54 protein-coding genes (2 of these 54 cut by a window edge) are annotated in these 57,671 nt (G+C 69.7%); 37 read left to right on the forward strand and 17 right to left on the reverse strand.

Translation table 11 applies throughout. The features are described from left to right. Together IEV96_RS13000 and recQ are read left to right on the forward strand one after the other, a co-directional pair. Positions 1-990 carry the final stretch of an ExeM/NucH family extracellular endonuclease gene (locus IEV96_RS13000; RefSeq protein WP_188510984.1) on the forward strand. 3,027 nt of this gene lie to the left of the window's left edge, so only the last 990 of its 4,017 coding nucleotides appear in the window; the start codon falls outside the window, past its left edge; the stop codon is at positions 988-990. Between the two features lie 263 nt (positions 991-1,253). Continuing rightward, positions 1,254-3,224 (forward strand): DNA helicase RecQ, encoded by a 1,971-nt coding sequence (gene recQ / locus IEV96_RS13005; protein ID WP_229733309.1) that lies wholly within the window; start codon positions 1,254-1,256, stop codon positions 3,222-3,224. Between the two features lie 51 nt (positions 3,225-3,275). On the opposite strand, the gene trxA is transcribed toward recQ, so the two are convergent. Then, a complete protein-coding gene (gene trxA / locus IEV96_RS13010) occupies positions 3,276-3,662 on the reverse strand; it encodes a thioredoxin (RefSeq protein WP_188510985.1) in 387 nt (128 codons plus the stop codon). Between the two features lie 163 nt (positions 3,663-3,825). Between trxA and IEV96_RS13015 the strand changes: the two genes are divergently transcribed. The 10 genes from IEV96_RS13015 to IEV96_RS13060 are packed head-to-tail and all read left to right on the forward strand — an operon-like array spanning position 3,826 to position 18,790. Next, a complete protein-coding gene (locus tag IEV96_RS13015) occupies positions 3,826-8,415 on the forward strand; it encodes a DUF4082 domain-containing protein (protein WP_188510986.1) in 4,590 nt (1,529 codons plus the stop codon). A 40-nt stretch (positions 8,416-8,455) separates the two neighbouring features. Next, positions 8,456-9,514: a Gfo/Idh/MocA family protein gene (locus IEV96_RS13020; RefSeq protein ID WP_188510987.1), complete on the forward strand. Its 1,059-nt coding sequence runs from the start codon at positions 8,456-8,458 to the stop codon at positions 9,512-9,514. Further along, a complete protein-coding gene (locus IEV96_RS13025) occupies positions 9,511-10,509 on the forward strand; it encodes an NAD-dependent epimerase/dehydratase family protein (RefSeq protein WP_188510988.1) in 999 nt (332 codons plus the stop codon). Before IEV96_RS13020 ends, IEV96_RS13025 begins: the two co-directional genes overlap by 4 nt. Further along, positions 10,506-11,708 (forward strand): DegT/DnrJ/EryC1/StrS family aminotransferase, encoded by a 1,203-nt coding sequence (locus IEV96_RS13030; RefSeq protein WP_188510989.1) that lies wholly within the window; start codon positions 10,506-10,508, stop codon positions 11,706-11,708. The genes IEV96_RS13025 and IEV96_RS13030 overlap by 4 nt, the downstream gene beginning before the upstream one ends. After that, a complete protein-coding gene (locus IEV96_RS13035; RefSeq protein WP_188510990.1) occupies positions 11,705-12,358 on the forward strand; it encodes an acetyltransferase in 654 nt (217 codons plus the stop codon). Before IEV96_RS13030 ends, IEV96_RS13035 begins: the two co-directional genes overlap by 4 nt. Continuing rightward, positions 12,355-13,491, forward strand: a complete 1,137-nt coding sequence (locus IEV96_RS13040) for a glycosyltransferase (protein ID WP_188510991.1) — start codon at positions 12,355-12,357, stop codon at positions 13,489-13,491. Before IEV96_RS13035 ends, IEV96_RS13040 begins: the two co-directional genes overlap by 4 nt. A 5-nt stretch (positions 13,492-13,496) precedes the next feature. After that, on the forward strand, positions 13,497-14,630 hold the full coding sequence (locus IEV96_RS13045; protein WP_229733310.1) for a DegT/DnrJ/EryC1/StrS family aminotransferase: 1,134 nt from the start codon (positions 13,497-13,499) through the stop codon (positions 14,628-14,630). Next, a complete protein-coding gene (locus IEV96_RS13050; RefSeq protein WP_188510992.1) occupies positions 14,627-16,111 on the forward strand; it encodes a lipopolysaccharide biosynthesis protein in 1,485 nt (494 codons plus the stop codon). The genes IEV96_RS13045 and IEV96_RS13050 overlap by 4 nt, the downstream gene beginning before the upstream one ends. Further along, the gene (locus IEV96_RS13055) at positions 16,108-17,580 is read left to right on the forward strand and encodes a glycosyltransferase family 4 protein (RefSeq protein ID WP_188510993.1); all 1,473 of its coding nucleotides are present in this window, start codon (positions 16,108-16,110) and stop codon (positions 17,578-17,580) included. The genes IEV96_RS13050 and IEV96_RS13055 overlap by 4 nt, the downstream gene beginning before the upstream one ends. Continuing rightward, entirely contained in the window at positions 17,570-18,790 is a 1,221-nt protein-coding gene (locus IEV96_RS13060) for a rhamnosyltransferase WsaF family glycosyltransferase (RefSeq protein WP_188510994.1), read from the forward strand. Before IEV96_RS13055 ends, IEV96_RS13060 begins: the two co-directional genes overlap by 11 nt. A 17-nt stretch (positions 18,791-18,807) precedes the next feature. Here IEV96_RS13060 and IEV96_RS13065 read toward each other — a convergent pair whose 3' ends face one another. The 11 genes from IEV96_RS13065 to IEV96_RS13115 all read right to left on the reverse strand — a co-directional run bounded on the left by IEV96_RS13065 (position 18,808) and on the right by IEV96_RS13115 (position 34,084). After that, a complete protein-coding gene (locus IEV96_RS13065) occupies positions 18,808-19,542 on the reverse strand; it encodes a chain-length determining protein (protein ID WP_188510995.1) in 735 nt (244 codons plus the stop codon). 39 nt (positions 19,543-19,581) lie between these two features. Further along, positions 19,582-20,991: an O-antigen ligase family protein gene (locus tag IEV96_RS13070; protein ID WP_188510996.1), complete on the reverse strand. Its 1,410-nt coding sequence runs from the start codon at positions 20,989-20,991 to the stop codon at positions 19,582-19,584. A gap of 122 nt (positions 20,992-21,113) precedes the next feature. Beyond that, entirely contained in the window at positions 21,114-23,276 is a 2,163-nt protein-coding gene (gene epsE / locus IEV96_RS13075; protein ID WP_188510997.1) for an exopolysaccharide biosynthesis GT4 family glycosyltransferase EpsE, read from the reverse strand. 88 nt (positions 23,277-23,364) lie between these two features. Then, complete coding sequence (locus tag IEV96_RS13080; protein ID WP_188510998.1) at positions 23,365-25,200, reverse strand: DUF4082 domain-containing protein; 1,836 nt, start codon at positions 25,198-25,200, stop codon at positions 23,365-23,367. 193 nt (positions 25,201-25,393) lie between these two features. Beyond that, positions 25,394-26,299, reverse strand: a complete 906-nt coding sequence (locus IEV96_RS13085; RefSeq protein WP_188510999.1) for a DUF6492 family protein — start codon at positions 26,297-26,299, stop codon at positions 25,394-25,396. 28 nt (positions 26,300-26,327) lie between these two features. After that, positions 26,328-28,943: a WecB/TagA/CpsF family glycosyltransferase gene (locus IEV96_RS13090; RefSeq protein ID WP_188511000.1), complete on the reverse strand. Its 2,616-nt coding sequence runs from the start codon at positions 28,941-28,943 to the stop codon at positions 26,328-26,330. Beyond that, positions 28,940-29,944, reverse strand: a complete 1,005-nt coding sequence (locus IEV96_RS13095) for a TolB-like translocation protein (protein ID WP_188511001.1) — start codon at positions 29,942-29,944, stop codon at positions 28,940-28,942. Before IEV96_RS13095 ends, IEV96_RS13090 begins: the two co-directional genes overlap by 4 nt. Positions 29,945-29,952: 8 nt before the next feature. Beyond that, a complete protein-coding gene (locus IEV96_RS13100) occupies positions 29,953-31,200 on the reverse strand; it encodes an MFS transporter (RefSeq protein WP_229733312.1) in 1,248 nt (415 codons plus the stop codon). Positions 31,201-31,212: 12 nt separating this feature from the next. Then, entirely contained in the window at positions 31,213-31,878 is a 666-nt protein-coding gene (locus IEV96_RS13105; protein ID WP_188511002.1) for a hypothetical protein, read from the reverse strand. Then, complete coding sequence (locus tag IEV96_RS13110) at positions 31,875-32,507, reverse strand: acyltransferase (protein WP_229733313.1); 633 nt, start codon at positions 32,505-32,507, stop codon at positions 31,875-31,877. The genes IEV96_RS13105 and IEV96_RS13110 overlap by 4 nt, the downstream gene beginning before the upstream one ends. Continuing rightward, positions 32,507-34,084: a sugar transferase gene (locus IEV96_RS13115; protein WP_188511003.1), complete on the reverse strand. Its 1,578-nt coding sequence runs from the start codon at positions 34,082-34,084 to the stop codon at positions 32,507-32,509. The genes IEV96_RS13110 and IEV96_RS13115 overlap by 1 nt, the downstream gene beginning before the upstream one ends. Positions 34,085-34,419: 335 nt before the next feature. Between IEV96_RS13115 and ypfJ the strand changes: the two genes are divergently transcribed. After that, the gene (gene ypfJ, locus IEV96_RS13120) at positions 34,420-35,274 is read left to right on the forward strand and encodes a KPN_02809 family neutral zinc metallopeptidase (RefSeq protein ID WP_188511004.1); all 855 of its coding nucleotides are present in this window, start codon (positions 34,420-34,422) and stop codon (positions 35,272-35,274) included. 7 nt (positions 35,275-35,281) lie between these two features. On the opposite strand, the gene IEV96_RS13125 is transcribed toward ypfJ, so the two are convergent. The 5 genes from IEV96_RS13125 to IEV96_RS13145 form a co-directional block, all read right to left on the reverse strand. Beyond that, the gene (locus tag IEV96_RS13125; RefSeq protein ID WP_188511005.1) at positions 35,282-35,506 is read right to left on the reverse strand and encodes a hypothetical protein; all 225 of its coding nucleotides are present in this window, start codon (positions 35,504-35,506) and stop codon (positions 35,282-35,284) included. A gap of 110 nt (positions 35,507-35,616) precedes the next feature. Further along, the gene (fliW, locus tag IEV96_RS13130) at positions 35,617-36,003 is read right to left on the reverse strand and encodes a flagellar assembly protein FliW (protein WP_188511006.1); all 387 of its coding nucleotides are present in this window, start codon (positions 36,001-36,003) and stop codon (positions 35,617-35,619) included. After that, positions 36,000-36,881: a flagellar hook-associated protein FlgL gene (gene flgL, locus IEV96_RS13135; RefSeq protein WP_188511007.1), complete on the reverse strand. Its 882-nt coding sequence runs from the start codon at positions 36,879-36,881 to the stop codon at positions 36,000-36,002. The genes fliW and flgL overlap by 4 nt, the downstream gene beginning before the upstream one ends. A 3-nt stretch (positions 36,882-36,884) precedes the next feature. Then, on the reverse strand, positions 36,885-38,309 hold the full coding sequence (gene flgK / locus IEV96_RS13140) for a flagellar hook-associated protein FlgK (RefSeq protein ID WP_188511008.1): 1,425 nt from the start codon (positions 38,307-38,309) through the stop codon (positions 36,885-36,887). Positions 38,310-38,318: 9 nt separating this feature from the next. Beyond that, a complete protein-coding gene (locus tag IEV96_RS13145) occupies positions 38,319-38,804 on the reverse strand; it encodes a flagellar protein FlgN (RefSeq protein ID WP_188511009.1) in 486 nt (161 codons plus the stop codon). Positions 38,805-39,183: 379 nt separating this feature from the next. On the opposite strand from IEV96_RS13145, the gene IEV96_RS13150 reads away from it, so the two are divergent. From IEV96_RS13150 to fliQ, 24 genes are all read left to right on the forward strand, one after another. Beyond that, the gene (locus IEV96_RS13150; RefSeq protein WP_188511010.1) at positions 39,184-39,996 is read left to right on the forward strand and encodes a sigma-70 family RNA polymerase sigma factor; all 813 of its coding nucleotides are present in this window, start codon (positions 39,184-39,186) and stop codon (positions 39,994-39,996) included. Between the two features lie 83 nt (positions 39,997-40,079). Beyond that, entirely contained in the window at positions 40,080-41,273 is a 1,194-nt protein-coding gene (locus IEV96_RS13155; protein ID WP_308419485.1) for a flagellin N-terminal helical domain-containing protein, read from the forward strand. 123 nt (positions 41,274-41,396) lie between these two features. Further along, positions 41,397-42,779 carry a flagellar filament capping protein FliD gene (fliD, locus tag IEV96_RS13160; RefSeq protein ID WP_188511012.1) on the forward strand — a complete coding sequence of 461 codons (1,383 nt, stop codon included), beginning with the start codon at positions 41,397-41,399 and terminating at the stop codon, positions 42,777-42,779. A gap of 2 nt (positions 42,780-42,781) precedes the next feature. Then, positions 42,782-43,225, forward strand: coding sequence for a flagellar export chaperone FliS (gene fliS / locus IEV96_RS13165; RefSeq protein ID WP_188511013.1), 444 nt, complete (start codon positions 42,782-42,784; stop codon positions 43,223-43,225). Next, positions 43,218-43,526 (forward strand): hypothetical protein, encoded by a 309-nt coding sequence (locus IEV96_RS13170; RefSeq protein ID WP_188511014.1) that lies wholly within the window; start codon positions 43,218-43,220, stop codon positions 43,524-43,526. Before fliS ends, IEV96_RS13170 begins: the two co-directional genes overlap by 8 nt. A gap of 126 nt (positions 43,527-43,652) precedes the next feature. Next, on the forward strand, positions 43,653-43,994 hold the full coding sequence (locus IEV96_RS13175) for a flagellar basal body rod protein FlgB (protein ID WP_188511015.1): 342 nt from the start codon (positions 43,653-43,655) through the stop codon (positions 43,992-43,994). Continuing rightward, the gene (locus tag IEV96_RS13180) at positions 43,994-44,386 is read left to right on the forward strand and encodes a flagellar basal body rod protein FlgC (RefSeq protein WP_188511016.1); all 393 of its coding nucleotides are present in this window, start codon (positions 43,994-43,996) and stop codon (positions 44,384-44,386) included. The genes IEV96_RS13175 and IEV96_RS13180 overlap by 1 nt, the downstream gene beginning before the upstream one ends. Continuing rightward, entirely contained in the window at positions 44,386-44,691 is a 306-nt protein-coding gene (gene fliE / locus IEV96_RS13185) for a flagellar hook-basal body complex protein FliE (protein ID WP_188511017.1), read from the forward strand. The genes IEV96_RS13180 and fliE overlap by 1 nt, the downstream gene beginning before the upstream one ends. Further along, positions 44,691-46,286, forward strand: a complete 1,596-nt coding sequence (gene fliF, locus IEV96_RS13190; RefSeq protein WP_188511018.1) for a flagellar basal-body MS-ring/collar protein FliF — start codon at positions 44,691-44,693, stop codon at positions 46,284-46,286. The genes fliE and fliF overlap by 1 nt, the downstream gene beginning before the upstream one ends. Further along, positions 46,283-47,305 (forward strand): flagellar motor switch protein FliG, encoded by a 1,023-nt coding sequence (gene fliG / locus IEV96_RS13195; RefSeq protein WP_268235596.1) that lies wholly within the window; start codon positions 46,283-46,285, stop codon positions 47,303-47,305. The genes fliF and fliG overlap by 4 nt, the downstream gene beginning before the upstream one ends. Beyond that, positions 47,295-47,903: a FliH/SctL family protein gene (locus IEV96_RS13200; RefSeq protein ID WP_188511019.1), complete on the forward strand. Its 609-nt coding sequence runs from the start codon at positions 47,295-47,297 to the stop codon at positions 47,901-47,903. The genes fliG and IEV96_RS13200 overlap by 11 nt, the downstream gene beginning before the upstream one ends. Beyond that, a complete protein-coding gene (locus IEV96_RS13205) occupies positions 47,900-49,216 on the forward strand; it encodes a FliI/YscN family ATPase (RefSeq protein ID WP_188511020.1) in 1,317 nt (438 codons plus the stop codon). Before IEV96_RS13200 ends, IEV96_RS13205 begins: the two co-directional genes overlap by 4 nt. Continuing rightward, entirely contained in the window at positions 49,216-49,641 is a 426-nt protein-coding gene (locus tag IEV96_RS13210) for a flagellar FliJ family protein (protein ID WP_188511021.1), read from the forward strand. The genes IEV96_RS13205 and IEV96_RS13210 overlap by 1 nt, the downstream gene beginning before the upstream one ends. Positions 49,642-49,643: 2 nt before the next feature. Next, positions 49,644-50,927, forward strand: coding sequence for a flagellar hook-length control protein FliK (locus IEV96_RS13215; RefSeq protein ID WP_229733409.1), 1,284 nt, complete (start codon positions 49,644-49,646; stop codon positions 50,925-50,927). A 9-nt stretch (positions 50,928-50,936) separates the two neighbouring features. After that, positions 50,937-51,386: a flagellar hook assembly protein FlgD gene (locus IEV96_RS13220; RefSeq protein WP_188511023.1), complete on the forward strand. Its 450-nt coding sequence runs from the start codon at positions 50,937-50,939 to the stop codon at positions 51,384-51,386. Between the two features lie 33 nt (positions 51,387-51,419). Next, on the forward strand, positions 51,420-52,607 hold the full coding sequence (locus IEV96_RS13225; RefSeq protein ID WP_188511024.1) for a flagellar hook protein FlgE: 1,188 nt from the start codon (positions 51,420-51,422) through the stop codon (positions 52,605-52,607). A gap of 111 nt (positions 52,608-52,718) precedes the next feature. Then, positions 52,719-53,036 carry a flagellar FlbD family protein gene (locus IEV96_RS13230; protein WP_188511025.1) on the forward strand — a complete coding sequence of 106 codons (318 nt, stop codon included), beginning with the start codon at positions 52,719-52,721 and terminating at the stop codon, positions 53,034-53,036. Positions 53,037-53,038: 2 nt separating this feature from the next. After that, positions 53,039-53,803 carry a motility protein A gene (locus tag IEV96_RS13235; protein WP_188511026.1) on the forward strand — a complete coding sequence of 255 codons (765 nt, stop codon included), beginning with the start codon at positions 53,039-53,041 and terminating at the stop codon, positions 53,801-53,803. Then, positions 53,800-54,642 (forward strand): OmpA/MotB family protein, encoded by an 843-nt coding sequence (locus IEV96_RS13240; protein WP_188511027.1) that lies wholly within the window; start codon positions 53,800-53,802, stop codon positions 54,640-54,642. The genes IEV96_RS13235 and IEV96_RS13240 overlap by 4 nt, the downstream gene beginning before the upstream one ends. A 20-nt stretch (positions 54,643-54,662) precedes the next feature. Next, positions 54,663-55,571, forward strand: a complete 909-nt coding sequence (locus tag IEV96_RS13245) for a flagellar motor switch protein FliM (RefSeq protein ID WP_229733315.1) — start codon at positions 54,663-54,665, stop codon at positions 55,569-55,571. Next, the gene (gene fliN / locus IEV96_RS13250) at positions 55,572-56,294 is read left to right on the forward strand and encodes a flagellar motor switch protein FliN (RefSeq protein ID WP_188511028.1); all 723 of its coding nucleotides are present in this window, start codon (positions 55,572-55,574) and stop codon (positions 56,292-56,294) included. Next, the gene (locus tag IEV96_RS13255) at positions 56,295-56,759 is read left to right on the forward strand and encodes a FliO/MopB family protein (RefSeq protein ID WP_188511029.1); all 465 of its coding nucleotides are present in this window, start codon (positions 56,295-56,297) and stop codon (positions 56,757-56,759) included. A gap of 74 nt (positions 56,760-56,833) precedes the next feature. Further along, the gene (gene fliP / locus IEV96_RS13260) at positions 56,834-57,598 is read left to right on the forward strand and encodes a flagellar type III secretion system pore protein FliP (RefSeq protein WP_188511275.1); all 765 of its coding nucleotides are present in this window, start codon (positions 56,834-56,836) and stop codon (positions 57,596-57,598) included. Then, on the forward strand, positions 57,598-57,671 hold the start of the coding sequence (fliQ, locus tag IEV96_RS13265; protein ID WP_188511030.1) for a flagellar biosynthesis protein FliQ. The gene runs 202 nt beyond the window's last position; 74 of the gene's 276 nt are visible here — the first part of the coding sequence; it begins with the start codon at positions 57,598-57,600; the stop codon falls past the right edge of the window. Before fliP ends, fliQ begins: the two co-directional genes overlap by 1 nt.

Here is a 57,671-nt window from a genome sequence, read left to right on the forward strand (position 1 = left end):
GGCGTGCAGCCGTTCGCGAACACCCTGGTGACGCTCGACCTCAGCACCGCACAGCTCAAGTCGGTACTGGAAGAGCAGTGGCAGCCCGCAGGGGCGAGCCGTCCGTTCCTCAAGCTCGGCACCTCGAAGTCGCTCGAGTACACCTACGACCCGACGGCCGCGGTCGGCGACCGCATCGACGCGATCTACGTGAACGGCGAACTGGCCGGGGCGGGTGACAGCTACCGGGTCACCGTCAACTCGTTCCTCGCGGCGGGCGGCGACAACTTCGGCACCCTCGCCCTCGGCACGAACCGGGCTGACTCGGGCAAGGTCGACCTGCAGAGCATGGTCGAATACTTCGAGGCCAACCCGGTCGCGTCGCCCGACTACGCACAGCGCGCGGTCGGAGTGACCGTCGGTGCGGCAGGCCCGTTCGCCCCCGGCGACCAGGTGACGCTCGCGCTCTCGTCGCTACTGTTCAGCAACGGCGAGCCCAACGCGGGCACGGCGGTCGTGAGCGCCGGCGGGGTCGAACTCGGCCGCGCCGCCATCGACCCGGCGATCGTCGACACGACCGACGAGGTGGGACGCGCGAGCGTCACGATCACCATCCCCGACGACGCGGTGACCGGCGACCTCGTGCTCACGGTCTCGGTTCCCGAGACGGGAACCTCGGTCGACGTGCCGCTCGCGGTCGTCGCCACACCGCCGCCGGCGGAGAAGGCGCCCACCTCGACGAGCGGTTCGGCGAACAAGCTGATCGTCTTCGGCAGCTCCCCGGTGAAGTACTCGGTCACGGTCCGCGCCGACGGTGTGGTTCCGACCGGCGACGTCGCCATCTACGACGGTGTGAAGCGCATCGCGACCGCAACCCTGGACGCGTCGGGCAAGAAGACCGTGACACTGCCGAAGCTGTCCCGCGGCCTGCACCTGCTCACCCCGCACTACGAGGGCAGCGAGACGCTGTTCGGCTCGATCGGCTGGCCGTCGATCGTGCTGGTCTTCTAGCGCGGGTGTCCGAGAAGCCCGCTTAACCGAGCGCGCGGCCGTATCGAAGTCTTCGCTGAGTATTGCGAAGACCTAGGTACGGCCGCGGAGGGCTCTCTCGGTGGGAACGGCGTAACGCTTCGGGAACCGTTCTGATCGTGAGTTTATCTGTCTTTCGAGTATCGCTATAGCTTGTAACGTACCCCCAATTTGGGGCGTTTTTCACAGGCGGCGGTCTGTGCAGTCCCCGCGCGAGGGTCGGAGCTCTCCCGTAAACTCGCCGGGTGAGTTGGAACGCAGACATCCCGTGGGATCCGCAAGAGGAACCGCCCTTCGACCCCTTCGCGGAACCGCCGTTCGACGACGAGGCGCCGTTTCCCGATCGGGAGGGTTTCGCCCCTTCGACGGGCTCAGGGACCGCGACGGTGGCGGTCAAGAAGCGCACCGGTCCGGCGCCCACGCCGCTCGAGGCGCTCGAAAAGGTGTTCGGCTACGACTCGTTCCGCAACCAGCAGGCCGAGATCATCGACACCGTCGTGGCCGGCGGCGACGCCCTCGTTTTGATGCCCACCGGCGGCGGCAAGTCGCTCTGCTACCAGATCCCCGCCCTCGTTCGCGACGGGACGGGCGTCGTCATCTCCCCGCTCATCGCGCTCATGCAAGACCAGGTCGACGCCCTCACCGCGGTGGGTGTGCGCGCCGGGTTCCTGAACTCCACGCAGGATGCGGGCGAGCGCAACCGCGTCGAGCGCGCCTACCTCGACGGCGAGCTCGACCTGCTCTACCTCGCACCCGAGCGCCTGCGCGTCTCGTCGACGGCCGAGCTGCTCGACCGCGGCACGATCGCGCTCTTCGCCATCGACGAGGCCCACTGCGTGTCGCAGTGGGGGCACGACTTCCGGCCCGACTACCTGCAGCTGTCGATGCTGCACGAGCGCTGGCCGACCGTGCCGCGCATCGCGCTCACCGCCACGGCCACCGAGGTCACCCACAAGGAGATCGCCAGCAAGCTTCAACTCGGCGACGCCAAACACTTCGTGTCGAGCTTCGACCGTCCCAACATCCAATACCGCATCGAAGCCAAGAATCAGCCGATGCAGCAACTGCTCGCGCTCATCCGAAACGAGCACGCCGGCGACGCGGGCATCGTCTACTGCCTCTCCCGCGCGTCGGTCGAGAAGACGGCCGACTTCCTCGTCGAGAACGGCATCACCGCACTGCCGTACCACGCGGGTCTCGACTCGCGCATCCGTGCCGCCAACCAGTCGCGCTTCCTGCGCGAAGACGGCGTCGTGATGGTCGCGACCATCGCCTTCGGCATGGGAATCGACAAGCCCGACGTGCGCTTCGTCGCCCACCTCGACCTGCCGAAGAGCGTCGAGGGCTACTACCAGGAGACCGGACGCGCGGGCCGCGACGGACTGCCCTCCACCGCGTGGCTCGCCTACGGCCTGCAGGACGTGGTGCAGCAGCGCCGCATGATCCAGCAGTCCGAGGGGGACGACGCCTTCCGCCGCCGCCTCGGAGCCAACCTCGACGCGATGCTCGCGCTGTGCGAAACGATCGAATGCAGGCGGATGCAACTGCTCGCCTACTTCGGCGAGTCGAGCGCGCCCTGCATGAACTGCGACACGTGCTTGACGCCGCCCGAGGGTGTCGACGGCACCATCCCCGCCCAGAAGCTGCTGTCGACCGTCGTGCGGCTCTGGCGCGAGAAGCAGCAGCGCTTCGGTGCCGGGCACATCATCGACATCCTCGTGGGCAAGACAACGCCGCGCATGTCGCAGTACGGCCACGACCAGCTCAAGACGTTCGGCATCGGCGCCGACCTGACCGAGCAGGAGTGGCGCGGCGTCGTGCGCCAGATGCTCGCCCAGGGGCTGCTCGCGGTTCAGGGCGAGTACGGCACGTTCGCGGTCACCGAGGCGAGCGCCGGCGTGCTCGACGGGTCACGCCCGGTGAAGCTGCGCAAGGAGCCCGAACGCGGGGCCGGCCGCGCGGCCAAGAAGTCGAAGGTCGCCGCGGACCTGCCGGTGGGGTCGGTCGACCTGTTCGAGGCGCTGCGTGCCTGGCGCTCGGCCGAGGCGAAGGCTCAGGAGGTTCCGGCGTACATCATCTTCGGCGACGCGACGCTGCGCGGCATCGCGATCTCGCGCCCCGACTCGCTCGGCGAGCTGGGCGCGATCAGCGGCGTCGGCGAGAACAAGCTCGCGAAATACGGCGAGGCATTGCTCGAGGTCGTCGCCGCGAACTAGCGGTCGCTGAGCTTGTCGAAGCGGCCCTTTGACAAGCTCAGGGAGCGACGGTTACTCGGCCGCCGGAGCCTCGGCCGATTCGCGCTGCGCCGCGATCTGCTTGTGCACGTCTTCCATGTCGAGACCGCGCACGGCGTCGATGACCTGGCCGAGGGCGGGGGCCGGCAGTGCGCCGGGCTGCGAGAAGACGAGCACGCCGTCGCGGAACGCCATCAGCGTCGGGATCGACGTGATGCCGGCGGCTCCGGCGAGAGCCTGCTGGTCTTCCGTGTCGACCTTCGCGAAGGTGATGTCGGAGTTGGTGTTGCTGGCCTCCTCGAAGATGGGCCCGAACTGCTTGCAGGGGCCGCACCACTCGGCCCAGAAGTCGACGAGCACGATGCCCGGCTCGAGGACGGTGGTTTCGAAGTCGTCGGAGGTGAGGTTTACGGTAGCCATCACTCCAGCCTAGAAGCTGACTCTGAGAAGCGCATGGCCGTGTCGTCCACACCCGAATGAGGGGTGCGAACCTCGAAGCATATTGGCCCCGGGCTGTAACCCTTTTGGGGGGCTAGGTGGGGGCTGCCGCTGTGCCACTATGTCGTCGTTACCCGGAGGCACCATGACGACTTACCCGAAAATTCGTCGCGTCAGAAAATCCCGTTTCGCGACGGCCATTGCAGCAACGATCGCCCTCGTCGGCGCCCTCGTGGTGCCCGCCGGCATCGCGGCGACCGCCGCCGGCGAGTGCGCCCCTGGCTCCAACCCGATCGTCTGCGAGAACAGCAAGCTGGGCACCGATCCCGAGGTGTGGGACATCGACGGTGCCGGCGACCCCGACCTCCAGGGCTTCTCCACCGACATCAGCGTGAACGTCGGATCCCGTGTCGACTTCAAGATCGACACCGACGCCACCGCGTACACGGTCGACATCTACCGCACCGGCTACTACGGCGGCGACGGCGCCCGCAAGATCGACAGCGTCACCCCGGTGCCGCCGCCCGTGAACGGCCAGCCGTCGTGCATCAACGCGGAGAGCACCGAGACGTACGACTGCGGCACCTGGTCCGTCTCCGCCTCGTGGAATGTCCCGGCGACCGCCGTCTCGGGCGTCTACCTGGCCGTGCTCACCCGTACCGGCACGCAGCTCAAGAGCCACATCACGTTCATCGTGCGCGACCAGTCGAGCCACTCCGACGTGATCTTCCAGACGTCCGACCCCACCTGGCACGCCTACAACACCTACGGCGGATCGGACTTCTACGCGGGTGCCGCGCACGGGCGTGCGTACAAGGTCAGCTACAACCGGCCGTTCGCCACCCGGGGGGCGAACGACGGGCGCGACTTCTTCTTCAGCAACGAGTACCCGATGATCCGGTTCCTCGAGAAGAACGGTTACGACGTGAGCTACCAGAGCGGCGTCGACACCGACCGCTACGGCTCGCTGCTCACGAACCACAAGGTGTTCCTCTCCGTGGGCCACGACGAATACTGGTCGGCCGCGCAACGGGCCAACGTCGAAGCCGCGCGCGACGCCGGGGTGAACCTGCAGTTCCTGTCGGGCAACGAGGCCTACTGGCGCACCAGGTACGAGCCGTCCCTCGACCAGAACCACACCCCGTACCGCACGCTCGTCTCGTACAAGGAGACCTGGGCGGCGAAGAAGCTCGACGACACGAGCCCGCAGTGGACGGGCACCTGGCGCGATCCCCGGTTCGCCTCGCCAGCCAACGGCGGAGGGCTGCCCGAGAACGCCCTGACCGGCACGGCCTACCGGGCGAACCACGACGATCTCGCCGTCACCGTCACGAAGGCCCAGGGCAAACTGCGCCTGTGGCGCAACACCGGTCTGGCCTCGATGACCGCGGCGACCCAGGCGCTCGCGCCGCACACCGTCGGTTACGAGTCGAACGAAGACCTCGACAACGGCTTCCGCCCGTCCGGGCTCATCCAGCTCTCGACGACCGTGGGCCCCACCCCGCAGCTGCTGCAGGACTACGGCCAGGAAGTTCTCCCGGGAACCACCACGCACCACCTCACCCTGTACCGCGCGGCGAGCGGTGCGCTGGTCTTCAGCGCCGGCTCGGTGCAGTGGGCGTGGGGACTCGATCAGGAGCATGACGGCGACGGCGCTCCGGCAGACATTCGGATGCAACAGGCTCAGGTAAACCTCCTGGCCGACATGGGCGCCCAGCCGTCGACGCGTGCGGCCGACCTGGTCGCGGCGGCGGCGAGCACCGACACCACCGGGCCGAGCGTGACGGTGACCTCGCCGGCCGCGGGAGCGACAGTGCCGAACGGCTCGACTGTCGTGCTCACCGGTACGGCCTCCGACTCGGGCGTGGTCGCGGGCGTCAACGTGTCGACCGACAACGGCGCCACCTGGCACCCGGCCACCGGCACCACCTCGTGGCAGTACACCTACGTGCAGCACGGTAAGGGCGCGACCCCCGTGCTGGTGCGGGCCGCCGACGACAGCGGCAACTACACGGCAACCGCGAAGACCGTCACCTACAACGTCACCGGACCGTACAGCGTGTTCGGGCTCGAAAACCCGGTCGTCGCCGACGCGGGCGATCCCGACGCCGTCGAGCTCGGCCTGCAGTTCACCCCGACGGCCGACGGCTTCATCTCGGGCGTGCGCTTCTTCAAGAGCGCGGCCAACACGGGCGCCCACACCGGATCGCTGTGGACCGCCGACGGTGTGCGCATCGCGACGGTGAACTTCCAGAACGAGACCGCGTCGGGCTGGCAGAGCGCCAACTTCACGTCGGCCGTCGCTGTCACGGCGGGAACGAAGTACGTCGTGTCCTACCTCGCCCCCAACGGTCACTACTCCGCGTCGAAGTACCACTGGATCAGCCGCCCCGACAACGCGGGGCCGCTCACCGTCGCGGGCGGATTCGCGGCCGAACCGGCCGGCCGCTTCGCCGGGGGAGGCGGATTCCCGGCGCAGCAGTTCGCCCGAACCAACTACTACGTCGACGCCATCTTCGAGACGACCGACAACACGCCGCTGACCGCGGACGACGGGTGGCCGCTCGCCGATTCGACGAGCGTGCCGACCACGACGAGCATCACGGCGACGATGTCGAAACCCGTGACGCCGTCGACCGTCTCGGTCGTGGTCGCTCCTAACGGCGGATCGGCCGTGGCCGGAGCGACCACGTACAACGCCACGACCAAGACCGTGACCTTCCAACCCACCAATCCCCTGCAGGCCGCCACCGCGTACACGGTCACGGTGACCGCCACCGCGACGGGCGGCGGCGCTCTCACCGCCGGCGGGAACTGGTCGTTCACCACCGCCGTCCCGCCGACCCCCGAGGGAGTCTGCCCCTGCAGCGTCTACAACGACGGATCCGTGCCCGGCACGCTGCAGGTCGGCGACGCCAAGCCGGTGACCCTGGGCATGCGCTTCACGCCCAACGCCAACGGCGCCATCACGGCGCTCAAGTTCTACAAGAACTCGGCGAACACCGGCCCGCACGTCGGCACCCTCTGGGCCGCCGACGGAACGTCCCTCGGCACGGCGAACTTCGACGCCGAGTCGTCGGCCGGGTGGCAGACCGCGAACCTGGCGACCCCGGTCTCTGTCTCCGCGGGGTCGAGCTACGTCGTGTCGTACCGGGCTCCCGTCGGTAACTATTCCGCCACGGGGGGCGCGTTCAGCGGCGCGACGGCCCGCGGCCCGCTGAGCATGCCTGCCTCCGCCGGTGTCTTCAACTACGGCACGGCGTTCCCGACGGCAACCACGACCACGAGCTACCTCGTCGACGTCGTCTTCCAGCGCGTCCCCGACCCGTTGACCCTGACCGGCACCATCCCGGGCAACGGCGCGACCGGAGTCTCCCGCTCGTCGACCATCGTCGCCCAGCTGTCGGCGGCGGTCGCCCCCGGCTACTCGCTCACCGCCTCGAGCGGTGGCTCTCCCGTCGCGGGCTCGACCACCATCGCGACCGACGGCAAATCGATCGTCTTCACCCCGGCATCCGCACTGCCCAACGGCTCTGTCGTGAACGTGACGCTGTCCGGGGCCGTATCGACCCAGGGCGCCGCGATGGCGACCAAGAACTGGTCGTTCACGACGGTCAACGAGTCGACGACGACGGTGACCCTGTCGAGCCTCTTCGGAACGGAGACGCCCGCGGTCGCGGCCATCCCCGGCGAGTCGGCGCCGGTCGAGCTCGGGGTCGCGTTCACCCCGTCGACCGCCGGATCGGTCACCGCGATCAAGTTCTACAAGGGCGCGGGCAACGGCGGCACGCACGTCGGCCACCTCTGGTCGCCGACCCACGAGCTGCTGGCGACCGCGACCTTCATCAACGAGACCGCCACCGGCTGGCAGACGGCGCACCTGTCCAACGCCGTTCCGCTCACCGCCGGCCAGACCTACGTGGTGTCGTACTTCGCACCGCAGGGCCACTACGCCTACACGTCGGGGTACTTCTCGTCGCCGAAGACGAGCGGCCCGCTCACCGCCCCGGCCGCGGGCAACGGGCGCTACGTCTATGCCTCGGCGGGCGGCTATCCCTCCGACACCTACGGCGGCAGCAACTACTTCGTCGACGTGGTCTTCGCGGTGACGACGACGACAGGCGGCGGCGCCGGCCCGACGGGCACCACGGAGCCCACGCCCACGCCGACCCCGACCCCGACCCCGACGCCGACGCCGACGCCGACGCCGACTTCGACCCCAACGCCCACTCCGACCCCCGCCGCACCCACCGCCGCGACCCACGCGGGGCTGTTCGCCGGGGACACCCCGCAGACGCCGACCGTCGGCGAGTCGCTGCCGGTCGAGGTGGGCGTCTCGTTCACCCTGTCGGTCGCGGGCGAGGTGACCGCGATCACCTTCTACAAGGGGCCGGGCAACGGCGGCGCCCACGTCGGCCACCTGTGGACGGCCGCGGGCCAGCCGCTGGCGACGGTCGGCTTCGCCGGCGAGACGGATGCCGGTTGGCAGACGGCACCGCTGGCGTCACCGGTCGCCCTGAACGCCGGCCAGACCTACGTGGTGTCGTACTTCGCACCGCAGGGCAACTACTCCTACACGGCGGGCTACTTCCAGACGGCCAAGACGACCGGAGCGCTTACCGCTGCCGCATCCGTCAACGGTCTCTACCTCTACGGGACGGGCGGAGGTTTCCCGACAGACACCTACGGCAGCGCGAACTATTTCGTCGATGTGAATTTCATACCGAACACCTAGCAACTTCTGACTCTCACCCGAAATGAGAAAGAGGACATAAATGACGACACCACTCACCGTTGCGGTCGTGGGGGCGGGCTACTGGGGCCCGAACCTCGCTCGTAACTTCAGCTCGAGCCCCGACTGGAAGCTCCAAGCAATCTGCGATCTCGACGCATCGCGCGCCGCGGCGCTCGCCGAGAAGGTGGGGCATGTCGACGTGCACACCGACCTCGACGAACTTCTCGCCCGCGACGACATCGACGCGATCGCCGTGGCTACCCCGGCCCGCACCCATCACGCGGTCGTGCTCGCGGCACTGCGTGCCGGTAAGCACGTGGTGGTCGAGAAGCCGCTCGCCGACAGCCGGGAGCACGCCTTCGAGATGGTGCGCGAAGCGGAGGAGCGCGGGCTCGTGCTGATGGCCGACCACACCTACTGCTACACGCCGGCCGTGCTCAAGATCCGCGAGCTCGTCGCGGAGGGCGCGCTGGGCGAGGTGCTGTTCATCGACTCGGTGCGCATCAACCTCGGACTCGTGCAGCCCGACGTCGACGTGTTCTGGGATCTGGCGCCGCACGACCTGTCGATCATCGACTTCATCCTGCCCGGCGGGCTGCGCCCCACCGCGGTCTCCGCCCAGGGGGCCGACCCGCTGCGCGCGGGCAAGTCGTGCATCGGCTACCTGACCGTGCCGCTCGAGAACGGCGCGATCGCCCACGTGCACGTCAACTGGCTCAGCCCCACGAAGATCCGCAGCATGGTCATCGGCGGCACCAAGCGCACCCTCGTCTGGGACGACCTCAACCCGCAGCAGCGGCTTAGCGTCTACGACCGCGGCGTCGACCTCGACCAGCAGTCGATCGACGGCAGCGACCGCGCGGCGTCGACGATCTCGTACCGGCTCGGCGACACCTGGTCGCCGGCGCTGCCGGAGCACGAGGCGCTGGGCGCGATGGCGAGCGAGTTCGCCACGAGCATCCGCGACGCCCGACCCGCCCGCACCGACGGTCTCGCCGGCCTGCGCGTGCTCTCGGTGCTCGAGGCCGCGAGCCGCAGCCTCGACACGGGGGGCGCGATGCAACCGGTCGAGACCGACGAACTGGCGGTGGTCTCGTGACCGCCGTCGCGGGGGCCCGCATCCTCGTCACGGGCGGCGCCGGCACGGTCGGTTCGACGCTCGTCGACCAGCTGCTCGAGGCGGGGGCGGCGCAGGTCGACGTGCTCGACAACCTCGCGCGCGGGCGCGTCGACAACCTGTCGGCCGCCCTCGCCTCCGGCCGCGCGCGGCTCGTCGATGGCGACATCCGGGATCGCGACCTCGTACACGACGTGACGCGCGACAAGGATCTCGTCTTCCACCAGGCGGCGATCCGCATCACCCAGTGCGCCGAAGACCCGCGGCTCGCGCTCGAGGTGCTCGTCGACGGCACGTTCAACGTGTTCGAGGCGGCCGCGGAGTACAAGGTCGACAAGATCGTGACCGCCTCGAGCGCCTCGGTCTACGGTCTGGCCGAGGAGTTCCCCACCGGCGAGCGGCACCACCACCACAACAACGACACCTTTTACGGGGCGGCCAAGTCGTTCAACGAGGGCATGATCCGCAGCTTCCGTGCCATGAACGGTCTCGACTACGTGGTGCTGCGGTACTTCAACGTCTACGGTCCGCGCATGGACGTGCACGGCCTCTACACCGAGGTGCTCGTGCGCTGGATGGAACGCATCGCCGACGGCAAGCCGCCGCTCATCTTCGGGGACGGCCAGCAGACGATGGACTTCGTCTACACCGGCGACATCGCCCGGGCCAACCTGCTCGCGGCGGAGAGCGACTCGCGCGAGGGCGTGTTCAACGTCGCGAGCGGCGAGGAGACCAGCCTGCTGCAACTCGCCGAGGCGCTGCTGCGCGCCATGGACTCCGACCTCTCCGTCGAGTTCGGCCCGGAGCGCGCGGTCAACGGCGTCACCCGCCGGCTCGCCGACACCGGGTCGGCCCGACGCGAGCTCGGCTTCGAGGCGAGCACGGGGCTCGAAGACGGGCTGCGCGAACTGGTCGCGTGGTGGCGTCCGCTGCGCGACGAGATTGCCGGCAACCGCAAGGTCGAGGTGACGGCATGACCCGCATCAACGTGATGAAGCCCTGGTTCGGGCCCGAAGAGGCCGAGGCGCTGACCAGCGTCATCGAGTCGGGCTGGGTCGCTCAGGGGCCACGGGTCGCCGAGTTCGAGGAGAAATTCGCGGAGGCCGTGCAGGCGCCCTTCGCGGTGGCCACCTCGAACTGCACGACGGCGCTGCACCTGGCGCTCGTCGTCGCCGGCATCGGGCCGGGCCACGACGTCGTCGTCCCCTCCTTCTCGTTCGTCGCCACGGCGAACGCCCCCACCTACGTGGGCGCCCGCCCGGTGTTCGCCGACGTCGACCCGCTCACGGGCAACGTGACCGCCACCACCCTGCTCGCGGCGCTCACCCCCGAGACCCGGGCGGTGATCGTGGTCGACCAGGGCGGAATCCCGGTCGACCTCGGGCCCATCCGCGAGGCGCTCGACCCGTGGGGCATCGTCGTGATCGAGGACGCGGCGTGCGGCGCGGGCTCGACCTACCGCGGCCGCCCGGTCGGTGCCGGAGCCCAGCTCACCGCCTGGTCGTTCCACCCCCGCAAACTCCTCACGACCGGCGAGGGCGGAATGCTCACGACCGACAACGCCGAGTGGGCGGACCGGGCGCGAAAGCTGCGCGAGCACTCCATGAGCGTCTCCGCCAACCTGCGCCACGCATCCGTTCTCGCTCCCCCCGAGCAGTACACCGAGGTGGGCTTCAACTACCGCATGACCGACATGCAGGCCGCGGTCGGCATCGTCCAGCTCGGGCGTCTGCCGGAGATCGTGCGTCGTCGCCGCGAGATCGTCGCCGCCTACACGGCCGCGTTGGGCGACGTGCCCGGCCTTCGCCTGCTCGGCGACCCGGAGTGGGGCACCAGCAACTTCCAGTCGTTCTGGATCGAGGTGCTGCCCGACTTCCCCGTCGGCCGCGAGGGGCTGCTCGCCCACCTCGCCAAAGACGACATCTCGGCCAGGCGCGGCATCATGGCCGCCCACCGGCAGCCCGCCTACTCGGGCCGCGACACCGGGACCGCCCCGCTGCCCGTCACCGACCGGCTCACCGAGCACACGCTGATCCTGCCGGTCTTCCACCAGTTGACGGATGGCGAGCTGACCCGGGTGGTCGAGTCGATCAGACGCGCCGCCGGGATGCAGGTGCCGCAGCAGCGCAGCGCCGTCGGCGCGGGCGCGACCCCCGACGGGCGGCAGGCGCCGTGACCGACCTCATCGTGCTCGGCGCGAGCGGGCTGGCCAGGGAGGCGCTCGCCGTGGTGCGGGAGACCGGATCGCACACCCCGATCGGTGTGCTCGACGACCGCGTCGGCCACATCGACCAGATGTTCGCCGGACTGCCCGTGCTCGGCCGCATCGCCAACCTCGACGCCCACGCGCGGGCGGACGTGCTCATCTGCGTCGGCTCCGGCGTCGCGAGGGAACGCATCGTCGACTGGCTCGCCCAGACGGGCGTGCGTGGCATCCGCTATGCCACCGTCGTCGACCCCAGCGTGCGCAATCCGGCCCGCTGCCGCATCGGCGCGGGCAGCATCGTCCTCGCCAACGTGACCATCACGGCCGACGCGACGGTGGGCGACCACGTCGTCGTGATGCCGGGGACCACCATCACCCACGACGACGTGGTCGACGACTACGCGACCCTCGCCGCGGGGGTGTCGCTCGGCGGCGGGGTCACCGTCGGCCGCGGCGCCTACGTCGGAATGAACGCCGCCGTGCTGCCGGGCGTCACCATCGGCGTGCGCGCCGTGGTCGGAATGGCGGCCGCGGTGCTGCAGGACGTGCCCGACAACGAGACCTGGGCCGGAGTGCCCGCCCACCCGCTCACCGCGCGGCCGTTGGAGATGACCAGGTGAGGGTCGCGCTACCCCGCGAGGCCGCGCCCGCGAGCGTGACCGTCGTCGTGCCCTGCTACCGGTACGGCCACTTTTTGCGCCGCATCGTCGCGAGCATCCTCGACCAGACCGACGTGCACGCGAGGGTCATCATCGTCGACGACGCGTCACCGGATGATTCGGCCGACGTCGCCCGGACGATAGCGGGCGAAGACGCCCGCGTGTCTGTTTTCGTACACGAGCAGAACAGGGGACACATCGCCACCTACAACGACGGGTTCGCCCTCGTCGAGACCGAGTTCGTCAGCCTCGTCTCGGCCGACGACCTCGTCGCTCCCGGCGCGCTCGGGCGGGCGACCCGCCTGATGACGACCCACCCGACGGTGGGCATGGTCTACGGACCGGTGATCGACTTCGTCGGCGACGACGTGCCGACGGGCGACTACCGCTGGGGGCGCGAGACGTGGAGCGTCTGGGGCGGGCACGACTGGTTCCGCGGCGTGATGCGCCGGGGGACGAACCCGATCCTGTCGCCGGAGGTGGTGATGCGCACGGCGGCGCTGCGCGAGGTGGGGCAGTACAACGCCGAGCTGCCGCACTCCGGCGACCTTGAATACTGGTTGCGTACCGCGGCCCGGTGGGACGTCGGGCGGGTGAACGGACGCGCCCAGGCTTACTACCGGGTGCACGGCGCGAACATGCATCTCGAACACTTCGACGCCACGGCCGAAGACCTGCGTCAGCGGCAGCGGGCGTTCGCCGCGGTCGTCGCGGGTGGTCTGCCGGCGGGCCTCGACGGCGCCCGCGAGTACACCAGGGCCACCAGGGCGCTCGCGCGGGAAGCCCTCGGCGACGCCCGCAGGAGGCTCGACCGCGGTGCGTCCGCGGACTCGGTGCTGCCGCTCGTCGAATTCGCGGAAGCGCAGTTGCCGTCGTTCGACGGAACCCGGCGCGGCCGGGGCGTCGCCGAACGGATGCGCCGCGCCGAAGCCGGACAGACCCCGTCGACGGGGCAGCGGGCGGCCGAGTTCGCCCGCGGCCAGGGCGACCGTGTGCGGTGGAAGAGCCGCAACCTGCTGGGAATCGGCAACATCGCCAAGGCCACGGCCGACAAGACGACAACCGTGGCCGCCTACGCCGCGCGGAAGGACTGACGACAATGACCACATTCACACCGGAGGCCGGCACCGCCCGGCGGGTCGGCGTGCCGATGCTCGACCTCGGCTACCAGAACCGTCAGGTGGCCGACGAGATCGCGGAGGGTTTCGCGCGGGTCATCGAGAAGAACGACTTCATCCTCGGAAGCGACGTCTCCGCGTTCGAGCGTCAGTACGCCGACTACCTGCACGTCGACCACGTCGTCGGGGTGGGCAACGGCACCGACGCGCTCGTCCTCGCGCTGCGTGCCGCCGGCATCGGCGCGGGAGACGAGGTAATCGTGCCGGCGAACACGTTCGTGGCGACGGCCGAAGCCGTCGTGCTCGTCGGCGCCACCGTGCGGTTCGTCGATTGCGGCCCCGACTACCTGATCGACCTCGACGCGCTGCGCGACGCGGTGTCCGCCGCCACCCGGGCGGTGATCGCCGTGCACCTCTACGGCCAGGTGGCCCCCGTGGACGCCATCCGCACCATCGTCGGCGACGACGTGGTGATCGTCGAGGATGCGGCGCAGAGCCAAGGCGCCCGGGCCGGCGAGCGTTGGGCCGGCGCCCTCGGCGATGTCGCCGCCACCAGCTTCTACCCCGGCAAGAACCTGGGCGCGTTCGGCGACGCCGGCGCGGTCATGACGCGTTCCGAGACGATCGCGAACCGGGTGCGGGCCGTGCGCAACCACGGCGGGCTGCGCAAGTACGAGCACGTCGAGATCGGCACCAACTCGCGGCTCGACTCGCTGCAGGCCGTCGTCTTGAGCGCGAAGCTCGCCCGGCTCGACTCCTGGAACGACGAGCGCCGCGCGATCGCGGCCCGCTACACCGAGGCGCTCGCCGCCGTCGACGGCGTCACAGCCCCGCTCACCGCGCCGGGCGCCGACCACGTCTTCCACCAGTACGTCGTCGAGCTCGACGACCGCGACCGCGTGCTGGGCGAGCTCAACTCCGCGGGCATCGGGGCGGGCATCCACTACCCGGTTCCCGTGCACCTGCTTCCCGCCTTCGCGCGTCACTCGCCCGGCGCAGGGGCCTTCCCCGCCGCGGAACGCCAGGCGGGCCGCATCCTCTCGCTTCCCGTCTACCCCGGGCTGACCGAGACCATGCAGGCGGAGGTCGTCGACCAGCTGGCGGCGCGATTGTGAGTACCGAGGGGCTGGGCGACCGGGCCGCGGCGGGGGTGCTCTGGACCGTCCTGCAGAAGTGGGTCGTGCGCCTCGGCGGTCTTCTCACGGTGGCGATCCTCGCCCGCATTCTGGTTCCGGAGGACTTCGGCGTCGTCGCCATCGCGATGACGGTCATCCCGCTCATCTACCTGCTCTCCGACCTCGGCTTCTCGACCTACGTCGTGCAGACCGCGGACGCCTCGCAGAAGGTGTTGAGCACCGCGTTCTGGTATTCGGCCGTCGCCGGCGTGCTCTTGGCCGCCGGGCTGGTGCTGCTCGCGCCCGTGCTCGGCGCCGCGTTCTCGCTGCCGGCGGTGGTCCCGGTGCTCACCGGCCTGTCGCCCGCGGTGCTGTTCGTCTCGCTCGCATCCATTCCGACCGCGCTGCTGCGCCGCCGGCTCGCGTTCCGTGCGCTCGCCCTGCAGTCGTTCGCGGCCGGCGCCGTCGGGCAGGTCACCGCGATCGCCGTCGCGCTTATGGGCTGGGGCGTCTGGGCCCTGGTCTTGCAGCTGCTCGTCAACCAGGCGGTCGTACTCGGCTTCGCGTGGTGGTCGGCGCGCTGGCGTCCCGGCTTCGAGTTCTCCCGCCCCGAGTTCGCCACGATGTTCCGCTTCGGCACCAACGTCGTCGGGGTCGAGCTGGTGGCCCTCGCGCGCCTCTGGGCGGAGACGGCGATCGTGGTCTCCACGCTCGGCGTCACGGCGCTCGGCTTCCTCAACATCGCGCAGCGTCTCATCCAGGCGACCCACGACCTGTCCGCCGCGGCGATCCTCCCGGTCTCCACCGTGGTGTTCTCGCAGATCCGCTCGACGGTCGACCGCCTGCGCGCCGGCTACCTGCGCGCGCTCGGCCTGTCGTACGTCGTGGTCATGCCGGTCATGGTCTTCGTCGCGGTCGGGGCGCCGCACATCATCCCGCTGATGTTCGGTGGTCAGTGGGGTCCCAGCATCGTGCCGGCCCAGGCGCTCGCCGTCGCCGGCATCATGACCCTCGGCGCGATGCTCGACAACGGCCTCTTCTACGGCGTCGGCAAGCCGGGCCGGTGGCTCGCCTACGCGATCGGCATCGACGTCCTCACCGTCGGGACCACCCTGTTCGCCTCGCGCTACGGGCTCGTCGGCATCTCGGTCGGGTTCGTCGGGGTCGCCTTCGTCGCCACCGTCGTGCGCTGGATGCTCGTCGGCCGCCTGCTCGAGACGTCGACGTGGCGGGTCGCGAAGCCGTTCACGCTCGTCTCGATCGCGGGCGCCGTCTCCGCGGCCGGCGGGATAGCGGCGATGGCCCTCTTCGCCGCCCTGCCCGCTTTCGTCGTCCTCCTCCTCGTGGGCGTGGTCGTCGTGGGGCTGCACGTCGGCGTCGTGCGCCTGGTGCAGCCGGCGACGTTCCACGAGATCGTCGGCCTCGTGCGCAGGAAGCTCCGCAGGGGCCGGGTCGTCGCAGCCGAGGGGGTGCCCGCGTGACGAGCGACTTCCGGCGGCGCGTCCTGCTGTCGCTGCAGCGGCGGCTCGCGTGGATTCCCGCTCCGCTGCGGCGGCGGGCGCGCACGCTGCTTGGCCGCGACCTCGAGGCGGCGCCGACCGTCGACGACTGGTCGACGCGCCTCATCGTCGGCCCCGACGACGCCCCCCTGCACTGGCCCGGGCCGACGACGGTGACCCCGGCGACGCGCGCGCCCCGCCCGGCCGCCGCGTCGACCGGCTCCGAACTGCGCTGCCTGCTGCTCACCGAGTCGATCGATGTCTCGGGCATGGACGAGTTCGTGGCCTTCCTCGCGAGGCGGTTGCGTCGCTACGGGATACTCACCGCGGTCATGGTGGGTTCGGATGATCCGGGGAAGGGTATCGGCGCGCTCGGCCACGCACTGCTCGCCGAGGGCGTCACCGTCGTCGATCCCGGCCGCGAAGCCGGCGCGGCGTGGATGCGATCGTGGCGGCCCGACGTCGTCGCCGTCCACGGCTCAGCGGACTGGCCCCTCGAGGCGGCCGCGGAGCTCGGCATCCCCGCGATCGAAACGCTGCACGGCATGCACAACCTCTTCGGTGCTCCGATCGCGGAGGTCGTGCGGCGCAGGAATCTCGTCGCGGGCCTGATCAGCGTGAGCGAGATGGTGCGGCTGCAGTACCTCGCCCTCGACCACGGGCTCGATCCCGAGGCGATCGTCACCATCCCGAACGGCGTCGACTCACACCGGGTGCAGAGCGTGGACCGTGAGCGCGCACGGGGCGCCCTCGGCCTCACCGACGAATTCCTCTTCGTCTCGCTGGCGCGCCACTCGCTGCAGAAGAACGGCTACGCCCTCGCGAGCGCGTTCGACGATGTCGCCGCGGCGGTGCCGGGTACGCACCTGCTGATCTGCGGCCGCTCCGACGACAGGTCGTACACGGGTCAGGTGGCCCAGTTGAAGCAGCGGATGCCCAGCGGTGACCGGCTCCACCTGCGCGGCAATACCCCTCACATCGCCGTCCTGCTCGCCGCGGCCGACGCCTTCGCCCTCGACTCGTTCTTCGAGGGGTGGTCGCTCTCGTCGATGGAGGCTCTCGCCTCGGGGCTGCCGGTCGTCGTCAGCGACGTGGGCGGCGCCAGGGAACAGCTGACCGGCGGCCCCGCCAAAGGGGCGCTCATCTCGAACCCGCTCGGCGATCCGCTGGCCGTCGACTGGCCGTCGATCAGCGCGGCCCGGTTCCGGCGGCAGGTCAACCGGCACGAACTGGTCGAGGCGATGACCGCGCTCGCGCGCGGCACGATGCCGGTCGGCTCACGCGAGGCGATCGCGGCGGACTCGCTCGCCCGCTTCGACGACGAACTCTGCATCAGGCGGCACGCGTCGGCGCTGACCGCGACGGCGAACGGCAGGGCGATCGCCCTGCGGGGGGAGCTCGCCGTCACCGACACGGCGCTCGGAACGATCGGAGACAACCGTGCTGGATAACCTGAGGTCACGAGTCGGCCAGGTCGCGCGCGTGCTGCGCGCGGAGGGCGTCTCCGGCGCCGGACGGCGCGCCCGCCGACTGGGTCACCGGCTGCTCGGCGAACAGACGGAACAGCTGCCCCTGCTGGCCGCCGACGTGGCCGACTCGACCCGGCTCGGACCGGTCGCCGAACCCGTACTCGTCTCGGGGAGGCCGCTGCGCATTGGCTGGATCACCGCCCCGCCTGGGGCCGGGTCGGGCGGCCACACGACCATGTTCCGAATGATCGAGGGACTCGAGCGTGCCGGGCACGACAACCGTCTTTACCTCTACGACACCTCGCACAGCGACGTCGCCCGGCACGAGCGGGTGATCCGCGACCACTGGCCCGCGGTGAAGGCGACGGTCCACGACGTGGCGTCGGGGACGGACGCGATGGACGCCGACGTCTGGATCGCCACCTCGTGGCAGACGGCGCACGTGCTGGCGTCCCGCCCGCACCTTCCCGGCCGCCGGATGTACTTCGTGCAGGACTACGAGCCCTACTTCTATGCGCACGGCTCCCTCTACGCGCTCGCCGAGGACACCTACCGCTTCGGCTTCACCGGGATCACCGCCGGTGCCTGGCTCGCCGAGGAGCTCGCCGATCGGTTCGGCATGCACAGCACCCATTTCGACTTCGGGGCCGACCTCGGGATCTATTCCGCGGCATCCGGAACCGACCGTCAGGGCGTCGTCTTCTACACCAAACCCAGCGTGCCGCGCCGGGGCCACGACACGGGGATGCTCGCCCTCGAGGACTTCGCCAGGGCGCGCCCCGAGGTGCCGATCCACCTCTTCGGCGACCCGGTGGCGCGGGTCCCGTTCGAGGCGGTGAACCACGGACGGCTGAGCCCGACCCGCCTCAACGAGCTCTACAACACCTGCCGGGTGGGCCTCAGTCTCTCCTTCACCAACGTGTCCCTCATCCCGTGGGAACTGCTCGCCAGCGGGGTGGTCCCGGTCGTCAACGACGCGCGCCACAACCGCATCGTGTTGCAGAGCCCGGGGGTGGCGTGGTCGGCGGCGTCGCCGGCCGCGCTCTCGCGGGCCATGCAGGCGGCGTTCGACGGCTACGACCCGGTGACCACCCCGGGCAGGCTCGAGCGGACGGTCGCCGACGCGAGCTGGGCGGGCGCCGCCGACGCCGTGACGGCGTTCGTGGAGGCGCAGACGCTCGACCGGGCCTGACCGCGTCGGCGCGGTCGTCAGTGCGTGTCGACGGGACTCCGCCGCTCGGAGGGCTTCGTGTCGGGCGTGCCTTCGGGGTCGGCCGTGCCGTCGGTCGGGTCGTCGGCCGTGGCATCCGCGGCGGCGGCGGCCTCCGCGGCGCGACGCCTCCGGTTCTTCTTCGCCGACTCGACCCAGGTTCCCAGCGAGATCGAACCGAAGATGAGGATGACGCCGGCGAGGGCCACCATGATCACGGTCCTGACGCGGCTGGACAGCTTCTCGGTCGCCCTGTCCGGCTCGGCGACGGCGATCGAGGTGAAGAGGAACCGCTCGTCGGCACCGTTGATGGTCTGGATGGCCTGCAGGTTCTCCTCGAAGAGGGTGCCCAGTTCGTAGATGGTCGCCAGTGACTGCTCCTCGGTCTCCCCGGAGGCGGTGATCGACACGATGAGTCCCGCCCCGCCGACGCCGGGGTTGGCGAGGAATTCGGTGCCGAGACCCTTTTGCTTCAGGTGCTCCTGGGTGCCAGGGGCGTTGAGCCGGGTGATCACGACGTTCGCGATCAGGTTCGGGTCGGACGAGCGCAGGTACGGATTGTCGGCGTTGAGGTCATTGAGCGACGGGTCGAGGTCGATCTCCTTCTCCGACGGGATCTTCGGGTTCACGAGCGCGTACGAGATCGTCGACTCGTAGGTCCGTGGCCCGTAGAGGTAGACGGCGGCGGCGGCGGCGATGGTGAGGATGATCGCGGGGAACGCGAACCACTTCATGCGCCAGATCGTTCGAATTACTGCGAGAGGGTCCATCGGTCATTCCATCCGATTCGGGTGCGGTGGGTTCGGGGCGGAGCTCAGGGGGGTTTCCTCGGATTTCACGAGGATCCAGATCGCTCCGGAGAGACCGACGAGCAGCGGGTAGCTCAGCGCGAAGGTCGGGAACGACAGGGAGTCGAAGGTCACCGAGCAGACGGCGGCGACGAAGAGGCCGGCGGCCGACGCGCCGGCGAGGCAGCGTAGGGCGGGCGAGACGGCGTGGCGTGCGGAATGGAGGGCCGCGACGCCGGGCAGCACGAGGTAGATGAAGACGCAGATGATGCCCACGATCCCCATGCTCACGATCGAGTTGAGGTACTGGTTGTCGAGGATCTCCAGCGCACCCCGCGCGGTGTAGTTGCCCGGACCCACACCGAACAGCGGGCGGGCGTCGATCATGCGGGCGACGCGCGGGTAGTTGTTGACGCGGGTGGCGATGGAGGGGTCTGAGGTGTCGGCGCCCAGAGCGTCGGTGAGCGTGCCGACGAATCCGGGAACGGCGATGAAGAGCGCGATGATCACGAAGGGCAGGGTGGCGAGGGTCCGCTGGCGGGCGATCTTCGGCAGGAAGGGCAGCAGCACGGCGATGGCGACGACGGCGGCGAGGGTGCCGGAGCGGGAGACGGTGGCGGCGACCGCGAAGACGAGGAGGCCGGTCTGCAGCCAGTGGAACCACACCTTGCCGCGCGGGTCGTAGAGGGCCCGCCAGATCGAGAGCGGCAGCAGCATGGCGCTCACGACCCCGAACTCGATGGAGTGGAAGGTGCTGCCGGCCACCCGCAGCAGATTGCCCCTGGCCTGGAACGGGGTGTCCCCGCCGTTGTAGGTGAACCCCGGCATCGCGAGCTGCACCCACTCCATGGGGTTGATGTGGAGGGTGAACTGCACGAGACCGACGAGACCGCAGAAGAAGGCGCCCGCCAGCAGCCAACGCAGCAGTTGCAGCATGTCGGCCATGGATCGCACCGATTCGGCCGCGACGAGGATGAGGCCGAGGCTCGCGAAGGCGAGGATGAGCCAGCGGTCCGCGGCCGCGAGGCCGGTGTTGGAGGCCTCGCCGGTCCACCCTCCGTAGAGGGCGATGTACGACGCGATGATGCCGAGCACGAAGATCGCGCCGGCGAGCCGGCCGGGGTACCTGATTCGCACCGGGTCGTGCAGGCGCCAGATCCACGACGCCAGCCAGAAGGCGAAGAGAAGGCAGGACAGGATCATGGGGACGGTGCCGGCGGCCCCGATGTCCTTGATCACCATGCTCGACGGGAAGAAGAAGAGGGAGAACGCCGTGATCCTGAGGATGAGCGGTGTGCCGCCCGGCGCGGACAGCCGGTCTGCGTCGGTCACCGGGCGCCTGGCGGCCGTCGGCTCAGGGCGGGCGGAGGCGGTCGCGAGGGCGCGGTGAGCCATCAGCAGAGCCTCCGATCGGGTTCAGATTCGTGCGAATTGTTCTACAGGGTACAGCGATCGCGATTTCTCGATGCCCCTCGAAATGGGGGCATACGGGGTGTGTTAGAAGGGGGCGCCGCGCATCAGAGCGACTGCACGTTCCGCAGCAGCACGCCGGCGCTCTTCGCACTGCCGAACTCCGCCCGCACCCGCTCCCGGCCCGTGCGGCCGAGCCGCTGGGCCAGCTCGCCGTCGGTCAGGACGCGCCGGATTCCCGACGCGACCGCCGCGACCGATTCGGGGTCGACGAGCAGGCCGGAATTGCCGTCGTCGACCAGTTCGCGCACGCCGCCGCCGTCGCCGATGACGACGGGTGCGGCCATCGCCATCGCCTCCATGATCGCCACGCCGAGCGGTTCGGCGTGACTGGCGAGGGCGAAGACGTGCGCGCGCTCGAGTTGCGCCCGGACCGCCCCCTCGTCGACGGCCCCGAGCAGTTCGACCCGGGCGCGCAGCCCGAGCTCGTCGATCAGACGTTCGAGGGTCGCGCGGTATCCCGTTCCCCCCTCCTCGTCTTCGCCGGCGATCACCAGACGGACGGGGAGGCCCTCGGCGCCGAGCGCCGCGACGGCGCGGATGAGGGTGTCGTGTCCCTTGGCGGGATTGAGCCGCCCGCAGCTGAAGACGCGCGCCTCGCCGTGGCCGTCCCAGGGCGAATAGCCGCTGTCGCGCTGCAACGATTCGGGATCGACTCCCATCGGCGCGATACTGACCGCCGCGGGCATCGCGTCTCCAAGCGTCTCGTGGGCGGAGCCGAGGAGGTCCTTCGTGATGATGAGCGCGAACGACGCGTTCGACCACTTCGCCGGCTGGTGCGAGCCGTAGTCGGGCAGCGAGCCGTGCAGGGTGAGGCTGTAGGTCGGGCCGCCGAGCAGCCGGGCGATGAGAGCGATACGCGCGGAACCGGCGCAGGAGTGCACGTGCACGTGGGACCAGCCCTGCCGTCGCGCCGTGGCGGTCAACAGCGCCCCGCCGATCAGTATGGCGACGCGCTGGGCGGGCGACTCCGGCGGCTTGGCCAGTTCACGTCGGACCGCCCCGAGCCGCCCGCGCAGGAGCGCGGCGACGAGCGCCCGAGCGGCGCCCGCGACGGCCCGCACCGTGGGCCTGCCCAGGTAGGTCGTGGCCCGGATCGCCTCGGCGGACCACTCGTGCGAGGTGATCGACGGGGGCGGCAGCCGGGTGGACACCACGTGGGGGAGGGCGCCTTGGCGTCGGAGTTCGACGATCTCGCGCCAGAAGAACGCGTGGGTCTGTCCGGGAAACTCGGGCACGAGGTATCCGAAACTCGGCGCCCGCCGGGGATGCGCCCGCGGCAGCCGTCCCCAGGTGGACTCGGCGAGCACGTAACGCAGCGCGAGGGCGTTCTCCGGCCTGTTCACGCGTAACACCTCGGCAACGACGGCCACCGCTCGGAAGGCGGCCGCGTAGGCACGCGAATGGAACTTCCGGGCGTAGCGGACGCGGTTCACGGCCGACAGGGCGTTCAGTCGAGGCGAGGCCCCCGACGCGCCCTGTTCGTGCACGACCACGGCGGCCGGCTCGTAACGCACGGTGAAGCCGGCCTTGCGGATGCGACGGCAGTAGTCGGTCTCCTCCGAGTAGAGGAAGTAGCGCTCGTCCCATGGTCCGACCCGTCGCACGACCGCGATGTCGATCATCAGCGCCGCCCCCGTCGCCCAGTCGATGTCGTGCGGGCGGGCGTAGCTGCCCGCGTCGAACACGGTCTCGGAAAGCCGGCCGGGGCGCGCGCGTAATCGGGCGCCGAGGAGCGCGTCGCCGATCGCGGTGAGCAGGGTGGGCTCCCGCCGGAGGGAGGTGTACAGCGTGCCGTCCTCGTTGTTCAGCCTCGGCACGACGGCGCCGCAGCCGGGGGTATCGAGGGTCGCCAGCAGGCGGGAGACGCTCGCCCGCTGCACCACGGTGTCGGGATTGAGCACGAGCACGGCTCGCGTCGGGCCGAGCTCGCGCAACGCGATGTTGATCGCCGCCGCGTAGCCGAGATTGCCCCCGGTCGGCAAGGCGACGACGTCCGGATGATTCGTGCCGAGGTAGCCCACGATGTCGTCATCGGAGCCGTTGTCGGCGACGATGACGCGCATCGACTGGTCGCCGAGCTCACCCCTCAGGCTGGCGAGCAGCGGGTCGATGCGCCCGAGGCTGTTGAACGTGACGATGACCACCGTGACCTCGTTGTGCTGATCCGCGGTTCCGAACCGCGCCCCCTGTCGATCGGCTGCGTTCATCGGCGTCCTCTACTCGAATGGGCACACGACAACGGTCGCGCACGGGGCTCCGTGCGCGACCGTCTCGTCGCCGACTGTCTTCGGATGATCAGCTGAGTGCTATCCGGTAGACGTGGTGGGTGAATTCGTTCGGGAACGAGTCAGTGAACGTGCCGTTGGTGACGGCGATCGTGCGGCCCTCGCCCACCACCTCCACGTTGCCGGTGAGCCCGGCCGGGAGGGTGAACGACCGGGTTCCCGTCGACCCGTCGGTCATCGCGAAGATGTACGCCGAGCCGCCCTGTGTCTTGAGCGAGGTCTCCAGCTGCGGTCCGAAGTTCCAGACGTAGGACTGCGTGTTGATGACCGGCGCCAGCGACTTCACCTTGGCGTCGACGGACCTGACCTTGTTCTGCAGGGCCGCACCGCAGTCCAGCAGCGCGTAGTTGCCGCAGCCGCTGTTGTTGTGCTGGAAGTAGGCGATTCCGGCGGCTCCGTGGATGATGCCGTTCCAGACGGCGCCCTCTAGCTGGTCGCCGCTGATCGACGTCGCCCCCTCTTCCGTGAGGTACGGCTTCGCTGCCTCGACGAAGACCCAGTTCGGCTTCGACCCTGCCGGCGAGGAGAAGGTCTCCATGCGGTCCTGCAGCCAGCCGTAGGTGCTGGCGGCGGCGGGGTTCTTGCCGGCCGGCCAGAACGGTGAGCCGGGGAGGAGGTCCTGCACGTGGGTGCTCGTGTAGGCGTACTTGTCGACGCTGCTCACGTCGACGTAGGCGAGGTGGTCGTCCATCGTCTCGGGCGACCAGTAGCTGCCAAGCACTCCGTTGCCGAAGTTGGCCTGCAGGAAGCGGCCGTCGTTGTGCGAGCGAGCCTCGGCGGCCTGCCTCTGGCCGATCGCCAGGCTTCCGTACTCGCCCTCGGCGCTGTCGCAGCCGCCCAAGCCCATGTCGCACTCGTCGCCGATGTGCCATCCGACGACCCTCGGATCGTCTCCGAGCTCCGCGGGGCTCCACTCCGGCTGGGCGATCAGCGAAATGCCCTCGTCGGTCATCGTCGAGACGCTCGACCCGTCGTGTTCGGCGCCCATGTAGGTGTTCACTCCGAGGTTGGCGAGTGTCGCGGCGTGCTCGGGCTTACCGAAGAACACGGAGATGGGGAAGAACGACGGGTCGTCCCAGCCGGCGGCGTTCGCCTTGGGGAACTTGGCGTAGTAGGACGGGCCGCCCCACCAGGGTTCGCGCTGCAGGTCGAGCACCGCGCCGGACGGCGGGTTCGTGGGGTCGACGGGCGGGGTGGTCGGGTCGACCGGGGGTGTCGTGGGATCGACCGGGGGAGTCGTCGGGTCGACGGGTGGCGTGGTCGGGTCGACCGGGGGCGTCGTCGGGTCGACCGGCGGCACCGGGTCGGTCGTGTAGACCACGTCGACGTAGTAGTTGGAGTTCTCGAAGTTGCGGCTCGGGAACCGGCCCTCGCGGTAGGTGTAGACGCCGGCACCCTCGGGGAAGGTCACCGTGCCGTCGGTGATCGGGGCGTCGAAGCCCTGCGTGTCGGCGGAGTACAGGCCGTCCGGCGCGGAGTATGCGGCGACCAGGGTCTCGCCCGCGTCCACGGGCACCGGTGTGTCGAACGAGGCCTCCTGCCAACCCGACTCCGTCTCGTCGGCGAAGGTCACCCGCGAGAGGAGATTGCGGGAGGAGTCCCAGAGGCTGCCGACGTGCTCGCCCGTGTTCTCGGGGCCCTTGTAGAACCGGATCCCGGTGACGGTGATGTCGACGTCGCTGCTGAACGTGACGCCGAGTTCGACGGCGTTGCTGTCGGGATCGGTGATCAGCTGCGGAGTCGTCGCGTCAGAGAAAACCGTCTCTTCGGCGTACGCCGCCTGGGGTGCAGGTGCGAGGGTGGACATGGTCAGGGCTGCGAGAGCGACCGCGGCGGTTCCTGCCACGGCCAATCTGGCAAAACGCCTGCTCAGGCCGCCTTTGCCCTGAGCATTATGCTTGCTGGCTCGTTTCATCATCGCGTCTACTCCGCTCGATTCCTACACATCGTTGTGACATCGCGGACCACGCTAACACCGTGTCGAAGCAATCCCGCCTGATATGAGAAGACCCTCATTCGGGGGGTATTGCGGAACGGGCTCATCGCGTCGCCGATCGGATGAAATCCACGATCTCGGGCGGGGTGTTCGAGTTGGACTGGACGTGGAGGGCGACGTCGGCGGGGTCGATGGAATCGACGAAACGTCTGGCGCCCTCGAGGTCGAGCGGGCGCGGGTCCCAGTGGCTGTGGCACAGGGTGCTCGAGGCGACGAACGACAGCTGCCGAGGGGTTCCGAACTCGGCCAGGTACTCGCCGTAGAGCACGTATTCCGAGAACTCCCACTCCCGAGAGACGACGGTTTCCCACCCCCGCGACGCCACCTCGGACAGGCGGTCGGTGCACTGGCGCACGACCTCCGGGTCCCAGGAGATCAGGCTGCCGATCGGATCGGCGAAGGGCGGGAGGCCGTCGGGGGCGACACCGAGCATCCGTCTGGCGGCATGGTGCCACGCGACGTGACGCGTCATGCCCGCTGTGATCGCCTCGGGACTGCGGTAGAAACGCACCGCCGTCGACGATGCGAACGCGTCTTCGGTGACCGGGCGGATGAGCTGCACGTCGGAGTCGATGACGAGCAGCGTGTCGCAGTCCGTGCGCATGGCCATGCTCAGCTTCACGATCTGCTGCAGGAGCCAGCCGCGCAGGGGCGGCCACGGCCGGCGCACGTTGACCGCGATGAAGCGGGCGCCGCGCGGCGCCCGCGGGATGCGGGCGACGGCGTGAGCGAACCAGGCCGTCGACACGAACGACTTCGGCAGCAGGTCGCGGTAACCGATGAGAACCATCCGGCCCGACGCGATGGTCGCGAAGAGCGCGAGGTCTTCGTCGGGAACCACGACGTAGTGCACGACGGCGGCGTCCGTGAACTCGAGCACCGACCGGTGCAGCACCGCGAAGGAGTCGAAGTCGGGGGCGTACGACGGTGTGAGGATGGCGAGTGTCACGACCCGCCTCCCCGCCGGCGTTGCCGCATCAGTTCTCCTCGTCGAACAACGGGACCCGGTGCGCCGTCGTGCGCGGCCGGGCGGTGCGGCTCCCCGGGGCGAGGGAGTCGACACCGCGGCTGGAATCGTCGCGCTCCCATGCGTTCGCCGAGCCTGCCCGTCGGGCCCGCCTGCGCCCGACCGAGGTGAGCGCCGCGTAGACGGTGGCGTCGATCAGGGCGAAGGGGCCGCGCACACTCGACAGCAACTCGATCACCGTCGTGGTGGTCGTCGACTGGGCGGGGGCGCCGAGGTTCCCGCGCCGCTGCCGGGTGAGGATGGCGAGGAGGCCCGCGAGGCTGCGGGGGGTGCGCACGCGCACCGGTTCGGTCGGCACCACGACCTTTTCGCCCGGCACGAAGAGCGAGTCCACGATGAGATCGTCGGCGGTGAGGTCGGGGAACTGCCCCAGCCTCTTGTGGCCGGCCTCGCTGAGCGCATAAGCGCCCGCGCCCCACAGCGACTCGTCGGTCGAGGGCATGCGTTCGCGCGCCCGGTAATAGGAGCGCACGAGCATGGTGGCGCCCGTCGTGTCGTACCTGAAATCGGGTCGGGCCGCGAGCACCCGCCCCGTCTCGAGTTCGCCGAAGACCGCGGCGACCGCGCCCGGGTGGATCTCGACGTCGGCGTCGAGGTAGAGCCGCGGCCACGAGCGGGCGGCGGCGTCCCCTGCGTTCAGCGCCGCCGCCTTCGACGGCCGGTCGATCTCGACGACCCGCACGCCCGGGAAGCTCCGCGCGATCTCGGCCGTGTTGTCCGTGCAGCCGTTGCACACCACCACGACTTCGGCGGTCGAGGGTGGCAGGGTCAGCGCCCGCAGGGTGCGCGCGATCACCGCCGACTCGTTGTGGGCGGGGACGATGATCGTGCCGGTGGGCGTCGACCGGGGGTGTACCGGCCATCGGGTGGCATGGGGCAGCCGCCGCCACGACGGCTGGTCGAGCAGCACGCGGAGGGTGTTGCGATGCTCGCCGCTGTAGCTGCGCAGCAGCTCGTGCAGGATGACGACCGCGTGGAACCCCGCCGCGTACCCTGGCGAGTGGTGCTTGCGCACGTAGCGCACCCGGTTGACCGCCATCAGCGCGGCGAGGGCACGCGAGGTGCCCGAACCGCCCTGGTCGTGACGCACGCGCGCGTGGGGTTCGTACCAGATGTCGACCCCGAGGTCGCGCAGCCGGCGGAAGTAGTCGGTCTCCTCCGAATAGAGGAAGAACCGGGAGTCCCATCGGCCCGCCAGCTCGGCGACCTCGCGGCGCACGAGCACGGCGGCACCCGTCGCCCAGTCGACGCGGTGGGCGTGCTGGTAGCTCTCGGCGTTGGTGTCGATCTCGCTCGAGAACGCGGGCCGGTCACCGCCGTGGCTGCCGAGCAGGGCGTCGCCGATCGCCCGCCCGATCGTCGGCTCGCGCCGCAGCGACGGGTAGACGGTGCCGTCGGGCGCCAGAACCTTCGGCACGACCGCCCCGACGCCCGGCATGCGGAGTCTGCGCAGCATCTCGGCGATCGCGCCGCGCTCCACCTCGAGGTCGGGATTGAGCACGAGCACCGCCTCGGCGTCGCCCGCTCGGCTCAGCGCGAGGTTGATGCCCGTCGCGTAGCCGCGATTGCCGCCCGTCTCCACGGCGACGATGTCGGGGTGCGCGGCGACGAGGGCCCGGGTGGAGTCCGTCGATCCGTTGTCCGCCACGATCACCCGCAACCGCAGGGTCTCGGCTTCGGCACGCAGGCTCTCGATGAGCGGACCGACATGGCGCGCACTGTTGTACGTCACGAGGGCGATCGCGATGTCGGCGCTCTCGCCCTCGGGCACGAATCGGCCGGTCGCGGTGCTGGCCGCGCGCTCCGGCACGGGCGCCCGCCGCACCGAGCGGTAGGCGGGCGGCCCGTCGACGAGGTACCGCGTCGCCAGCCTGCGCGGCTCGTGGGCGAGCCTCCACGCCCACTCGACGCCGGATTCGGCCGCCCATTGCGGAGCCCTGTCCACCCGCTCGGCGAGGAAATCGACCACGGCTCCGAAGGCGAGAAGCACACGGGCCCCGGTCGCCTCGCCGTGCTCCGCCATCCAGAGTTCTTGCCGCGGCTTCCCGAGGCAGACCACGAGCACGCCCGTGTTCGCCTCGGCGATGTCGCGGGCGATCTCGCGCGAGCGGTCGCGGTCGGCCAGGTCGTCGCGCGACGGCGACCACAGGCCCGAGAGCTCGAGCGCCGGGTAGTCGCGGGCGAGCCGTTCGCGCAGGGCGGTGTGCGTCTCGTCGTTGCCGCCGAGGAAGCCGACGCGCACGCCGTCCTCCTCCGCCGCCCGCAGGATCGGTTCGATGATGTCGCTGCCGGCGAGCCGCGGCCAGACCCGGCCGGTGAGCCGGCCGGCCTGCGCCGCCAAAGGGGCGCCGTCGATGAGGTGCAGCCACTCGAGCGGGGCGCGATCGATCGTGCCCTGCCATCGTGATCCGCCGCCGAAGTGGTGCACGTGGTCGAGGTTGACCGAGACGACCCCGAGCGCGGGCGCGTCGGCGTCGAGCGTGCGCAGCCGGATCTCTTCGACGGCGCCCGAGCGGTCGCGCAGGTCGACGGGGCATCCGCCGAGCATGATCCGTTCGGCGCTCACGGTCGCACCACCGACGGAGAGGAGGCGTGCTCGATGAAGAGGGCGGATGCGCCGCTTCCGTCGGCGGGGATCGACCAGACGTCGCTGTCGCCGGGTTGGTCGTCGCGTGGCACACCGTAGAGCAGCGTGGAGTCGTCGAGCCACTCGATCTGGTCGTCGATGTTTCGGGGGTCGGGCATCACGGTCTCCTCGTTGGTGGCCAGGTCGAGCACGGCGATCGACCAGTACGCGGTCGCGGTCGTCGAGACGTTCTTCTTGTATGCGATGCGGGTGCCGTCGGGTGAGACCGACGGGCACTCGACCGACTCGTGCACGGTGGTGAGGGTGCGGGCCGCGAGGCTGCCGCGCACGAGCCAGGTCCGTGAGTTCGTCGCCGCCGTGGCGTAGAAGATGTCGGGGTCGTTCGTGAAGGTGACGCCCCAGAAGTTGCGGTCGGCGGCGGTGTTCGCCTCGCCGTCGATGGTCAGGCCGAATTCCTCGAGGTTGCCGAACTCGTCGCCGCCGACCGTCGCGATCTGCGTCGCCGTCGAGAATCCGACGGTCGCGTACGCCTCGCCGGTGACGAACGATGTGAAGGCGACGCGCTCGCCGTCGGGGGAGACGCGTGCCCTGCTGGGGATGCCCGGCAGGGGCCAGCTCTTCGCGACGGCACCCGCCTCGTCGAGCAGGTTGGCGGAGAAGGTCGTCAACACCCCGCGGTCGATGCGCAGGCACATGCTCGAGCGGGCACCCGAGTAGATACGCTCACACGCTACGTCGCTCACGGATCGAGCGCCCGAGGGGTCTGCGGCGGATACGCTCGCGACGAATCCGTAGGCCGCATCCGGACTCGTCGCCCGGAAGACGATGCGGTCGGCGGCGACCTGCGTTGCGAACGCCGCGGCCTGGGCGTCCGGGGGCGTCTGCTGGCGCGCCTGATAACCCAGGATGGCGACGACGCAGTACGCGGCCGTCGCGCCGAGCAGCACGACGGTCAGTGCGGCGGCGACGACGAGTCTCACCCGCGGGGTCATTCGTTCACCGCGACCCGCGTGAGCGGGCGGATCAGCACGAGGAGCGCGGGGATCGCGGCGGCCAGTGCGGCGGCGACTATCACGACGGCGAGCTCGCGGCCGGCCGCGAACCAGAGTATTCCGAAGGCGGTGGAGCCGATGAGCCGACCGATAGCGACGACCGTCTGCGCGGCGGCTATGCCCGTCGCGCGGCTCTCGGGCGGGCAGACCTCGCCGGCGAGCGCCGCGAGCACACCATCGGTCGCCGCGTAGAAGGCGCCGAGCAGTACGAGGCAGACGATCGTGACCGCGGCGCCGCCGACGGGGAGGGCGGCGCAGGCGTAGGCGGCGAGCAGCGCGACATGGCCGAGGACGAACACGCGGGCGCGGCCGAACCGGTCGGCGAACCGGCCGAGGGGAACGGCGAAGATGAAGAATGCGACGTTCGTGCCGACGTACAGCAGCGGGAACCACTGGGCGGCGAACGGGCTGCGGTCCTGCAGCACGAGGTAGATGAAGCCGTCGCCGACGGTGAGCACCGCGAGAATGCCGGCGGTGAGGATGAGGCGGCGCAGTCGCGGCTCGGCGAGCGAACCCCAGCGGAACGGCTGTCGCGCCTCGCCGGCGGCGACGCTCTCCCGGCGCGGGCGGCGGGCGGGAACCACGAGCCCCAGGATGACGACTCCCACGACCGCGAAGCCGAGCGATACGATGAAGACGAGGTGGTAGCCGGTCGGCACGAAGAAGAGGATGAGGAAGGCGAGCAGCGGGCCTCCCGCCGCCCCGATCGTGTCGAGCATGCGGTGCACCCCGAAGGACTTGCCCAGGTTGGACGGTTCGGACGAGGCGGTGATGAGGGCGTCGCGTGGGGCGGTGCGCACGCCCTTGCCCAGCCGGTCGAGCGCGATCACCGAGGCGATGCCGGCGAAACCGCTCACGAAGAGCAGCCCGACCTTCGTTACTGCGGAGACCGCGTAGCCGAAGAACGCCACCCACTTCGGGTTGTCGGTGCGGTCGGAGGCCCAGCCGCCGCCGATCCTCACGATCGCGCTCACTCCCTGATAGATGCCGTCGATGAAGCCGTAGGCGATCATCGACAGGCCCATCGCGCCCGTGATGTAGAGGGGGAGGATCGACGCGACCGATTCGGAGGAGACGTCGGTGAGCATGCTGACCACGCCCAGGGTGATCACGACCGAGGAGACACGGGCGGCCGGCGCTCCCGTCTTCGACCGGTCGCCCCGTTGGGGAAGAGAGATGTACACCCGCGCCGCCGCTCAGGGAGCCACGGTGATCGCGCCGAAGAGCGAGTAGCGGGCGCCGTCACCGTCGGGCCGCACGGTGAGCGTGACACTGCCGTCGCCGAGCGCGAATACGGTGCCGGTCGAACCGCCGACGGACGGCGCGGTCACCCCCTGCAACGAGAGGGCGGCGAAGACGGTGCGGTAGTACTCGGTCACCTGGGCGGGCGACTGCGTCGTTGTGGCCTCGAGAGTCGCCTGGACCCTGCCCTCGCTCGAGCTCACCGACGACGCGACCAGCGTGGAGGGTTCGGCGATCGGGATCAGGTCGGGAAATCCGGCCACGAGCTTCTTGCGCGCCGCCGCGTCCACCGGCACGCCGCCGGTCAACAGCGGAGCCAGTGCGTCGGGCGCCGGCTGACGTCCGTCATCCGGCGCGGTGGCCTCCACCTCGGTCGTCGTGCGGGGACCGACGGGCAGCGGCGCCGGCTCGAAGGGCACGGGCTGCAGTGGGTCGCCGTCTTCCGGTGCGGATGACGCGTCGTCGCCCGCCTTGCCCGTGGGCGCGGCCACGCCGGGCATCGGCGTGCTCGCGGGTGTGGGCAGCACGGTGTAGGTCACGGCGATCACGGAGATGACTCCGGCCAGCACGAGGCCGGCCACCACGAATCGGCGGAGTGCGGAGGGCGAGGGCGGCTTCATCGGGGAGAGAGCACCCCCTCGTGCTCGACGTAGCGCTCACCCGTGCGTGGGCAGACGAACCCGCCGTCGTCGGTCGGGACGAGGGGCAGGCCGGCGCGGCCGACCCACCCGGTCTGGCGGGCGGGCACCCCGACGACGACCGCGAAGTCGGGGACGTTCTTGGTCACCACCGAACCCGCGGCGACGAGCGCGTACCGGCCGATCGTGATCGGGGCCACGCACACGGCGCGCGCGCCGATCGAAGCGCCGGTGCGCACGGTGACGCCGACGGCCTCCCAGTCGTCGTTCGTCTGCCGGCTGCCGTCGAGGTTGATGGCGCGCGGGTAGCTGTCGTTGGTGAAGACGACCGCCGGTCCCACGAAGACGCCGTCTTCGAGCAGGGCGGGTTCGTAGATGAGCGCGTAGTTCTGGATTTTGCAGTTGCGCCCGACGATCACCCCCGGCCCGATGTAGACGCCGCGGCCCACGATGCACCCCGAGCTGATCTGGGCATACTCGCGGATCTGAGCGAGATGCCAGACCAGGCTGTCCGGCCCCACCTTGGCGCGGGGGTCGACGTCGGCCGTCGTGGCGATGCGGGCAGGCAATTCGTCGTCGTGCATCACGCGGTGCTCCTCGACGCCGGTCATCAGTAGGCGCCGACCGGGGCTGCGACGACCTTAACCGTGCGCCAGAGGATGATCAGGTCGCCCATCAGCGACCAGTTCTCGACGTAGTACAGGTCGAGGCGCACGCTGTCTTCCCAACTGAGGTTGGAACGGCCGTTGACCTGCCACATGCCGGTCAGGCCCGGCTTGATGTAGAGCCGGCGGTGGACGTGGTCCTCGTAGGTGCTCACCTCGCTCGCGAGCGGCGGCCGGGGGCCGACCAGGCTCATGTCGCCCATCAGCACGTTCCACAGCTGGGGCAGCTCGTCGAGGGAGTACTTGCGGAGGGTGCGTCCGAGTCTGGTGACCCTCGGGTCGTTCTTCATCTTGAACAGCACGCCGTTGCCCTCGCTCTTGGCAACCAACGCCCCGAGCTGTGTGGGCGCCGACGCGTTCATCGAGCGGAACTTCAGGATGCGGAACAGCTCGCCGCCGCGTCCCACGCGCTCCTGCGCGAAGAACGACGGCCCGTCGCTGTCGAGGCGGATCAGCAGCGCGATCACCGCGAACACGGGGCTGAGGAAGAGCAGTGCGGTACCGGCGATCACGATGTCCATGGCGCGCTTAGCGACGTGCTTGGCGCCGTCGAACTGCGGGATCTCGACGTGGAGCAGCGGGAGCCCCTCCACCGGGCGGAAGTGAATGCGCGGGCCGGCGACGTTCGCGAGGCTGGTCGCCAGAATGAGGTCGGCCGTCGCCCCCTCGAGCTGCCAGGCGAGATCGTGGATGTACTCGCTGCCGCCGTTCGGATGCCCCGCGACGACGACCCCGTCGACCGCGAGCGTGCGGGCGAACTCCGCGGCGCGCGACATTCCCGCGAGCACCATGACATCCCCGAGCACGCCGGCCGTGCCGACCGGATCCTCCTCTTCGACCACCGCGCCGACGACCGAGTAGGCCGCCCCGGAACCGGCACGGATCTGCGCGACGACGTTCGCGACATCCGAGGTCTTTCCGATCACGATGACGCGGGAGAGCGCGTGGCCGGCGCGCTGCTGGGTCGTGAGCCACTGCCGCCAGAGCCACCGGCTGAGCAGGAGCCCGAAGAACCCGGCCGGGAACGCCAGGATGAAGAACCAGCGGGCCGTGTCCGCCTGGAAGACCAGGAAGACGATCGCGAGCAGCCCGAAGGTCGTTGTGCTCGCGTGGGCGACGCGTTTGTACTCCCCCGCCCCGACGCCGATGATGCGCAGGTCGCGGGTGCGGAACGCGGCGAGGCCGGCCCACCAAGCGAGCGCGACCAGCAGCGCCATCGACCCGAACCGCGACCCCGTCGGGGTGGCAAGCGATTCGAGGGCCGCCGACCCGAACCGGGCGAGGTAGGCCGCCACCACGACGGCGGCGATCACGGCCGCGTCGGTGATGCGCAGCCGGGCGCGGTAGCCGCCGGCCCAGCGCGCACCACTCGCGACGGTCGCTGTCTGCTGTGTCGGAGCGAGTGTCTCGGGCTGTGCCTGGTCACCCCCGCCGCGCCGGGGCGCCGCGGATCGTGATCCATGGGGGTGGTGCTGGAGCGCTATACGCCGCGAGCGGCTTCGGGAAAGCGCGAATTCGACCATGCTGAGCCTGCAATTCCGGGAAAATTGTACGACTGAGAGCACCGTGGGTGGCGGCGCTCGTGGTGCAATCCCGCAACAGCCTCGACTGGGTATGGGTCGAGTTCGGGTGCCGTCGCGGGAGGGTTTTCGGGTTGGGTAAGCGGGTATGACGTGCCCCCTTGGGGGGTAACGCCACGACGCTATTCCCCCCGCCTCCGGCCCCCATATCCCCCCTTCGGGGGGCAGCCATGGGGGGTCGGGTTGTGCTTGAGTGTCCAGTTAGGAAACGCGATTATTCGTCGTGGACAGAATTGCAAGGTTCGTCATCAGACGCCCGCATTCGCTAGCGTTGCGGAATGACGTTCAACGACAACGCCAAGATCAATTCGGGCAGAACCCGCCGCCGTGGCCGCACGGGCGGCATCGTCGCGGGCGGCGGTGTGGTCGGCGTGGTCGCGCTGTTCCTGCTCTCGCAACTGCTCGGGGTCGACCTGACCGGCCTGGCCGGAGGGGGCGGCGCGCAGAACGGCAGCGACGAGTCGATCGCCAACTGCGAGACGGGCGCCGACGCGAATGCCGGTGGCGACTGCCGGCTCGCGAGCGCGGGCGACTCAATCGACACCTATTGGGCGGGCGAGCTGCCCGACTACCGGCCCACGGATGTCGTTCTATTCACGGATCAGACGGACACCGGATGCGGCGGCGCCACCAGTGCCGTCGGACCCTTCTATTGCCCCGCCGACGAGACCATCTACATCGACACGTCGTTCTTCGACGAACTGAGCACGCGGTTCGGTGCCTCGGGCGGACCGCTCGCCGAGATGTACGTCCTGGCCCACGAGTGGGGCCACCACATCCAGAACATCAGCGGCATGATGGAGGGACTCGACCTGCAGACCACCGGTCCGCAGTCCGATGGCGTGCGCCTCGAGGTGCAGGCCGACTGCTACGCCGGAGCGTGGGCGGGCGAGGCGTCGACGGTACCCGACGACAGCGGAACCCCGTTCCTGGAGGAGATCACGAGCGAGCAGCTCGCTCAAGCGCTGAGCGCCGCGGCCGCTGTGGGCGACGACCGCATCCAGGGTTCGGCCGGTGGCGGCGTGAACCCCGAGACCTGGACGCACGGTTCGAGCGAACAGCGCCAGCAGTGGTTCACGACCGGCTTCGAGGGCGGCCCCGCCGCGTGCGACACGTTCGGAGCCGCCCTCTAGCCCGTCCCTAGAGGCTGACTTCCAGCGCGTGCTGCGCCTCCTCCACGGTGCCGAAGGTGCCGAGCGATTTGGCGAGCCTCGTCGTCGAGGCGAATCCGCTGCCCCACCGGGCTTCGACTATTCCCACGAACTCACCGTCGCGCCGGGCGACCCAGAGTCCGGACTGTTCCGCCACCCACACAATCGCGGGGGCCGTGACCGTCGAGTTCTTGCGATTTATGACCGTGCTCATAGCAATCTCCCTCCATTGGGCTCGTGCGTGACACGAGACTAGCCCGCTGTCGCGGGAGGGGAGAAGGGTCTGTCGCCGGATGCGCCGATGTGCGTCGCCGGGCGGCGGACTCAGGCGGCGCGGCGGGCGGTGAGCTCGGCGCGCAGCGGGAAGTCCTGGCCGTCGAGGATGATCTGCGCGCTCACTCCGCTCGACGCGTTGACCACGATCGGGGCGAGCAGGTTCATGGTCGTGCCGTCGGCGTCGGGGTTGGCCACGACCAGCACGAGGGCGTCTTCGGCCGCGTGCACGTCGAGCGCCACACAGTCTTCGTCGGAGATGATCGGCGCGTAGTCGGGCAGGTACACCGAGGCGTCAAGGACGAAGAGGCGGATGGCCGAGTCGGTGCGCGACTGCAGTGCGAAGAGGCCGTCGGCCCCGTCGATCTGGCTGAGGAGGAAGTCGACGTGGGGTGCGAGTCCGTGCGGGGGAGTCGTGAAGGTCAGTGCTGCGGTCATGAGAGGAAATCCATCAGTGAGGGCTGGAGGGCGCGGGCGGTCACGGCGAGGGCGGCTTGGTAGCTCACCTCTTGGGCTTTGAGGTCGAGGATGGCCTTGCCGAGGTCGACGTCTTCGATCTCGGCACGCTGCGCCTCGAGCGAGACCGATTCACTCATGTTTGCCCCTTGTGCTTTGAGCACCTGCGCCTGACGGGCGCCGACGGTGCCGCGTTGGCCGGAAATCGTGGACACCCGCGCGTCGATCTCGGTGATACGCGTTCCCACGTTCACCCCCGATCGCAGGTCGGCGACGATGTTGTCGACAAGTGCGAACACCGAGTCGTCGCCGACACCGAACGTGTCCGCGCCGTTCGCATCGACGCGGATGGAGGTCGTTTCGCTGATGCGACGTTCCACCGGACTGCCGGTTCCGGTGAAAGTCAGGTCCGCGTTGAAAGCGACTCCGGCATCGGAGTTGCCGGCGAAGACCGTGCGGCCCAGATACTTGGTGTTCGCGGTGGTCATGAGCTCGGCGCGCAAGCTCTCGAGCTCGACCGCGATCGCCTCCTTCTGCGTCGCCGACAGCGCGCCGTCGTTGGCGCCTTGCACGGTCAGGTCTCGAACGCGCTTCATGATGTCGCCGGTCTGGCCGAGGGCCGTGTCGACGACGCTCATCCAGGAGTTGCCGTCGCTGATGTTGCGGGAGAACTGCGCGACAGCGTTCTGGGCGGAACGAACGCGGATCGAGTCGGCGGTACCGGCCGGGTCGTCGGAGGGGACGCCGATGCGCTTGAGGCTCGAGGCCGATTCCTGGAGTTTCCCCAGTGTGCCGAGGCTGAGTTGCAGGTTGCGCTGCGCGGCGACCGCGAGGCCCTGGTTGGTGACGCGATTGATCACGGGCTATCTCCCCACAAGACCGGTGCGGTTGATGAGCGTGTCGAGCATTTCGTCCACGGCGGTCAAGACGCGGGCCGCGCCGTTGTAGGCGGTCTGGAACATCTGCAGGTTCAGCTGCTCCTCGTCCATGTCGACGGCGGAGTTGGCGAGCTGGTTGCCGACGGCGGCCTTGGTCGACAGGTCGGCGAGGTTCGACTGCTGCATGCCGGACTTGGCGGCGGTGCCGATGCTCGTGACGATGGCGGACCACATGGTGTCCGGGGCGTCTTTGTCGGACTTGATCTTGGCGATCGCGGCGGCGATCGAGCCGTCTTTTCCGCCGGCGCCGGGGGCTGCATAGGCGATCCCCTTCACGTCGGTGGGGATCACGGTGAGGCCGAGAGCGGCCGGACCGGTGAGCGGCAGGGCGAAGAAGTCGCCTCCGGGCGAACCGTCTGCGCGCACGCCCCCGTTGTGGACCGCGTTGATCTTTGTGGCGAGGAACGTGGCGAATTCGTTGTAGTCGGCGGCCGCTTCGGCGAGCGCTCCACCCGTGCCCGCGGCGTTGGCACCCGACAGGCTCGACAGCGCACCGGCGATCTCGCCGCCGTCGACGCTTACGGGTACGTCGGGCCGACCGACCCAGTTCAGTTTCACAGGGTCGCCCACGGCGCCGGCGAGGGCGGTGGTTCCGGTCACCTCGAGGGCGTACGACCGGTCGCCGGACACGAGCGCGTTGCCGCCGAGGAGCACTTCGGCGGTCCCGTCGGGAAGATTGCGCAAGGTCGCGCCGCTGAGCGTTGCCATCGTGGTGGTGAGAGCGTTGCGCTGGTCGATGTACTCGTTTGCCGACCCGCCCGCGTTCAGCGTGGAGCGGATGAGCCCGTTCAGGGCCGCGACCTGGCCCGCAGCATCGTTGAGTTCGGTGACGAGTCCGGACGTCTCGGTGCGCAGTTGATCCCACTGGTTGGTAACGGCGGTGTAGCCGTCGGAGATCTGGGTGACCAGCGCACCGGACTGCTGCAGGAGAACCGCGGCCGCTGCGGGGTCACCCGCCTTGTTGCCCATGTCGCTCCAGGCCGCCCAGACATTGCTGAGCTGCTTGGAAATACCGTTGTCACCCGGCTCGTGCAGCGACGTCTGCAGGGTGCTGAGCACATTGGCGCGCACACCCCAGTAGCCGCTCGACGCCGTGGTCGAGCGCACCTTCGCGTCGAGGAAGCTATCGCCGAGGCGCTGGATCGTGGTCACCGCCACGCCCTGGCCCACCTTGACCTGCCCGGTGAGCCGGCCGACCTGGGCGAGCGAGCCCGCAGCCTCCTGCACGGCCCGTTGGCGCGTGTACCCGGTCGTGTTGACATTAACGATGTTCTGGCCGGAGACGTCGATCCCGTGTCGGGCGGCCACCAGCCCGCTGTAGGCGGTGTTCAGTCCGCTGAAGGTGCTCATCGGGGGTCCTTAAAGATTCAGGTCGAACATACGGGCGGTTGCCAGAGAGTTTTCGGTGACGCCCTTGGCGTCGTAGGTGCCGCTCGCCGAACCGTCGTGCGCGAGCGCTTCCTGCGTGGAGCGGATGGCGACGCGCAGGTACTGCACGTTGAGGTCGCGCAGCTCCTGGATCTCACGGGTCAGTTCGGTCATTGCCACGAGGTGGGCGGTCAGGATGTCCCGCCAGGTGTCATCCGTCGAGTGCACGGTGAGTTCGCGCAGCGTCGAATTCTCGTCGACGCCCCAGTCTTCGGCGAGACTCGACACCTCGATCGAGCGCGCGAGGCCGGCGTTGCGCAGCTTCTGCATCACCTGCTCGACCTCTTGCGTCGCGTACTGCAGCCAGCGGGCCTTGCCCGACGTCAGCAGCAGCTGTTCTTCGGTCAGCTTGAAGACGAGCAGCTCGAGCAGTTCACGCTCGCGCCACAGCGACGCCGACAGTTCATGCGTACCCATGACGGAATACCCTCTCTGCCTGCTTCGCGATACACCGCCAGTACGGATGTCGAGTGATCCCGGGTTCGCGTCATCAGGAACTTTCGGCAAGGGTAACCCGCCGGTTAGGAAGAATCTCGGGAAACTTCCGCTAGATCCCGGGATTAAGGGGCGAAACGCGTGAAACCAGTTCGGGGGATACCCCTTTGGGGGTGCCCCGGTTTGGGGGCGGACAGAGGTTGAGGGTTTCTCCCACCCCGCCGATAGAGTCGCAAATACCCGAATAAAGCGCGTGTTTACCCTGGCCCGCGAAGCATCACATTACGTCCAGAAACTTCGATGTTGCGTGCCAATACGCGTGCGTCGAGCAATGCCAGAAACCGCTGACGGGGGTCACGCTGTGGAACGACACGAACGCAACGCGCTGGTGGTGGAGAACCTACCGCTCGTCGGATATCTCGTATCCGAGGTGTGGGCGAAAGCCCGCCACCTCTCTCGCGACGACCTGGCCTCGGCCGGCGCCCTCGCCCTAGTCACCTCGGCGGACTCGTTCCGGCCCGAGCTCGGCATCCCGTTCGGCGCCTTCGCCCGCCGTCGCATCGTCGGCGCCTTCGCCGACGAGATGCGTTCGGAAGACTGGGCCAGCCGCGGCGCCCGTCGTCGCATCAAAGAGACCCTCGCGGTGCAGGACACCCTGACGGCCGCGCTCGGCCGCAAGCCCAAGGTCGATGAGGTCGCCGCCGCGATGGGGGTCGACCGCGAATCCGCGGCGGCCGGGATGGCGGACGCCGCCCGCGTCGTCGTCGCCCTCGACGAGACCGTCGCCGAGGCCCTCGTCGCCGAGGCCGCCCTGCCGGAAGAGACGCTGCTCTCCGCCGAGCGGCTCGCCTACCTGCACTCCGCGGTCGACGCCCTGCCCGAGAAGATGCGGGTCGTCATCGAGGCGATCTACTTCGACGACAAGACGGTGAAAGACATCGCGGAAGAATCGGGCACGACCCACTCCGCCGTCTCGCAGCTGCGCTCCGAGGCCGTGCGGCTGCTGCGCGACGGGCTCGAGACGCACTACTCCGACGGGGCCGCCGAGTACACGCCGGTCTCCCGCGTCGCCGTCTCCAGCCGAAGCGCGTACCTCGCCAGGATGGCGGAGCACGCCATGGCCACGTCGGTGCGCGACCGCGGCGTCGTGCACACGGAAGCCGCGGCATCCTGAGCCTGTAAAAAAAGATTTATCGCCCGCCTAACGCCATCAGGCGGGCGGCCGATAGCTAGAAGTATCAGCCCATGGATGGGCCGATGCACTCAAACCCAATCACGGAGGAAAACATCATGGGTATGCAGATCAACACCAACATTTCGGCACTCAACTCGTACCGGAACCTCTCCAACACGCAGAACGACCTGTCGAAGTCGCTGGAGAAGCTTTCCAGCGGCCTCCGCATCAACCGCGCAGCGGACGATGCAGCCGGTCTCGCCATCTCCGAGGGTCTGCGCTCGCAGGTCTCCGGCCTCAAGGTCGCCGCCCGCAACGCTCAGGATGGCATCTCCGTCATCCAGACCGCTGAAGGTGGACTCACCGAGACCACGTCGATCCTCCAGCGTCTTCGCGACCTCGCTGTTCAGGCCGGTAACGACTCGAACAACGCCGACTCGCGCGCCGCGATCAGCACGGAAGCAAACGCTCTCGTGTCGGAGCTCGACCGCATCTCGAAGTCGACCAACTTCAACGGCATCAACCTGCTCGACGGTTCGGCCGGAACTCTCAAGTTCCAGGTCGGCGCTGACGGCGACGCCAGCAGCCAGATCGGCGTCAGCCTGACGTCGGCCAACGTCGCAACGGTCGCCAGCGCGCTGAGCGTCGGCAACACCGGCACGACCTTCGCCTCCAACACGGCCACCGCCCTGCTCGCCACCGGCGCGCAGGCGTTCACCTTCACCGAGGGAACCACGACGAGCCTCGTCACGGTCAACTTCGCGGGTGCGGCCGGAACGCTGAAGACGGTCGACGACGTGGCAGCGAAGCTGAACGCCGACGCCGGCTTCTCGGCCAAGGCTGTCGCGAGCGTCACCTACGACGCTGCCGGAGTTGCCAACGGCATCAACGTGAAGTCGCTCACCGGTGGAACCGTCGCCGTCGCCGACCCCGGCACCGGCTTCTCGGCCGCAGGCACCGCCGGTACGACGGGAGCGCTGAGCTTCACGACCGCTGCCGGCGCACAGTCGGCGATCACGCTGCTCGACGCGCAGATCAAGAACATCTCGTCGGCTCGCGCCGACCTGGGTGCTTCGCAGAACCGCTTCGAGTCGACGATCAACTCGCTCAACGTCTCGGCGGAGAACCTCACCGCTGCGGAGTCGCGTATCCGCGACACCGACATGGCGAGCGAGATGGTCAACTACACCCGCGCGAACATCCTGTCGCAGGCCGGTACCGCCATGCTCGCGCAGGCGAACCAGTCCAACCAGGGCGTTCTGCAGCTCCTCGGCTAGTCCGACCGGGTAACAACCAACGCCCGGCGGTTCTCCGAAGAGAACTGGACGTCTTGAACGAGCGCCGCCGGGCGTTTCCCGTACCACCACAAACTTTCTTACCGCCAGCGAAGGAGAACGGCTATGGCATCGATCAGCCTCCCGGGCCTAGCGAGCGGACTCAATTCCGCAGAACTCATCAGCTCGCTGCTCGCGATCGACGCCCAGTCGCAGACGCTGATCAGAAACAAGGCGATCGTCGCAACCACGTCGGTGAGCGCGCTCCGCGGCCTCAACAGCCAGGTAGCCGCCCTCGGCACCCTCGCGACCGCGACGGCCAAGGCCGGCGGCCTCGACTTCTTCTCGGCTAGCTCCAATTCGGCGGCCGTCACCGCCACAGCGTCATCCGGGGCGTCGAACGGCACCATCGACATCGTGGTCGGCAAGCTGGCTCAGGCCCAGTCGGGTGTTACCGCCGCGATGACCGCGTGGACCGGTTCCCCGTCGATCACCATTGTCGGCGCCGACGGCAAGACCACCGGCATCTCGCCCGCATCGGCCTCCCTCGACGACGTCGTGACGGCGATCAACGCCTCCGCGGCAGGCGTGACCGCGACCAAAGTCGCCTCGGGAACCGACGCCGGCGGAGCCACCCAGTACCGGCTGCAACTGAGCGGCAAGGAAACGGGTGCGGCCGGCTCGTTCACCGTCTACGCGGGTACGGAGGCGGATGTCGCCGCCGGTACCGCCACGAACGTGCTCGCCCAACCCGGCGCCGCGACCATCCGCCTCGCGCAGGACTCCTCCGTGACGCTCTGGGCGGGAACCGCGGCGGAGCAGGTCATCACGTCGAAGAGCAACACCTTCGCCGACCTGCTCCCCGGAGTCTCCGTGACCGTCTCCGGTGTCTCGACCACCCCGGTCACCGTCTCCGTCGCCCGAGATACCGCGAAGACGAGTGCCGCGGCCGCCAAACTCGTGAGCGACCTCAACGCCACTCTGGCCTACATCTCGATCCGCACCGTCTCGACGGCGAGTACCGATGCCGAGGGGAAGCCCGTGCTTTCGGGAGGGGCTTTCACGGGAGACAGCACGACCCGCGACGTGACGAAGAAACTGTTGGACGCGGCATCCGCCCCCGTCGGCGGCCGCTCGCCCTCCGAATTCGGTATTTCGATCACCAAGACCGGCACCATGGAGTTCAACGCGGAGAAGTTCGACGCCGCGTTCGCGAAAGACCCGGTCGGCACGCAGAAGGTCGTGGCCGAGATCGCCTCGCGGATCGCCACCGCCGCCACCAACGCGTCCGACAAGACCACCGGCACCATCACCACCAAGATCACCGGCGAGCAGACCACCATCGACCAGCTCACAAAAGAGGTGGCCAAGTGGGACGACCGGCTCGCGACGCGGAAAACCAACCTGGAACGCTACTACGCGGCGTTCGAGGTGAGCATGGGCAACCTGAACGCCCAGATGACCTGGCTGACTTCCCAAGTAGATGCACTGAAGGCCTCGAAGGACTGATCATGACCATGTACGCGAATGCCCAGCAGCAGCGCAACCGGTACGCCGCGGACGCCGTCATGTCGGCCTCCCCCGCCCGGCTGCTCACCATGCTCTACGACCGCCTGCTGCTCGATCTGAGTCGAGCCGAGTCGGCCCACGAGACCGGTTCGTGGTCCGTGGCATCCGACAACCTGCTGCACGCGCAAGACATCATCACCGAGCTGACGTCGTCGCTCAAGCCCGAACTCTGGGACGGCGGGGATCGCCTGCTCGCCCTGTACAACTATGTGTCGGGCGCACTCATCGACGCGAACGTCAAGCGCGATACAGCCCGCATCCGCGAGAGCATCGGTCTGCTCGAGCCGCTGCGTCAGGCCTGGCACGAGGCGGCGGCAGAACTCGTCGTGTCGCAGCCGGCCGCGCCGCGTGCGGCCGCGGCGGGCGGGATGCTGGGCGTTGCCTGATCCCGCCGAGTACGCGAGCTGGACCGCGGCGCTCGCCGACTTGCACGCCTACGCACGAGCGGCACGCGACCCCGATTCGACAGCGGATGACGCGACCACCGCCATTTGGACGCCGCCGATCCACCTCGGTCCGCTGCCCGTAGAGCTCCGCGAACGCGCGGAGAGTCTGCTCGCCGAACAGCGGGTTTCCGCGCGCACCCTCGACGAGCTGCACCGCGTGACCGGCCGGCACCTCTCCGCGGTGCGCGCCGTGCCGCAGCTCGCCGACCGCCAGTCGGTCTACCTCGACGTCACGGGCTGAGGATTTAGCCGCGCTCTCCTAACGGGAGGCCGTGGGCAGCCGATAGCTAGTCGGTGAGAGCACGGATTGCTCACCATCAGGCCACGGATCGGCCACTTCGTTTCTTGTAATGAGAAGACGGACAAAGTGCTCGAATCTGTGACCTCCGCTGCACTGAGCAGCGCGCTCGACGGCCTGGCCCTGCGCCAGCGCGCGATCGCGAGCAACATCGCGAACGTCAACACCCCCGGCTACACGGCGAAGCGCGTGCTCTTCGAAGACGCCCTCGCCAAGTCGGTCGAGAACGGCGACGGCGACGTCACGGCGGTCACCGCGCGCGCGCTCGAGCCCACGCGCCTCGACGGCAACAACGTCAACCTCGACACCGAGACCCTGTCCAACGTCGACACCGTGCTGCGCTTCCAGTTCGCCAGCCAGGCCATCGGCGGCCAGTTCACCGCACTGCGCACGGCGATGAGGACCAACTGATGACTTTCGACGCGATCGGCATCGCGAGCACCGGCATGACACTGCACCGCAAGTGGCTCGACTCGGTCTCCGACAACCTGTCCAACATCAACACCGTCAAGGCCACGACCGACGACGCGTTCCAGGCCCGCTATGTCGTCGCCCAGGAGGGCGAGGGCACCTCCGGCGTCTACGTGCAGGGCGCCGCCTTCGGTTCCGCCGAGGGCCGCCTCGTGCACGAGCCCGACCACCCGCTCGCCGACGCCGACGGCTACGTGCGTTACCCCGACATCGACCTCGCCTCGCAGATGGGCCAGCTGATCATGGCCCAGCGTGGCTACCAAGCCAGCGCAGCGGTCGTCGACCGCGCGAAGGAAAGCTACCAGGCCGCCCTCCAGATCGGACGCAACTGATGGACCCGCTCGCAATCTCCCCGGTGCAGGGCACGACAGGCACCGGCTACCTTCCCAGCGTCGGAGGGGTGCAGTCCACCGACGGCTCCGGCTTCGCCAGCTCGCTCACCGGCGCCGTCGAGAACGTGCAGCAGTTGCAGGACGCCTCGAGCGACCTCGCGATCAAGGCCGTCACGGGCGACCTCGAAGACATCCACAACGCGACGATCGCGTCGTCGCGTGCCGCCGTCACCCTCGAACTCGTCGCCGCCGTGCGTAACAAGGGCGTCGACGCGTTCACCGAGATCATGAGGATGCAGGCCTGATGCCCCGCCAAGTCACCTCCGCGTTCCGCAACTTCGCGAACGCCGTCCGCGAATTCACCGTCGCACAGCGCACCGTCGCGATCATCGGCATCGCCGTGCTCGCGCTCGGCATCATCGCCTTGGGCATGTGGGCGACGAAGCCGTCGTACACCCCGCTCTTCTCCGGTCTCAGCGGGGAGGACGCCAACACCCTGGTCGAGCAGCTGCGCGGCGAGGGCGTCCCCTACGAACTCTCCAACGGCGGCGCCACGATCATGGTGCCGGAGGAGAACGTCTACGACCAGCGTCTCAAGGCCGCGGCCGCGGGCCTCCCCTCGTCGACGACGGGCGGCTACTCGCTGCTCGACTCGATGGGGGTCACCGCCTCGGAGTTCCAGCAGGACGTGACCTACAAGCGTGCCCTCGAGGGCGAGCTCGCCAAGACCATCTCGGCGCTCGAAGGCGTCAAGACGGCCTCGGTGCGCCTCGCCATCCCCGAGGAGACGGTCTTCGTCTCGGAGAAGAACGACCCGACCGCGTCGGTGTTCGTGGAGACCCAGAGCGGTGTCACCCTCACCTCCGACCAGGTGCAGGCCATCGTGCACCTCACGAGCGCCTCGATCGACGGCATGGACCCGACCGACGTCGCCGTGGTCGACTCCGACGGTTCCGTGCTCTCCGCCGTGGGTGAGGGCGCTACCGGCGGTGCCGACCAGCAGGTCTCCGACTACGAGGCGGGCATCCGCGCCTCGGTGCAGTCGATGCTCGACAAGATGGTCGGCGCCGGCAACGCGACCGTGGTGGTCGCGGCCGACATGAGCCGCGAATCGGCCGAGCGGGTGGAAGAAACTTTCACCTCGCCCGAAGACCCGCTCGCCCTCAGCGAGTCGGCGACGGTCGACAGCACCGGGGCCGGCGGCCAGACCGCGGCCGGCGTGCTCGGACCGGACAACATCGCGGTTCCGGGAACCGCCGAGGCCGCCGACGGCGAGACGAGCTCGAGCCTGACGCGCAACAACGCGGTGAACAAGGTCACCGAATCCACCAGCATCCCGGCGGGCGTGCTCACGCGCAAGACCATCTCGGTGGCGCTGAACCAGGGCGCGGCTAAGGGACTGAACATGGCCGGTGTCACCGACCTGGTGGCCACCGCCGCGGGCATCGACGAGGAGCGCGGAGACGTCGTCACCGTCGAGGTCGTGCCGTTCAACGGGGCGGGAGCCGCGGAGGCCACCGAGGCGCTCGCCGCAGCGGCCGCAGAGGCGGAAGCCGACCGCTTCGCCGACCTCATCCGCACCGCCGTCATCGCACTCGCGATCGCGCTGCCCATCATCGTCGCCCTCGCGATCTTCGCCGCCCGGTCGAAGCGCCGCAAGCAGGACATCGAGGAGGCCGCCGACCTCGCCGACCTGCGTTCGATCCTCAACGACACGCAGCCGACGGCCGCGCTCACCACCCCCGCCTACACGGCGATCCCGACGGTTCCCACGTCGCCGCTGCTCATCGAGCCGAACGCGATCGACCGCACCCGCGCCGAGATCGACGCGCTCGCCGCGCAGGACCCGCACCGCGCCGCTGAGTTCCTGCGCGGCCTGATGGACGGCCAGCGCGCGTGACTGACGTCGCCGCCGCCCTGAGCGGAACCCAGAAGGTCGCGGTCGTGCTCATGAGCATGGACCAGGAGGCCGCCGCCGGGGTGATGAAGCAGTTCACCGAGGCGGAGGCCGAGGAGATTGCCGGCGAGATCATCAAGCTGCGCCGCGTCGAATCCAGCGTGGCCGACGAGGTCATGACCGAGTACCTCGACCTCACCGTGAAGGGCGGCTGGAGCTCGCGCGGCGGCAAGGACTTCGCCAACAGCCTGCTCGAGGCCAGCTTCGGCGCCGAGCGCGCCGGCGACCTGATGAACCGCGTCGCCTCCAACATGGCCGGCAAGGCCTTCGAGTTTCTCGACAGCGTCGAGTCGGGCCAGATCGTGACCCTGATGGACGGCGAACTGCCGCAGACCATCGCCCTCGTTCTCGCGCACATGCGCCCCGACCACGCCGCGCCGGTGCTCGCGGCCCTCGACGACGACGTGCGCAGCGAGGTCGCCCAGAGCATCGGCATGATGGGGACCGCGATCCCCGAGGCGGTGCGGATCGTCGCCGACACTCTCAAGCTGCGCGCGGGTGCCGTCGTGTCATCCGGCGAATCCATGGACGTCGTGGGCGGCATCCAACCGCTCGTCGAGATCATCAACCGGGCCGACATCTCCACCGAGAAGGCCCTGCTCGAACGGCTCGACGAGATCGACCCCGAGCTCGCCGAAGAGGTGCGCTCGCGCATGCTCACCTTCGCCGACATCGTGAAGCTCGAGCGTCGCGACGTGCAGCAGGTGCTGCGCGGCATCGACACCGCGGTGCTCGCGGTCGCCATGAAGGGCACCACCGAGGCCGTCACCGAGGTCATCAAGACCAACCTCTCCGAGCGCAACCGGGAGCTGCTCGACGACGAGACAAAGTCGCTCGGCCCCGTGCGCGCCTCGCAGGTGGAGGAGGCCCGCGCGGAGGTCGTGCGTGCCATCCGCGACCTCGAGGCACAGGGCAGCATCACCGTGCAGCGCGGCAGCGACGAGGACGAATATGTCCAGTGAGACCGGGTTCTCGACCCTGAGCTATCCCGCCCTGCGCAGCGTCGCGGGCGAGACCCGCGACGACAGCGCACGCATCGCCGGGCACGCCGCCGGCTACGCGGCCGGGCTGCGCGAGGCGGAAGAGCGCGTGGCCGCTCGCATCGCCGAGCTCGAGGCGGAGACCGCGGCGTCGATCGCCCACGGCCGGGCGAGGATCGACCTTGCCGTAGCCGTGCTCGATTCCGCCGCCGCCGCCCTCGACGCCCGCACGGTGCCGGTGCTCGAGGCCGCAGGCGGCGCGCTCGCCGAGGGCGCCCTGCAGATCGCGGAGGCCGTGATCGGCTCGGAGTTCGCCGACGGAGCGGTTGCCGCGCGTTCCGCGCTGCACCGCGCTCTCGACTCCGTCGACGTCGGGCTGGTGCGCACCGTGCGCCTGAACCCGACCGACCTCGCGACCCTCGGCCCCGAGGTGCTCGCGGCGACCGGCGTGACGTTCACCCCCGACCCGACCCTGGCCCGCGGCGACGCCGTGACCGAGTTCCCCGACGGCTACCTTGACGCGCGAATCGGCACCGCCGTCGCGCGCGTGAAGACGGCCATCGAGGAGGCACGGTCGTGACCACACTGCTGCCGCCCGCCCTCCGCACCGCCGTGGGCGCCGGGCGTCCGCAGCGCGTCGGGATCGTGTCATCCATTCTGGGTCTCGGCGTCGAGGTGACGGGTCTCGACTGCGCGATCGGCGACCTCGTGACGATCGGCGACGACGCGTCCGTCGTGGCCGAGGTGATCGCCACCGGCCGCAACGGACTGCGCTGCATGCCTCTCAACCGGCTCACCGGCATCAGCGCCGGCGCGCCGGTCCGTGCCCAAGGCGCCCCCGTTCTCGTTCCCACCGGCGCCGGTCTCTTCGGCCGGGTCGTCGACGGCCTCGGCCGCCCGATCGACGGCAAGGGTCCCCTCATCGTCGACGGCTACGTGCCGATCGACAACGAGAGCCCGTCGGCGATGGACCGCGCGCGCATCGACACCCCGCTGCAGCTCGGCGTGCGCGTGCTCGACACGCTCACCACCGTCGGCCGCGGGCAGCGCATGGGCCTGTTCGCCGGCTCCGGCGTGGGCAAGTCGTCGCTGCTCTCGATGATCGCAAGGGGCACGGATGCCGAGGTGTCGGTCATCGCGCTGGTCGGCGAGCGGGGTCGCGAAGTGCGCGAATTCCTCGAAGACGACCTCGGGCCCGAGGGCCTCGCCCGCTCGATCGTGGTCGTCTCCACCTCCGACGAACCGGCCATGATGCGCCTGCGCGCGGCCTTCCTCGCCACCCGCATCGCCGAGTCGTTCCGCGACCGCGGCGCGCACGTGATGCTCATGATGGACTCGCTGACCCGCGTGGCCATGGCCCAGCGCGAGATCGGGCTCTCCGTCGGCGAACCGCCGGCGACCCGCGGCTACCCGCCGTCGACCTTCTCGCTGCTCGCCCAGCTGCTCGAACGCGCGGGCACCGGTGCCGTCGGCAGCGTCACCGGCATCTACACGGTGCTCGTCGACGGCGACGACCACAACGAGCCGATCGCCGACTCCGCGCGCTCGATCCTCGACGGGCACGTCGTACTCGACCGCAAGCTCGCCGTCTCGGGACACTTCCCCTCGGTCGACCCGCTCGGCTCGATCTCGCGCGTCGCCTCCCGCGTCAACACCGCCGAGCACACCGAGGTGGCCTCCCAGCTGCGCCGCGTGCTCGCCGCCCGCAAATCGGCGCAGGATCTGCTCGACATCGGCGCGTACCAGCCCGGCGCGAACCCGCTGGTCGATGCCGCCGTGTCGTTCGAGGCCGACATCAACCAGTTTTTGCAGCAGCGCATGACCGACCAGTCGAGCGTCGTCGACGCGTGGGCGCAGCTCACCCGCCTCACCCGAGCGTTCGGGGCCAGCTAATGGCCGGCCCGTTCCGCCTCGCCGGACTGCTCCGCCTGCGCCAGGTGCAGCAGGATCAGGCCGCGAGCGACCTCGCCGTCGCGAACGCCCGCGCCCGCGAGAACGCCGCCAGGCAGAACCGCACCCGCGCGGCCCTCGGCGGATCCGGTGCCGAGGCGACGAGCAGCAACGTGCTCTACGCCATCGCGGCCGCGCGTTCTTCGTCGCGCAGCATGCTCGCCGAACTCGAGGCCGTCGACCAGCGCAACCAGACGACCGTCGCCGAGGCGGCCGCCGCGTACGCCGCGGCGCGCGCCCGGTCGCTCGGGCTGGAGAAGCTCGAAGCGCGCCACATCGAGAACCGCAACGCCGACGACGTGGCCGCGCAGCAGGCCGTGGTCGACGAGATCGCGACCAACGGTCCGAAGAGTGGAGACCCGCAGTGACCATGATCGGACTGTTCACACCGCCCGCAGCACCGGCGCCGACCGGCAAGCCCGGAGCGGCCGCCGCGTCCGGCGACGGATTCGGCGCGACCCTGCTCGAGGCGATCTCGGCGGCTGTCCCCGGTTCGCAGCCGGCGGCCGACCAGACGGCCACCGCCGCACCGACGGCCGACGAGGCCTTCGCCGGGCTCGCCGCCGGGCTCTTGGGCGGGACGGCAGCGCTCGAGGGCGACGTGCCGGCGGACACCGCGCCGGGCGAAGAGGCCGGCAATGAGACGGATGCCGCGGCGCCCGCCCCTCTCACCGCGACGCCCACGGCCGACGCACTCCCCTCGGCCGCGGTCGCCGCGCCCGTCTCGCCCGCGGTTCCTGCCGCTGTCCCGACCCTCACGACTCCGGTGGCGACTCCGGCACCGGATTCCGCGCCGGCCGACCCCGCCGCGGACAGCGCGGTGTCCGCGGTCGTCCCCTCCGCGGCTCCGGCAGGAGCCGCCGTCGCCCCACCGACCGTCGCCGTTCCCGCCGGGCCCGCGAACGCCGGTTCGGCCGAGCCGGCAGCGGAGCCGACCGGGCGCCCCGCGCCGGCAGGTGTCTCGGCGCCCGCGACACCGGCACCCGCCGCGCCGGCCCAGACCCCGAGCGCCGCCGCGCCGGCACCGTCCGCAGGGACGCCCGCCGCTGTCGTCTCAGCCGTCACGGCCTCGGCCGACGCCGCGTCGACCGCGGCGCCCGGCGCCGACGCGGTCGCCGCCATCCCCGTCGACGCGGCCGTGCAGCCGAAGGACGCTCCGGCGCCCGTCGTCGTCGCCGTCGCTCCCGCCGCGTCGGCCCCCGTCGCCGTGACGGGCGCCGCGGCATCCGCCCCGCCTGCCGCTCCGTCGATGCCGCTCGCCGCCCAGGTGGCCGGACCGGTCTTCACCCTCGCGGCGGCGGGCAATGGCGAGCACGTCATGACCATCGACATCGTGCCCGAGAATCTCGGCCCGATCACCGTGCGCGCCCACGTCGGCGGCGAGGGCGTGCGCGTCGAGCTGTTCGCGCCGAACGACCTCGCCCGCGAAGCGCTGCGGGCGATCCTGCCCGACATCCGCAAGGACATGGGCGGCGCCGGCCTCGGCGGCACGCTCGACCTGTCCAGCCAGAACCAGCCGACCGACCGCGGCGACGGCGGCCAGCAGCGCCGCCAGCAGCAGGGCGAGACCGCGGCGACCCTCGAACAGCAGGCGGTGGCGGCACGGCCGTGGCTGCTCACCGACCCGTCAACCACCATCGACGTGATGGCCTAAGGAGCAGCAATGAGTATCGACGCCATCACAGGAACCATCTCGGCACAGGCGGCCGCGGCCGCCGCCGCCGCGCAAGCCGCAGCCCCGAAGCAGGCCATGGACTCCGAGGTGTTCATGCACCTGCTCGTGACGCAGCTCCAGAACCAGGACCCGTCGTCGCCGATGGACACCAACGAGATGCTCGCGCAGACCACGCAGCTTGCCATGATGGAGAAGATGACGGAGCTCACCACGACGAGCACCGAGAACTTCTCGCTGCAGATGCGCATCGCCGCCTCGGCGATCATCGGCCAGAACGTCTCCTACCTCGGCGCCGACGGCAAGGCCGTCACCGGCAAGGCCGACAGCGTCTCGTTCACGAACGCCGTACCCACCGTCAGCATCGGCGGCAAGGACATCGCGCTCGACCTCATCTCCGGCATCTCCACGGTCACCCCGACCGTGCCCGCAGCTTCCTAAACCCACTCTCTCCACCAACCGAAAGGCTCACCCATGCTTCGTTCTCTCTACGCAGGTATCTCCGGTCTTCGCTCGCATCAGACCATGCTCGACGTCACCGGCAACAACATCGCCAACGTCAACACCACCGCGTTCAAGTCGTCGTCTACCCAGTTCCAGGACACGCTCTCGCAGCTCACCACCGGTGCCGCCGGTCCTCAGGACGGCGTCGGCGGAACCAACCCCGCCCAGGTCGGCCTCGGCGTGCTCGTCGCGGGCATCTCGACCAACTTCGCGCAGGGCTCGACGCAGGCCACCGGCCGCGCCACGAACCTGATGATCTCGGGCGACGGCTTCTTCGTCACCCGCCTCGGCAACCAGACCTCCTACACCCGCGCCGGCGACTTCGACTTCGACGCCGAGGGCCGCCTGGTCAGCCCCGACGGTTCGCTCGTCCAGGGCTGGGGCGCCGTCAACGGTGTGGTCACCGACGGCGGTCTCGTCGGCGACATCCAGCTGCCGCTGAAGGCGATCTCCCCCGGCGAGGTCACCACCACGGCGACCGTCGGTGGCAACGTGCCCTCCGACGCCGCGATCGGCACGGTGCTTGTGCGCGACGTCGAGGTCTTCGACGCCTCGGGCGCCTCGCGCAGCATGGCCATCACGTTCACCAAGTCGGCCGCGGGCTGGGACGTCTCGGCATCCGACCCGAACAACCCCGCCGGTGCGGCGACCGGTGCGAAGGCGCTCACCTTCGCCAACGGCGTGCAGACCTCGGCGGCCGGCCCGCTCGTGGTCGGCGGTATCTCGGTCGACCTCGGCAAGGTCAGCGGCTTCGCGGCCCTCACCACCGTCGCCGTCACCGACAAGAACGGCCTCGACGCCGGGACGCTCGAGTCGTACACACTGTCGAAGGACGGCACGCTCATCGGCTCGTTCAGCAACGGCGCCTCCCAGGCGCTCGGCCGTGTCGTGCTCGCCACGTTCGACAACCCGGGCGGCCTCGAGAAGGCCGGATCGTCGTCGTATCGCGCCACGTTCAACTCGGGGGAGGCCACGGTCGGCGCACCAGGCTCGGCCGGCTACGGCTCGCTCACGAGCGGCGCCCTCGAAATGTCGAACGTCGACCTCTCGCAGGAGTTCACCAACCTGATCGTCGCCCAGCGCGGCTTCCAGGCAAACGCCCGCATCATCACCACCTCCGACGAGGTACTGCAGGAGCTCACCAACCTCAAGCGCTAGCTTTTTCCAGCCGCAAGGATCGGCCGTCGTTTGCCTAACACCGGGTAAACGACGGCCGATAGTGCTTGGTAAGCGACCCAGGAAGGGTCGCCTCTACCGGGGATGGATTCCATGATCGTTGTCACGCGGCTTAATGACAGCCAGTTTGCGATCAATCCCGACCTCATCGAGCGCGTCCACTCGAACCCCGACACCACCCTCGTGATGGTCGACGGAGCCAAGTACATCGTCACCGAGTCGATGGAACAGGTGATCGACAAGATCGCCACCTACCGGGCGCGCGTCATCGCCCTCACCCACGAGCTCTCGCAGTCAGGCCAGCCGGCCGGCGTGCGCGCTCTCGGCCTGGTCAGCTCGATCGACCCGGCCAGCCACCCTGTCAACGACGAGGCCGACGGCGTCACCTCGATGGGCCCGAGGAAGCTGTAATCATGGATCCCGCAACCATAATCGGGCTGCTCATCGCCTTCGGCTCGCTGTTCGCGATGATCACCCTCGAGGGCGCGAACGTATCGTCCGTTCTCCTGCCGGCCCCGATCATCCTCGTCTTCGGCGCGACCATCGCGGTCGGCATCGCCGGCGGGACCATCAAAGACGCCATCTCGGCGTTCAAGGCTCTTCCCGGCGCCTTCATCGGCAAAACCTCGAAGCCGCAGGCCACGATCGACCAGCTCGTCACCCTCGCCGAGAAGGCGCGCAGCGACGGACTGCTCTCGCTCGAGCAGGAGGCCGAGAGCGTCGACGACCCGTTCCTGAAGGGCGCGCTGCAGAACGTGGCCGACGGCACCGACGGCGAAGAGCTGCGCATCCTGCTCGAAGACGAACTCGCGACGAAGGCCAAGTCGCAGCGCAACGCGGCGAAGTACTTCACCACGATGGGCGGCTACGCGCCGACGGTCGGGATCATCGGCACCGTCGTGTCGCTCACCCACGTGCTCGAGAACCTGTCTGTGCCCGAGGAGCTCGGCCACATGATCGCGGCGGCGTTCGTCGCCACCCTGTGGGGCCTGCTCTCGGCCAACTTCATCTGGCTGCCGATCGGCGCCCGTCTCCGCCGCCTCTCCGACCTCGACGTCGAGCGCATGACGCTGACCATGGAGGGTGTGCTCGCCATCCAGGCAGGCAGCCAGCCGCGGCTGCTCGGCGAGCGGCTGCGCGCCATGGTGCCCGCCGACCAACTGGCAAAAGCAGCATGAGCACGCCGCGTAAGCGCGGCGGCCTCGAAGAGGAGCACGTCGAGCACGTCGACGAACGGTGGATGGCCTCCTACATGGACATGGTCACCGTGCTCATGTGCATGTTCATCGTGCTGTTCGCCATGTCGAGCGTCGACGCCGACAAGTTCGAGAAACTCAAGAATTCGCTCGCCACCGGCTTCGGCGCGACCGAGGTCGGGTCCGTCGACACCGCGGAGGGCGTCGTCGTGCCGGCCGACAAGGTCGGCGCGGAGGGCGAACCCGTCGAGGTGCCCCTCACCGACCTCGACCTGGCCAAGGCCGAGGTCGACGAACTCGAGCAGCTCAAGGAGCAGATCCGGCTGAACCTCGCCGCCCAGTCCCTCGAGCACACGGTCGATTTCAAGATCGACGAACGTGGGCTCACCATCCGCCTCGTCGGTTCGGAGACCTTCTTCGGCTCGAACAGCACCGACCTGGCCGGTGTCGCCCCCGCCGTGCTCGACGCCGTGTCGCCCGTGCTGTCGGCGACCAGCTACCAGATCGCCGTCGAGGGGCACGCCGACAGCCGGGCGCCCGGCGCCCCGTTCCCCACCAACTGGGAGCTCTCCTCCGGCCGCGCGACGCAGGTCCTGCGCCGGCTGGTCGAGAACGGCCACGTCGGCCAGGAACGCATCGGCGCCGTCGGCTACGGCTCGGCCAGGCCCGTCGCTACCGGCGGAAGCGAGGCCGACATGGCCGCGAACCGCCGGGTCGACATCGTCGTGATCTCCGACCAACCCGAGTCCGTGCGGGCCCTCATCCCCTCGGTTCTCGAGAATTACATCAGCCCGGCGAGTAACGCCTTACCTGCGGGGTAGACCTACCGATAGTTACCTTCGTGACTGTCCAGGAACACATTGCCGTCGGCGCGCCCGCGAAGCCCGCCCCAGTCGTAGAGCTCTACGACTTCCGCCGGCCCACCACTCTCGCCCGCGAACACTCGCGCGTGCTCGAGCTCGCTTTCGAGACCTTCGCCCGCCAGTGGGGCACGCAGCTCACCGCGAGCGTGCGGATGGTGTCCCAGGTCAGCTGCGACCAGGTCGCTATGCAGACCTACGACGAATACGCCTCCGGCCTCCCGCCGATGACGGCCATGGTGCTCTGCACCCTCGGGTCCAGCGACGCGAAGGCCGTGCTGCAGCTTCCCGCCGCCTCCGTGCTCGGCTGGATCACCTACATGCTCGGCGGCAGCCGCCCGCGCGCCGTGGCCGAGCGCAAGTTCACCCAGATCGAGCAGGCGCTGGTGCGCAAGCTTTTCGACGACGCGCTCGAAGACCTCCGCTACTCGTTCGGCCCGCTCATCGTCACGCCCATCGCGGTCGACGGCATCCACTACAACTCGCAGTTCGCCCAGGCAGCCGCGACGGCCGACCTCATGATCGTGGCATCCTTCACCGTGCGCGTCGGCGATACGAGCGCCCAGGCGACCATCGCGATCCCCGCCGAGGTGTTGCTGCCGCAGCTCGGTGAGGCGAACCCCACCAGCACCGTCGCCAACGCGAAGGACCTCGTCGCCGCGCAGCTCGGCAGCGTCCCCGTCGACCTGGCCCTGCGCCTCAGCCCGGCCATGGTCACGCCGAGCCGCATTCTCGGACTCGCCGTCGGCGACGTCCTCGCGATCCCGCACCCGCAGCATCGCCCATTCGAAATCGCCGTGGACGGCCAGGTTCTGGCCCGCGGAGCGGCGGGGGCAAACGGCGCACGCCTCGCCTGCGTCATCGTCAGTACCAGCTCCGAGGAGAACTAAGTGAACCCCATCGCCCCGTCGTCCACCGTTCAGGAGGCGACCGCCGCCGCGGAGGCCCTCGTGCGCCTGCTTCCGACGACCGTCGCGCTCGCCGCGTCGCCGACAAGCGGTTCGGATGTTCCGTTCGGCCTCCAAGCGTCGGCCACCGTCGCCGCCTACGTGGGAGAGATCTCCGCCGACATCGCGCTCGTTTTGCTCGACTCGGACCAGCTCGTTTCGGCCGCGTCGCCGGACGGCGCCGCCGTCTCGGTCGCCGACGTACTGCGCCCCTCGTTCGAGGCCGCGACGAACACCCTCGGCACCGGCGTGCTCGGCACCGCCCGTGTCGATGACGCGAGCGCGCTGTTCGGCGACGCCGAGACGGTCGTATTCGCCCTCTCCAACGGCGGCGCCACCGCCGGCTGGTTCGCCATCCGCATCCGCACGAGCGGCATCCTCACCGGCGGCCGCAGCCTCGACAACGACGAGATCGTCGGCAAGCTCGGCCGCATCAACAACGTCGAGATGGCCCTCACCGTCGAGATCGGGCGCACCCGCATCTCGGTGCGGGACGTGCTCGGCCTCGAGCCCGGCGCCGTCATCGAGCTCGACCGCTCGGCCGGCGCTCCCGCCGACGTGCTGCTCAACGGCCGGCTCATCGCCCACGGCGAGATCGTCGTGATCGGCCAGGACTACGCCGTGCGCATCACCAAGATCCTCGACGTGATCGAGAGCCTCGCCTAAATGGAAACCGTGGTCGTCGCGCTACGGGTCGCACTCTCGCTCGGTGTGGTCTTCGGGCTGCTGTGGTTCATCCACCGCCGCCTGACGCGCGGGGGAAAGTTGCGCGCTGCGGCGACCCCGATCACCGTTCTGGGCAAGCAGGGCATCGGGGCCAAGGCCTCGGTCGTCGTGCTCGACGCCGACGGCATGCGTTTTGTGCTCGGCGTCACCGAGAACAACGTCACCGTGCTGCACAGCGCCGAGGCCCCGGCCGCGGCGTTCGCCGAGATCATGGCGACGACGGCGCCTGCGTCTGTCGACGCGGGCGCGCCCGTCGCAGCACCCGTCGCCAGCGCCGCGCGAAAGGCCGCGACCGACACCGACGGCCTCGTCGCCCCCGGCCGGGTGCCCGGCGCCCTCGGTGGCTCTATCCTCTCGCCCGCCACCTGGCGTCAGGCCGCCTCCGCAATCGGTCGCCTGCGGTGACCCTCCTCTCCCGCGGCGCCGTCGAGCGTCGCGCTTCGCGGATCCGCGTCGGCGTCATCGCCCTGCTCGTGGTGATGATCGCGATCGCGATCGTGCTGGTCGTCCCGACCGGCGCCCACGCCGTGGTCGAGCCCACCCCGCCGGTCGATCCGACCGCGCCGGGCGGCGACGGCCTGTCGGTCGAGATCAACGGTCCGAACGGCGCGCCCTCGTCGGCGATCGTGACCCTCGTCGGTATCACCCTGCTGTCCGTCGCCCCCGCGCTGCTGCTCATGATGACGTCGTTCACCAAGATCTTCGTGGTGCTCGCCATGGTGCGCAATGCGCTCGGCCTGCCCTCGATCCCGCCGAACCAGGTGCTCGCCGGCCTGGCCCTGTTCCTCTCGCTGTTCATCATGGCGCCGGTGCTCACCGACGTGAACGAGCTCGCCGTGCAGCCCTACCTCAACGGCGAGATCGACGTGACCCAGGCGTTCGACCTCGCATCGGGCCCGCTGCGCACGTTTATGCTCGCCAACACCCGCGAGGAAGACCTCGCCCTGCTCACCCGCGTCTCGGGCGCCGAGAACCCCGAGAGCCCCGACGACGTTCCGATGCTCACGCTCATCCCGTCGTTCATGATCTCCGAACTGCGCGCCGCGTTCATCATCGGCTTCGTCATCTTCGTGCCGTTCCTCGTGATCGACCTCGTGGTCTCGTCGGCGCTGATGTCGATGGGCATGATGATGCTCCCGCCCGTCATGATCTCGCTGCCGTTCAAGATCCTGCTGTTCGTGCTCGTCGACGGCTGGGCGCTCGTGATCACCTCGCTCGTCTCGAGCTACCAGGGCGGTGGCTGATGGATCCGAACGCGGTTCTCGACATCGGCCTGCAGGCCTGCGTCATCGGCGCCAAGCTGTGCGCGCCGGTCCT

Origin of the sequence: Conyzicola nivalis, assembly GCF_014639655.1 — a bacterium.
In the GTDB taxonomy this organism is placed as follows: Bacteria; Actinomycetota; Actinomycetes; order Actinomycetales; family Microbacteriaceae; genus Conyzicola; species Conyzicola nivalis.

Excerpts from the sequence above, each read along its gene's own strand:
- trxA (WP_188510985.1), bottom strand. The coding sequence starts at position 3,662 with ATGGCTACCGTAAACCTCACCTCCGACGACTTCGAAACCACCGTCCTC.
- IEV96_RS13015 (WP_188510986.1), top strand. The coding sequence starts at position 3,826 with ATGACGACTTACCCGAAAATTCGTCGCGTCAGAAAATCCCGTTTCGCG.
- IEV96_RS13020 (WP_188510987.1), top strand. The coding sequence starts at position 8,456 with ATGACGACACCACTCACCGTTGCGGTCGTGGGGGCGGGCTACTGGGGC.
- IEV96_RS13030 (WP_188510989.1), top strand. The coding sequence starts at position 10,506 with ATGACCCGCATCAACGTGATGAAGCCCTGGTTCGGGCCCGAAGAGGCC.
- IEV96_RS13045 (WP_229733310.1), top strand. The coding sequence starts at position 13,497 with ATGACCACATTCACACCGGAGGCCGGCACCGCCCGGCGGGTCGGCGTG.
- IEV96_RS13065 (WP_188510995.1), bottom strand. The coding sequence starts at position 19,542 with ATGAAGTGGTTCGCGTTCCCCGCGATCATCCTCACCATCGCCGCCGCC.
- IEV96_RS13070 (WP_188510996.1), bottom strand. The coding sequence starts at position 20,991 with ATGGCTCACCGCGCCCTCGCGACCGCCTCCGCCCGCCCTGAGCCGACG.
- epsE (WP_188510997.1), bottom strand. The coding sequence starts at position 23,276 with ATGAACGCAGCCGATCGACAGGGGGCGCGGTTCGGAACCGCGGATCAG.
- IEV96_RS13105 (WP_188511002.1), bottom strand. The coding sequence starts at position 31,878 with ATGAAGCCGCCCTCGCCCTCCGCACTCCGCCGATTCGTGGTGGCCGGC.
- IEV96_RS13110 (WP_229733313.1), bottom strand. The coding sequence starts at position 32,507 with ATGACCGGCGTCGAGGAGCACCGCGTGATGCACGACGACGAATTGCCT.
- IEV96_RS13115 (WP_188511003.1), bottom strand. The coding sequence starts at position 34,084 with ATGGTCGAATTCGCGCTTTCCCGAAGCCGCTCGCGGCGTATAGCGCTC.
- ypfJ (WP_188511004.1), top strand. The coding sequence starts at position 34,420 with ATGACGTTCAACGACAACGCCAAGATCAATTCGGGCAGAACCCGCCGC.
- IEV96_RS13125 (WP_188511005.1), bottom strand. The coding sequence starts at position 35,506 with ATGAGCACGGTCATAAATCGCAAGAACTCGACGGTCACGGCCCCCGCG.
- fliW (WP_188511006.1), bottom strand. The coding sequence starts at position 36,003 with ATGACCGCAGCACTGACCTTCACGACTCCCCCGCACGGACTCGCACCC.
- flgK (WP_188511008.1), bottom strand. The coding sequence starts at position 38,309 with ATGAGCACCTTCAGCGGACTGAACACCGCCTACAGCGGGCTGGTGGCC.
- IEV96_RS13145 (WP_188511009.1), bottom strand. The coding sequence starts at position 38,804 with ATGGGTACGCATGAACTGTCGGCGTCGCTGTGGCGCGAGCGTGAACTG.
- IEV96_RS13155 (WP_308419485.1), top strand. The coding sequence starts at position 40,080 with ATGCACTCAAACCCAATCACGGAGGAAAACATCATGGGTATGCAGATC.
- fliD (WP_188511012.1), top strand. The coding sequence starts at position 41,397 with ATGGCATCGATCAGCCTCCCGGGCCTAGCGAGCGGACTCAATTCCGCA.
- fliS (WP_188511013.1), top strand. The coding sequence starts at position 42,782 with ATGACCATGTACGCGAATGCCCAGCAGCAGCGCAACCGGTACGCCGCG.
- IEV96_RS13180 (WP_188511016.1), top strand. The coding sequence starts at position 43,994 with ATGACTTTCGACGCGATCGGCATCGCGAGCACCGGCATGACACTGCAC.
- fliE (WP_188511017.1), top strand. The coding sequence starts at position 44,386 with ATGGACCCGCTCGCAATCTCCCCGGTGCAGGGCACGACAGGCACCGGC.
- fliF (WP_188511018.1), top strand. The coding sequence starts at position 44,691 with ATGCCCCGCCAAGTCACCTCCGCGTTCCGCAACTTCGCGAACGCCGTC.
- IEV96_RS13200 (WP_188511019.1), top strand. The coding sequence starts at position 47,295 with ATGTCCAGTGAGACCGGGTTCTCGACCCTGAGCTATCCCGCCCTGCGC.
- IEV96_RS13210 (WP_188511021.1), top strand. The coding sequence starts at position 49,216 with ATGGCCGGCCCGTTCCGCCTCGCCGGACTGCTCCGCCTGCGCCAGGTG.
- IEV96_RS13215 (WP_229733409.1), top strand. The coding sequence starts at position 49,644 with ATGATCGGACTGTTCACACCGCCCGCAGCACCGGCGCCGACCGGCAAG.
- IEV96_RS13220 (WP_188511023.1), top strand. The coding sequence starts at position 50,937 with ATGAGTATCGACGCCATCACAGGAACCATCTCGGCACAGGCGGCCGCG.
- IEV96_RS13225 (WP_188511024.1), top strand. The coding sequence starts at position 51,420 with ATGCTTCGTTCTCTCTACGCAGGTATCTCCGGTCTTCGCTCGCATCAG.
- IEV96_RS13230 (WP_188511025.1), top strand. The coding sequence starts at position 52,719 with ATGATCGTTGTCACGCGGCTTAATGACAGCCAGTTTGCGATCAATCCC.
- IEV96_RS13235 (WP_188511026.1), top strand. The coding sequence starts at position 53,039 with ATGGATCCCGCAACCATAATCGGGCTGCTCATCGCCTTCGGCTCGCTG.
- IEV96_RS13240 (WP_188511027.1), top strand. The coding sequence starts at position 53,800 with ATGAGCACGCCGCGTAAGCGCGGCGGCCTCGAAGAGGAGCACGTCGAG.
- IEV96_RS13255 (WP_188511029.1), top strand. The coding sequence starts at position 56,295 with ATGGAAACCGTGGTCGTCGCGCTACGGGTCGCACTCTCGCTCGGTGTG.
- fliP (WP_188511275.1), top strand. The coding sequence starts at position 56,834 with ATGATCGCGATCGCGATCGTGCTGGTCGTCCCGACCGGCGCCCACGCC.